A 57,671-nucleotide genomic window follows, 5' to 3' on the forward strand; every position below is an offset into this window, starting at 1 on the left:
GACGAGGTCGACCGCTTTCTGCTGCGGCTGCAGGATCCGGAAGGGCTTTCCGTCGGTGCGCGCGTGCTCACCGAATTGCTCGATCAGCGCCACGCCGGCGCCAGCGATTACCAGCTGATCGTGCCGCAGCAGCTGTATCAGCAGAACCAGAAGACCCAGCGCATCTTCAGCGTGGTGATGGGCTCGATCGCCGGCGTCAGTCTGCTGGTCGGCGGCATCGGCATCATGAACATCATGCTGGCGAACGTGCTGGAACGGCGCCGCGAGATCGGCCTGCTGCGCGCGATCGGCGCGCGCCGGCAGGACATCGTGGCGCGCTTCCTGCGCGAGGCACTGGTGATCTGCGCCTCGGGCGCGTTGATCGGACTGCTGTTCGGCGCCCTGCTGGCCTACGCGATCGCCGCATTCGCCGGTTGGCAGGTGGCGTGGGCGCCGATCGGCGTGATCGCCTCGGTGCTGGCCTGCATGCTGATCGGCCTCGCTTTCAGCATCTACCCGGCGCGACAGGCGGCGGCGCTGGATCCGATCGCGGCGATCAGGGACGAGTGATCAGCGACATGCCCGCTCAATCGCGCGCGGCGATCTCGTCGATGTGACGCAGCATGTCGGCCGGGTCGTCGTAGACGCGGAACGCGCCGGACTGCTGCAGTTCGGCGTGGCCGTAGCCGCCGCTCAGCAGGCCCACGCCCAGCGCGCGGGCGCGCTGGGCGGCAAGCATGTCCCACACGCTGTCGCCGATCACCAGCGATTGATGGATGTCCACGCCGAGGCGCGCCGCGGTGGCGAGGAACAGGTCCGGGTCGGGCTTGGCGTGGCGCACCTGGTCGCGCGTCACCACCGGCACCTTCGATGGATCGACGCCCAGCGCGGCCAGGTTGTGGGCCGCCGTTTCCATGCGGCCGCTGGTGGCGATCGCCCATGGGATCTGCTGTTCGGTGAGGTAGGCCAGCAGCTCGCGGGCTCCGGGCAGCGGCCGCACCGAGCCCTGCGTGTGCTGGCGGTTGAACGCGTCCGCATGCCATTGGCGCAGGCGTTCGAGTCGCTCGTCGGTGATTTCCAGCCCGGTCTCGCGCAGCAGGATGTTGGCGAACAGGCCGCCGCTCATGCCGATCTTGCGGTGGATGCGCCACACCGACAGCTCGACGCCCTCGCGGTCCAGTGCCTCCTTCCAGGCCAGCACGTGCTGGTAGACGCTGTCGACGAGGGTGCCGTCGAGGTCGAACAGGAAGGCGGTGTCGTTGCGCGGCATGAGGGCTTCCGTCGATGTTACGTTTCAGTGGCGCGGCAGCAGCGAGCGTCCCGATTCCATCACGCTCAGCGCCGCCGCGCCGAGCAGGCCCGGCTCGGGATTCATGATCGCCTGCGTCGGCACCTTCTCCATGATGTCGCGGAAACGGCCCTTGGCCTCGAAGCGTTCGCGGAAGCGGCCGCGCTCCAGCCACGGCAGCAGCACCGGGATCAGGCCGCCGGTGAGGTAGACGCCGTTCCAGGCGCCGAGCGTAAGCACCAGGTCGCCGGCGACGCTGCCGAAGATGCCGGCAAAGGTTTCCACGGTGCGCATGCACAGCGGACAGCTGTCGTCCTTGGCGCGGGCGGTGATGTCCTCCGGCTTGAGGTCGTCGGGGCGGGCGCCGACGATGTGGCAGATCGCGTCGTAGAGATTCACCAGGCCCTGGCCGCAGATCAGCCGCTCGTTGGAGACGCGCCCGTACTTCTGGTTGAGATAGTCGAGGATCGCGATGTCCTCCGGCGAATGCGCGGCGAAACCGGCGTGGCCGCCTTCGGTCTGCAGCACGCTGCAGTGGCCGCCGCGCACCAGCAGGCCACCGACGCCGAGGCCGGTGCCCGGACCGACGATGGCGAAGGTCTGCTCCTCCTCGGCACCGATCACCGGGCGCGGCACCGTGCCCACGTCGACCAGGTCGTCGCCTTGCAGCAAGGTCACTGCCATGCTCTGCGCGGCGAAATCGTTGACCAGGTGCACGTATTCCAGGCCGAGCGCGGCGGCGGTCTGGTGGGCCGAGATCGCCCACGGATTGTTGGTGACCTTGACCGTCTCGCCGTCGACGATGCGCCCGGCGGCGGCCACGATCGCGCGACTCACGTGCAGGCCGGTGTCGGCAAGGTATTGCTTCGCGGTGGAGACCAGCGAATCGTGCTCGGCCACGCGGTAGCGCCGGATGCTGTCGGTCTGCAGCGGCTTGTCGCGTGATGGATCGGCCACCCCGAAACGGACATTGGTGCCGCCGAGATCGACGAGCAGGGTGGGGGTGGCAGGCACGTGCATCGGGACTCCATGGGAGTGAAGCGGAAAACAGCAAGCCTGCCGTGAATGCCGGCCAGCGTCCAGCATTCCGGTGACCCGGGACGCTGGCAGGCCGGTTCGATGCCCGGCTCAGGTCGACGATTTGCGCTTCGGGGGCTTGCCGCCGGAGGCGGGGGGCTTCGGCTTCGGCTTCGGCTTTGGCTTCGGCTTTGGCTTCGGCTTTGGCTTTGGCATTGGCTTGGGCTTTGGCTTGTGTTTGTGCGGCGGGCTTGGTGCAGGCGCAGGATTGGGCGCGGGTGCGGGACCTGGCACTGCGCCTTGCAACGCGCCGAGCAGGGCCTGGCCGTTCGGGCTGCCCAGCCCGGTGCAGGCGTCCCAGCCCGGGCCCGCCGCGTAGCTGCCGTTGTTGCCCTGGGTGATGTCGTGGAACCCCTTTTCACCGACGCCATAGAGGGTGGCGTTGGCGGCGCCCAGCGCGTGGCCGAGTTGCTGGTTCAGGCGCGCCACCAGCGCGGCCCACAGCGGGGCGACCGCGCTGGTGCCGCCGATGACTTCGTCCTGGCCGTCGACACGCACCGCGTAGCCGGTAAGCGGGTCCGCGTTGCCGGCGACATCCGGCACGCCGCGACCGACGAAGCCGCCCGGTGCCACGGGGACCTTGGATGCCGACTGCCATGCCGGCAACGCGAACACGGCGCTGACGCCACCGCCGGTGGCGCCCTCGTCGCCGGCGGTCTCGTTCCACACCACCTCGCTCTTGATCGTGCTGCCGCTGCCCTGCAGCTCGGTGCCGCCGCAGGCCAGCACGGACGGACTGGAGGCGGGGTAGTCCACCGTCGGCTGGCCGCCGCTGACGCCGTCGCTGGAACCGTTGTCGCCGGCCGCCACGGTCACCGTCACGCCCAGTGCGGCGGCATCCTCCAGCGCGGTCTCCATCGCATTGCGCGAGGCCGTGCTCCAGCTGCTTTCGGGACCGCCCCAGCTGATCGACATCACGTTGGCCGGCTGGCTGCTGCTGTGCGCCGCCTGCGAGATCGCATCGTAGAAGCCCTGGTCGGTGTTGCCGCCGAAGTAGACGACGAACTGCGCCGCCGGGGCCAGCGTACCGGATACCTCGATATCCAGCATCACTTCCGCATCCGCAGCGCCGCCGGGCTGGTTGCTGCCGCCGTCGACCGAGACGGCGGTGATGGACGGCGTCGCCAGCCCGAGACCCTTGAAGTAGGTGTCCAGATCGGCCTGCACATAACCGCCGCCGAGTTCGATGATCGCGATGGTCTGGCCGCTGCCGTCGCCGGCAGGGAAGTTGTACAACTGGCCGATCTGCAGCGGCGTGTAGGTATTGCCCGGCGTTGCCTGTGCGATACGGAAATGCGGCTGCGCGACCGGGCGCCGATCCAGTCCCAGCACGGCGATCACCGCCGGATCGGGCAGGATGGGCGCCTGTGCACAGCCCACGTAGGAGACGCCACCCGGCGTCAGCTCGTAATGACCCAGCTGCACGCCGAACGCCTGCTGCAGCGACTGCGCGGTGCCGCGCAGATGCAGCGTCCGCCGGCCCGGTTCGCAGGCCAGTTCGTGCAGGCCGTGCTGGCGGCTGAAGTTGCGCAGGCGCTCCACATCGGTCGGGTCGGCGCCGTAACGCGCCACGAAATCGGCATGCCGGGTGCTGCGTGATGCGGCAGGTGCCAGTTGGCCCAGCGGGTTCTTGCGACGCAGCACCAGGGTCACGTCGAGCGATGCATCCGGGGCGTGCGGGCCCAGGTAACGGGCACTGGCCGGCAGATGCCAGTCGCCAGTCGAGACGATGGGCGTGGTCTTGCTCATGAGACTTCCTCCGGTGGGGAAACGGCGGTCGCAACGCCGAGGGTGCACCGGAAAACGTGACGAGAAAGTGTCGTGGTCGATCGAATTCGCAATGGCACGGATGCAACCAAGCTCGCAGTACGGCCGCGGGCTTTGCGTTGTGGCCTAAAATGGCCGGGATATCACCCGTCAGGATCCGCCATGAGCTTCCCCGCCATCCGCATGCGCCGCATGCGCCGCGACGCCTTTTCCCGTGCGCTGATGCGCGAGCACACCTTGCTGGCGAGTGACCTGATCATGGTCGCGTTCGTGATCGAGGGCGCAGGCCAGCGCGAGCCGGTGCCGTCGATGCCGGGCGTGGATCGGCTGTCGATCGACGAGTTGCTGAAACTGGCTGGGGAATGCGTGAAGCTCGGCATCCCGGCGCTCGCCTTGTTCCCGTCGCCGGGCTCGGCAGTGAAGAGCGAGGACGCCGCCGAGGCGTGGAATCCGAACGGCCTGATGCAGCGCGCCACCCGCGCGTTGAAGGCGAAGTATCCCGAGCTGGGCCTGATCGGCGACGTGGCGCTCGATCCGTACACCACGCACGGCCAGGACGGCTTGATCGACGCCACCGGCTACGTGATGAACGAGCCCACCGTCGAGGCACTGATCAAGATGTCGCTGGCGCAGGCCGAAGCCGGCATGGATTTCGTGGCGCCGTCGGACATGATGGACGGCCGCATCGGCGCGATCCGCGAGACGCTGGAAGACGCCGGCCACATCCACACCCGCATCCTCGCCTACTCGGCGAAATACGCCTCCGCGTTCTACGGCCCGTTCCGCGACGCGGTCGGTTCGTCGGCGAACCTCGGCAAGGGCAACAAGCACACCTACCAGATGGATGTCGCCAACAGCGACGAGGCGTTGCACGAAGTCGAGCTGGATATCCAAGAAGGAGCAGACGCGGTGATGGTGAAGCCGGGCCTGCCGTATCTCGATATCGTGCGCCGGGTGAAGGATGCGTTCGGCGTGCCGACGTTCGTGTATCAGGTCAGCGGCGAGTACGCGATGTTGAAGGCCGCGTCGCAGAACGGCTGGCTGGATGAGAAGGCGGTGGTGCTGGAGTCGTTGACCGCGATGAAGCGGGCGGGGGCGGATGCGATTCTTACTTACTATGCGATTGATGCGGCGCGGTGGTTGGGCGGGGAGTAGGCGAGGCCTGTTTTGCAACCTCCGCTATTGACTCAAAGGACAGGTTCTTTGATTGCACCAGCGACGTGTCCAGCCGCCAATTCGCGGACCCAGACGCTGTAGCTCGGCCGTTTCAATGAAGTGGCATTTGCTCGCGGAGCGATGCGAAAAGTGACTCGACGCATGTACTTTGTCTGCCTGAAGACCGTTGCCATTGTGGCTTTGATTACCCTCTTGGGCGTCGAAGTAGCGGCGACTCCCTCGGTGGATGGATCTTCGGTCCGCTTCGTTACTTCCGATGCGGACGGCGAAGATTACGGCCCGGCATTTTCTCCCGATGGCACTCGGATCATCTTCGAAAGACATCCCTTGGGGCCGGGAAGATGGACGGCGTATAGCGTAGAAGTCTCCAGCGGAGACATTCGGTCCATATCCAAAGAGGTGGCTCCGGTCGAAGAGACCCGCTTGTGCTGGTCGTCTACGACCAATGAGATCGCCTTTACCGGTCTCGCGGCAGACAAGTCGGCATCGACCTGGTTGATGAAGGCCGATGGCACTCACATCCGTGCCGCCTACCCGTCCTCGAAGTCACAATTCTTTTATCCCTCGTGGTACCCGAGCGGCACGCAAATCGCCGAACTCGACGGCAGCAACAACACGATCCGTAAGGTCGACCTGGTTACGGGGAAATCTGAGGTGCTGACGCAACGACACTTGCTCCTGGCTGGCATGTCGTCGGTGTCTCCCGATGGGAAGTGGATCGCGCTAGCAGCGCAGCCAAATCGAGGGCAGTCGTACGATCAAACCAAGAACACGATTTGGCTGATCTCATCGACGGGAGATGCTCACCCACTGGAACAAGACCCGCAGGAGGGGCGAGCCCCCTCCTGGTCACCGGACGGCACCCGGATCGCCTTTGAGAGCAACCGGTCCAGTCTCTTCCCAGGCTTCTATGCCGTCTTCGTCGCCACCAAGGATGGCCGAAACATCCGGCAACTGACGCCATACGCTCTCAACGCCCAACACCCCGTGTGGTCTCCGGATGGTAGGTTGATTGCGTTCTCGGCCAGGCAGCCCAAGGCTGGCGGAAAGTACGGTCCTGGCATCGCGGTGATCGCAGCACCTTCTCAGTTGCCTTGACGGCAGTTTCCGGAGCTGCGAGCGAGAGTCACGCGTACTGCGCGACCCCATTCCCGAACGACCAGTTCTCCTTCGCCACCTCGACCAGATTGATGAACACATCCTCGGGACGCAGGCCAGGATCGGTGGAAAAATTCTCAGCGATGCCCCGGTACAGCGCCTGCTTCTGCTCCACCGTGCGGCCGCTGTTGCAGGTGATCTGCACGATCACCAGATTGTCGCTGCGGGCGATGCCGAGGTAGTTCGGGTCGTAGTCGAACTCGCCGGCATCGTGCTGGCTGACCAGGATGAAGCGGTCGTTCTCCGGCACGTTGAAGGTTTCGCGCATGGCCTGGTAGATGCCGTCGCGCAGGGCGGCGAGATGGGCGGGCGACTTGCCGCGGCGGAGCGAGATGCGAACCAGTGGCATGGTGGACTCTCCACGAGGATGAAGCACGATGGATGGGGATGGGGGGTGCGATATCATGTGCCATTGGCAGCCATGACTCGAGACATCCGGCCTATGTCCGCCATGCGACCAGTCCTGACATCTGCTGTGTTCTTCTCTCGATCCCCGTTCCGAGTTCGCAAGCCATGACTCCCACCCGCCTTGAAATCACCCGTCCCGACGACTGGCACCTGCATCTTCGCGACGGCGATGCGCTGGCTTCGGTGATCGGCCACACCGCGCAGCGCTTCGCGCGCGCCATCGTGATGCCGAACCTGAAGCCGCCGGTGACGACGGTCGCGCAGGCGGAAGAGTATCGGCGGCGCATTCTGGCGAGCCTGCCGGCAAGCTCGCGTTTCCAGCCGCTGATGACGCTGTACCTCACCGAGAACACGCCGGTCGAGGAAATCGCGCGCGCCAAGGCGAGCGACAGCGTTTTCGCGGTGAAGTACTACCCGGCGGGAGCCACCACCAATTCCGATTCCGGCGTGCGCGAGCTGTCGCGGGTGTATGCCGTGATCGAAGCGATGGAAAAGCACGAACTGCCCTTGCTGCTGCATGGTGAGGTCACCGATCAGGATGTCGACATCTTCGATCGCGAACGCGTTTTCATCGAGCGCCACCTGTTGCCGCTGCAGGCCCGCTTCCCGGGCTTGCGCATGGTGCTGGAACACATCACTACCCGCGACGCGGTCGATTTCGTCCGTGGCGCGCCGGCCAACGTGGCGGCCACGATCACCGCGCACCATCTGCTGCTCAACCGCAACGCGCTGTTCGAGGGTGGCATTCGCCCGCACAACTACTGTGCCCCGATCCTCAAGCGCGAGACGCACCGCGCCGCGTTGCTGCACGCAGCCAGCAGCGGCGATCCGCATTTCTTCCTCGGCACGGACAGTGCGCCGCATCCCCGCGAAGCGAAGGAAACGGCGTGCGGATGCGCAGGACTCTATACGGCCCATGCGGCGCTGGAGCTGTATGCCGAGGCGTTCGAGCAGGCCGGCCGGCTGGATCGGCTCGAAGCGTTTGCCAGCTTCCATGGTCCGGACTTCTACCGTTTGCCGCGCAACCTGGATCGCATCGCGCTCGAACGCGCGCCGTGGATCGTGCCCGACGAATATCCGCTGGCCGGGTCCACCTGCAAGCCCATGCGCGCGGGCGAGTCGGTCGCATGGACGCTCGTAGGGGCGACAGCTTCCTGATTCGGAAGGCGTCGGCTCGGGCGCAAGAACTCCACATGCCGTCATCCCGGCGCAGGCCGGAATCGCTTCAGCACGAAACCGGCCGTCGCGTTTCGTCACGGGGCCGGATGCCGCCAGCAAAGCCAAATGCGATTACCAGCTGCGCTGTTGTGAAGCTCCTCCAGCCTAAGCCGGAATGACGCTATGGGTGAGTTTTCAGCGCAGTGGCGCCGCTGCTTTCAGTACGCGAACTCGCGGAACACCGGGTCCACGCTGCCGCCCCACGCACCATGGAACAACTCCAGCTTGCGCTCGGCCGGGGTCTGGTTGGCCTGCACGATCTCGATCATCGGTTCCAGGAAGATGCTTTCGTCGGCACCATTCTTGTTGAGCCGGGCACGGCGCTTGAGGCCATGGCCGGCGATCTTCAGCGCTTCCTCGGCGAGATCGCGCACCGTGCCGCCACGGAACGGCAACTTCAACGCATGCTTTGGCACGCCATCGCGCAATGCATGGCGTTCCTCGCGGCTGAAATCCTTGACCAGATCCCACGCGGCATCCAGCGCCTCGTCGTCGTACAGCAGGCCGACCCAGAACGCGGGCAGCGCGCACAGCCGGTTCCACGGACCGCCGTCGGCGCCGCGCATTTCCAGGTACTGCTTCAGGCGCACCTCGGGAAACGCGGTGGTCAGGTGGTCGGCGAAGTCCTTCATGTTCGCCTTGGTACCGGGCAGCATCGGCAGTTCGCCGGCCATGAACTGCTTGAAGTCCTGCCCGGCGAGGTCGATGTACTTGCCATCCTGGAAACTGAAATACATCGGCACGTCGAGGATGTAGTCGACATAGCGCTCGTAGCCGAAGCCGTCGGCGAATACGAAGTCGAGCATTCCCGTCCGCTGCGGGTCGGTATCGGTCCAGATGTGCGACCGGTACGACAGATAGCCGTTTGGACGTCCTTCGGTGAACGGCGAATCGGCGAACAGCGCGGTGGCGATCGGTTGCAGCGCCAGGCTCACGCGGAACTTCTTGATCATGTCCGCTTCGCTGGAGAAATCCAGGTTCACCTGCACCGTGCAGGTGCGCGTCATCATGTCCAGGCCGAGCGAGCCGACCTTGGGCATGTACTCACGCATGATCTTGTAGCGGCCCTTCGGCATCCACGGCATTTCGTCGCGGCGCCACTTCGGCTGGAAGCCCATGCCGAGGAAGCCGAGCCCCATGCCGTCGGCAATCGAACGCACTTCCTCCAGATGCGAGTTCACCTCGCAACAGGTCTGGTGGATCGTTTCCAGCGGTGCACCGGACAACTCCAGCTGGCCGGCCGGCTCCAGCGTGATCGAGGCCTTGTCTCGCGACAGGGCCACCGGGTTCTCGCCCTCGCGGGCGACGTCCCAACCATAGCGGGTAGCGAGCGTTTCCAGCAGCAGCTTGATGCCGCGGTCGCCCTCAAAGGTCGGCGGACGCAGAGTATCGGTGAGGAAGCCGAACTTCTCGTGCTCGGTGCCGATGCGCCAGGCATCGCGCGGCTTCTCGCCCGCGGCGAGGTAGTCGGTGAGCTGCTGGCGGTCCCGGATAGGGGTGCTCTTGACGGCACTGGGTATGGACACGGGCAAAGCCTCGCTGGGTGAGCGAGTCACTATGGGGGTGTTGCGTGACAACGAAAAGGGGGTGAGGGCAAATAATTGGACGGGGCGGTACAGATGACGTTCCGGGTGCGGCGAGTTTTCGTTCGTATACTAGAAGTCGACAAGGTAGCTGTCTGCTTGCCGGGCTTCAAAGAGGATCGAATGATTAAGCGAAAGCCAGGTAAGGCACAGAATCAAGAAAGTGGGCCGGCGGGGCAATTCGCATTACCTCTGATGCCGCGAGCGGAAGAAGCGCCAGCAGCCCCGTTGCTGGTTGCACCCGCGGGGCGGTACAGCAACTACATAGTCTACGTTGATGAGAGCGGAGACCATGGCCTGGAAACGGTCGACCCGAACTACCCGGTGTTTGTGTTGGCCTTTTGCGTTTTTCATAAGGCGCACTATGCCCAGAAACTGGTTCCAGCTATTGAGTCGTTCAAGTTCAAGCACTTCGGACACGACACCGTTGTTCTACACGAGCACGAGATTCGCAAGGAAAAGGGCAGCTTTCGATTCGACGACCGCTTGCACAAAGAAGCGTTTCTCAACGAGTTGACCGAAATAATCGACATAAGCAACTTCATCCTCATCAGTTGCGTGATCGACAAGGCGCGTCTCAAGGAAAGGGCTCAGCTAGAGAGCAATCCTTACAATTTGGCTTTGGGATTTTGCCTTGAGACGCTGTTTGAGCTTGTGCAGGAGAAGGTGCAGGAAGGATATCCGACCCATGTAGTGGTCGAGTGCCGTGGCAAGAAAGAGGATCGTGACCTAGAGCTCGAGTTCAGGCGAATCTGTGGCGGTGAAAATCGTTGGGCCAAACAGTTGCCCTTCAACATCATTTTTGCAGACAAGAAAACTAATTCGTCCGGGTTACAGCTGGCGGACCTGGTAGCCCGTCCCATCGGCCTCTCGTTTCTCCGTCCCCGTCATCCGAACCGGGCGTTTGAGATACTCAAGCGCAAATTCTTTTGTGCAGGCGGACGGCGCAAGCTTGGCGTCGACTTTGAGGGATGGGGGCTGAAGATTTTCCCGGCCTCAGAAAGCGAAAAGCCCCGGTGAACTCACCGAGGCTATGACGCCGACTAGGAACCCCCAGTCCACTTAGGTTACAACTTTAGATTGATGCGTCTCAGAATTCAAGACGGGATGCATTCGAAGTTCAGCTAGGCCGAAGCGTCAAACGAAAAGACCGTCCGATGAGCGGTCTTTTCGCAAGATTCTTCGAGGCGGGTGGATCAGGATCAGCGCTTCATCGAATTGAAGAACTCGTCGTTGGACTTGGTGTTCTTCATCTTGTCGAGCATGAACTCCATCGCGGCCAGCTCGTCCATCGGATGCAGCAGTTTGCGCAGGATCCAGATCTTGGCCAGCATGTCCGGGTCGATCAGCAGGTCTTCGCGGCGGGTGCCGGAGCGGTTGATGTCGATCGCCGGGTACACGCGTTTCTCGGAGATGCGGCGGCTCAGGTGCACTTCCATGTTGCCGGTGCCCTTGAACTCCTCGTAGATCACCTCGTCCATCTTGCTGCCGGTCTCGGTCAGCGCGGTGGCGATGATGGTCAGGCTGCCGCCTTCCTCCACGTTGCGCGCGGCGCCGAAGAAGCGCTTCGGGCGCTGCAGCGCGTTGGCGTCGACACCGCCGGTGAGCACCTTGCCGGAGCTCGGCACCACGGTGTTGTAGGCGCGGGCGAGGCGGGTGATCGAGTCGAGCAGGATCACCACGTCCTTCTTGTGCTCGACCAGGCGCTTGGCGCGCTCGATCACCATCTCGGCGACCTGCACGTGGCGCACGGCCGGCTCGTCGAACGTCGAGGAGATCACCTCGGCGCGCACGGTGCGGGCGATCTCGGTGACTTCCTCCGGGCGCTCGTCGATCAGCAGCATGATCAGGTGCGCGTCGGGATGGTTGTAGGTGATCGCCTGGGCGATGTTCTGCAACATCATCGTCTTGCCGGACTTCGGCTGGGAGACGATCAGGCCGCGCTGGCCGCGGCCGATCGGCGCGATCAGGTCGAGGATGCGGCCGGTGATGTCCTCGCTCGAACCGTTGCCGCGCTCCAGCTTGAACGACTTGCGCGGGAACAGCGGGGTGAGGTTCTCGAACAGCATCTTGTTCTTCGACGCTTCCGGCGGATCGCCGTTGATGTCGTCGACGCGCAGCATCGCGAAGTAACGCTCGCCTTCCTTCGGATGGCGCACGCGGCCGGTGATGTAGTCGCCGGTGCGCAGGTTGAAGCGGCGGATCTGGCTCGGCGACACGTAGATGTCGTCCGGGCCGGCCAGGTAGGACTCGTCGGCCGAGCGCAGGAAGCCGAAGCCGTCCTGCAGGATTTCCAGCACGCCTTCGGCCCAGATGCCGCCGCCGGAGCGGGCGTGCGCCTTGAGCACGTTGAAGATCACGTCCTGCTTGCGGGCGCGGGCGATGCCTTCGTGGATGCCCAGCGACTCGGCGAACTCAAGCAGCTGGATCGCGTTCTTGCGCTTGAGCTCGGTGAGGTTGATCACCCGGTCGTTGCTGCCCGGATCGGCGTTGTCGTCATCCACCGGCAGGCCGTTCGGGTTGTTGTAGCGGGGATTGCCGCCGCCCTGCGGGCGCGGTTGCTGCTGCTGTGGATTGCCGCCGCGCTCGTTGCGCCGGCGCCGACCGCGGCCTTCACGGTTTTCGCGGGGGCCATTGTTCTGGCCGTTGTTGGGGTTCTGGCCTTGATTCTGGCCTTGCCCCTGATTCGGATTCTGCGCCTGGCCTTGATGCTGGCTGGCCTGCTGGGCCTGGTTCGGTCCCGGCTGTGCGCCGGATTCGCGTGGTTCCTGCGCGGCGCGCGGTGGCGCGGCCTCGGCTTGTGCCGGCGTCGTCACCGGCAGGCTGGCCTGCACCGGGGCAGGTGCTGGCGCTGGACGTTCGACGGCGACCGGCGGGGCGGCAGGAGCTGGTGCGGATGCCGGCCGGTCGGCCGCGGCCTTCTCGGCATTCGCCGCCGCGATCGCGGCTGCCGTACGGCGCGGCGCGCGCGGGCGCGGCTCGGGCTTGCCTTCGGCAACGGGTCGGGTATCGGCGCTCTTGGCGTCGTTCGGGGTTTTGTTTTCGGTATCGGACACGGGCAATCCTCGCAGGGCGCCGTTGAATTACAGGAGGGAGGGTGTGCGTCGCGCGGAGGGCGCAAGGGGACAGGACTGTCCCGACGGACGCGATGAATCTAGCACCCGCTGCGTATCGGCGTAAAGCCTCGCAAGTCGGCCGGAGCGCGCCGGGCCGACTTCGTGCAGCGGGTTTGCAACGGGTGGATCAGATGGCCTTGTCGATCATCTGGGTCAGCTGGCCCTTGCTGACGGCGCCGATCTGGGTCGCCTCGACCTTGCCGTTCTTGAACACCATCAGGGTCGGGATGCCGCGCACGCCATAGGCTCGCGGGGTCTGCTGGTTGTGGTCGATGTTCACCTTGACGATGCGCAGCTTGCCTTCGTACTGCTGGGCCAGCTCGTCGAGCATCGGCGCGATGGCCTTGCAAGGGCCGCACCATTCCGCCCAGAAATCCAGCAGCACCGGGGTTTCGGACTTGAGCACCTGCTCGTCGAAGGCGTCGTCATTCACATGGGTAATCAGGTCGCTCACCGGGGATCTCCGTGGCTGAGGCAAAAACGTCGTGGCTGAAAAGTGGGGTGGCAAACGGCGAAAAACAAGGAGATGACGACGCCAGGGGCCGTCATCGGCTACACTCAGGCGCCCATAAAGCGCGGGTTGGGCAGGAAGAAGAGGTGCCGAGGCGGCAGGTCTTCATTCCAGCGCAACTCCGGGCACGATTCAAGGGCGGCTTGCAAAGCCGTCCGTCAGACCGCCGGCAAACACGGCGTCGCCAGCCGCGGCGCGACCTTGTTGACCCTGACATTGAGCCGCTTCGCGCCCCCGTCCTGCACCGCCCTCCGCCGACGTTCGACGTCCGGCGCCTGAAGCGGGTGCAGCACATCACGCCGCCGTCAGGCAAGGTTTCCACACCCCTATGTCACAAACCGTACTCACCGATACCTTCTTCGCCAACTTCGATTTGCATCCGCTGCTGCAGCAAGGCCTGGACGACAGCGGTTTCACCCGCTGCACGCCGATCCAGGAAATGACCCTGCCGCTGGCGCTGACCGGGCGCGATGTCGCCGGCCAGGCGCAGACCGGCACCGGCAAGACCTGCGCCTTCCTGGTCGCATTGATGAACCGCCTGCTGACCAATCCGGCGGTGGCCGAGCGCAAGGACAGCGACCCGCGCGCGCTGGTGATCGCGCCGACCCGTGAGCTGGCGATCCAGATCGAGAAGGACGCCAAGGCGATCGGCCGCCACACCGGCCTACGCACCGCGCTGATCTATGGCGGCGTCGACTACGACAAGCAGCGCCAGCAATTGAAGGATGGCTGCGACATCATCATCGCCACGCCCGGCCGCCTGCTCGATTACCACAAGCAGAACGTGTTCGGCTTCAACGGCGTCGAAGTGATGGTGATCGACGAGGCCGACCGCATGTTCGACCTCGGCTTCATCAAGGACGTGCGCTTCATCTTCCGCCGCCTGCCGGCGCGCGAGCAGCGCCAGGTGCTGCTGTTCTCCGCCACGCTGAGCCACCGCGTGCTGGAGCTGGCCTACGAGCACATGCACAACGCCGAGAAGCTGGTGGTGGAGAGCGACAACGTCACCGCCGACAAGGTGCGTCAGCTGGTCTACTTCCCCGCCAAGGAAGAGAAGATGCCGCTGCTGCTGAACCTGATCGACCGTGCCAAGCCGACCCGCAGCATCATCTTCGTCAATACCAAGGCCGCTGCCGAGCGCATCACCGAGCGGGTCAAGCGCCATGGCTGCCGCGTCGGCGCGATCTCCGGCGACGTGCCGCAGCTGAAGCGACAGAAGCTGCTGCAGCGCTTCCAGGACGGCCAGCTGGACATCCTGGTGGCCACCGACGTGGCTGCGCGCGGCCTGCACATCCCGGCGGTCAGCCACGTGTTCAATTACGACCTGCCGCATGACGCGGAGGATTACGTGCACCGCATCGGCCGTACCGCGCGGCTGGGCGCGGAAGGCGACGCGATCAGCTTCGCTTGCGACCTGTACGCGATGTCGCTGCCGGAGATCGAGACCTATATCGGCCAGAGCATTCCGGTGGCACCGATGGATCCGGAGCTGCTGGTCATGCCGAAGCCACGCGAGATCGATGCCGAGTTCGCCGCCAACGCCGCCGCCGACAGTGCCGCGTTCGGCGACGTGGTGGCGCCGCGTCCGGGCGAGACGCCGCGCCGCCCGCGTGGTGCTTCTGGCCGCGATGGCGAGCGCCAGGGCGCGGCACGCACGGGTTCACGCCCGCCGCGCGAGCGCAAGCTGTCGGCGCCTGTCGTCGACAGCCAGGCCGCCGCCGTGGTGGTTGCCGTGCCCGCCGCGAATGCTGCTGCGGATGTGGCGGCCAACGGTGCGGCCGAAGGCGTGCGCAAGCCGCGTCGCCGTCGCGGTGGCCGCAACCGCCGTCGCGAGGGCGGCGTTGTCGTTGCCGAGGCGAGCGGGCAAAACAGCGCTGTTGCCGCGGATGGCGGTCGCGCCCCGCGTGGCGAGCGTCGCCCGGCGCGCGAGCGCAATGCGGGGGAGTCCGCTGGTCATGCCGGCAACCGGCCTTCGCGCCAGGTCGCAGTGACGGCCGGCGTGTCCGCCGCCCATCCGCATCCGAAGAAGCCGGGCCTGTTCCGGCGCCTGACCCGGTTGTTCACCGGGCGTTGAGCGCACCCATCGCCGCGGCTGAATCCGCGGCGATCGCCGGCGGCGTGAAGTCCGCATCTTGGCATCGGCTTCCCTTATCCTTGCCGCTGGCAAGACGACAGGCCGGCTCGGGGATACTCGGTGATCCATTTTGATCAAGTCAGCAAGCGCTACGAGGGCGGCCATGAGGCGCTCTCGCAGCTTTCGTTCGAGGTACCGACCGGCGAGATGGCCTTCGTCACCGGTCATTCCGGTGCCGGCAAGAGCACCTTGCTCAAGTTGCTCGGCCTGATCGAGCGGCCCTCGCATGGCACGATCAGCATGGACGGCAAGAATCTGACGAAGATCCGCCGCAGCGGCATTCCGAAGTGGCGTCGACAGATCGGCATGGTGTTCCAGGATCACCGCCTGCTGATGGAGCGCAGCGTGTTCGCCAACGTCGAGCTGCCGCTGGTGATCGGCGGCATCGCACGCGCCGAGCGTGCCCGGCGCGTGCGTGCTGCATTGGAGAAGGTTGGCCTGCTTGCCTACGAACGGCAGCTGCCGGCGACGTTGTCCACCGGCGAGCAGCAGCGCGTCGGCATCGCCCGCGCGATCGTGGCGCGACCGGCCCTGCTGATCGCCGACGAGCCGACCGGCAACCTCGACCCGCAGCTGGCGGTGGAGATCATGGGCCTGTTCGGCGAGTTCCAGCAGGTCGGCACCACGGTGCTGGTCGCCAGTCACGACCTGCCATTGATCAAGCGCATGAAGAAGCGCGTGATCGTGCTCGACCATGGCCGACTGGTGGCCGATCTCGCCGCGCAGGAGGTGCTGTGAGCATGCCGTCCGAAACGCTGCAGACGCCCGCGGCAGAGACCCCGCGCAACGAACACAGCCACGGTCGCCGTTTCGCCGGCTGGCAGGAGCACCACGGTTGGAGCGCAGCGGCCAGCCTGCGCCGGCTGGCCTCGCGCCCGCTGGGCAGCCTGCTGACGATTGCGGTGATGGGCCTGGCGCTGGCTTTGCCGCTGGCGTTTTACCTGTTGTTGGGCAATGTGCAGAAGCTCGGTGAAGCGCTGGGCCAGAGCCAGGCCGTCAGCGTCTTCCTGCAGCCGGGTCAGACCGCGCAGCAGGCTCAGCTGCTGGCCAAGCAACTTGGCGATCGCCCCGAAGTGGCCGCGATCACCGTGAAAACCCCGCAGCAGGGCATGGACGAACTGGCGAAGATGCAGGGTTTCTCCGGCGCCCTGCAGACGCTGGACAGCAACCCGCTGCCGTACGTGCTGCAACTGCAGCCGCGTGCCGACCTGGACGCCGCTGCCGTCGAGCGGCTGGTGAGCGACGTGCGCGAGCTGCACAGCGTCGACATGGTGCAGGACAGCGGCAGCTGGCGGCAGCGGCTGGACGCCTTGCTCGGTGTCGGCAACCGCGTGGTGCTGGTACTGGCCTCGTTGCTGACGCTGGCGGCGCTGCTGGTGGTCGGCAATACGGTCAGGGTGGACATCGCCAGCCGCAGCGAGGAAATCGGCGTGCTGCTGTTGCTGGGTGCCAGCAGTGCGTTCGTGCGCCGGCCGTATCTGTATGCCGGCATCTGGTACGGCCTGCTCAGCGGCATGCTGGCGGCGCTGCTGGCGGTGCTGATCGAGTTCGCACTGGCCGGACCGGTGGCGCAGTTGAGTCGGGCATATGATGGCAAACTGCAAGTGGGCGGCCTGCCGCTGTGGTTGTTGCTGGCGGTGCCGCTGGCCGCGGCTGCACTGGGCTGGCTGGGGGCGCGACTGGTAAGCGCATGGCAATTGCGCAAGGCGGTATAGCCATCTTGCGGCAGAGTGATACGAATCGCAGCCATCGGCGTCGCCGTTGGTGCACGATCGCCAGGCAAGCGGGCGCAGGGGGTGTGACCGCGGGTTCATTGGCCAGGGATCGCCACGGGTTGGGTGGGTGAGCTAAGGAATGAGTACAAATATAAGCAACCGTTTGCTCACCGAGGCGCCGCGCGTGCTGGTGGTGGACGGTTCGCGCGTGGTGCGGCAGTTGATCACCCGCGTACTGCAGGCGGAATTGCCCGGCGTCGAGGTGGTCGGCTGCGGCAGCGGTGCCGATGCACAGCAGATGCTCGGCGAGGGCGTGTTCGACTTCATCACCATCGCGCTGCGCCTGCCCGACATGGACGGGCTGGAGCTGGCGCGCTTCGTGCGCGAGTCGGCGCCGCAGATCTACGTGCCGATCGTGGTGGTGTCGGGCGATGTCGAGGATCGCCTGCACCGGCGTTCGCTGGGCGAGCATGTCACCGATTATTTCGACAAGGCGCTCGGTTTCCAGGCGCTGGCCGAATTCATTCGCGGCTATGTGAGCGCGCAGACGACCGCCGAGGGCACCGTGCTGTACGTCGAGGACAGTCGCGTGGTGGCCCTGGCGACCCGGCGCATGCTGGAGAAGATCGGTCTCACCGTTCGCCATGTGGTCAGCGTGGAGGACGCACTGGCGATGCTGGAGACCGATCGGGCACTCGGCTGGGTCGGCGCCGACGTGGTGCTGACCGATGTCAGCCTGAAGGGCGAGCTGACCGGTGGCGACCTGCTCAAGCACATCCGCGAGCAGTTCGGTTACGGCAAGGGTCGGCTGCCGGTGCTGGTGATGACCGGCGACGAAAACCCGGCCAACCAGGCCGCGTTGATCAAGGCCGGTGCCAACGACCTGGTCGAGAAGCCGGTCGAGGAAAAGCTGTTGATCACCAAGCTGCTGTTCCAGCTGCGTGTGGCGAAGCACCTGCGCAAGCACGCGGGCGAGGCATGAGCGAGGCGGCGCCGGTCCGGCTGGAGCCGTCGTGGAAGGCGCGCGTGGGCGACTATCTGCAGCGCCCGGACATGCAGGCGCTGTCGGCCTTCCTGCGTGCGGAAAAGCAGGCTGGCAAGCGGATCTATCCGCCCGGGCCGGAAATCTTCGCCGCGTTCGAGCACACGCCATTCGATGCGGTGCGGGTGGTGATCCTCGGCCAGGATCCGTACCACGGGCCGGGCCAGGCGCATGGCTTGTGTTTCTCGGTACGCCCCGGCGTGCGCGTGCCGCCGTCGCTGGAAAACATCTTCAAGGAAATCCAGCGCGACCTCGGCATCGCGCGGCCCGAGCACGGTTGCCTCACGCCCTGGGCCGACCGTGGCGTGCTGCTGCTCAACAGCGTGCTGACGGTCGAGGATGGCCGTGCCGGCGCGCATCAGGGCAAGGGCTGGGAAGGTTTCACCGATGCGGCGATCGACGCGCTCAACCGCGAACGCGAGGGCCTGGTATTCCTGCTGTGGGGCTCGTACGCCCAGCGCAAGGGCCAGCTGATCGACGCTCGTCGGCATTGCGTACTTAGTTCGGTACACCCCTCGCCGCTGTCGGCGCATCGGGGCTTTATCGGTTGCGGGCATTTTTCAGCAGCCAACCGCTACCTCGAGAGCCGCGGTCAGGCAGCGATCGACTGGTCGCTGCCGCCGCGTACCGCACTGCAGGGCGCTTTGACGCCCGCTTGAACGCCGCCGTGCGGCCCTCATGTCGGTGCTGTTGGGGGCTGGACAAGGGCGATAAATATATATACTATACGGTTCATTATAGCTCGGAACCAAAACCGGGCTTTAGCACTCTAAGTATCCGAGTGCTAAACTTTGATGTCATTTAGGAGGTTCCACCCATGTCCCAAGCCTTGGTGACCGCCAATTTCCCGCTGCCCAGCGTCGTCGGCAGTCTGGATGCCTATATCTCCGCGGTTCATCGCATTCCCGTCCTGAGCCAGGAAGAGGAGCAGGAACTGTCGCGCGACTTCCTCGACGAAGCCAACCTGGCTGCGGCCAAGAAGCTGGTGATGTCGCACCTGCGTTTCGTGGTGCACGTTGCGCGCGGCTACAGCGGTTACGGCCTGCAGCTGGCCGACCTGATCCAGGAAGGCAACATCGGCCTGATGAAGGCCGTGAAGCGTTTCGATCCGGATCAGGGCGTGCGTCTGGTCAGCTTTGCGGTGCACTGGATCCGCGCCGAGATGCACGAATTCATCCTCAAGAACTGGCGCATCGTGAAGGTCGCCACCACCAAGGCGCAGCGCAAGCTGTTCTTCAACCTGCGCAAGAGCAAGAAGCGCCTGGGCTGGATGAATGCGGCCGAAGTGCGCACGGTGGCGCAGGATCTGGGCGTGCCCGAGGCGACCGTGCGCGAGATGGAATCGCGCCTGTCCGGCCGTGATATCGGTTTCGAGGCGCCGGCGGATGCCGACGACGATGCGAAGCCGGCGCCGGCGGCGTTCCTGATCGACGAAGGCGCCGACCCCTACGAGAACGTGGCCGACGCCGACGATGCCGACAACCAGATGTCGACGCTGTCCAGCGCCCTGAAGAACCTCGACGAGCGTTCGCGCAACATCATCCAGCGCCGCTGGCTGGATGACGACAAGGCCACGCTGCAGGATCTGGCCGACGAGTACGGCGTCTCCGCCGAACGCATCCGCCAGGTCGAGGCGAATGCGATGAAGAAGATGCGCGGCCTGTTCGCCGCCTGAGCCTGCACGGCATCGGTGTCATGCCAAACGGCCTCCGCAGGGAGGCCGTTTCGTTATGCTAGCCGCCTTCCTGTTGAATGACACAAGGCTGATGCCACGCGTTCTGGTCATCGAAGACGACGACGTCACGGCGCGCGAGATCGCGACGGAACTGGCCAATCACGGCATCGATGCCGACCGGGTGGCGGAGGGGCGCGAAGGCCTGGCGCGCGCGGCGGATCCCGGCTACGACGTGATCACGCTGGACCTGATGTTGCCCGGCATGGATGGCCTGAGCGTGGTGACCCAGTTGCGTGCGCAAGGCATCGCGACGCCGGTGTTGATGATCAGCGCGTTGAGCGATGTCGACGAGCGCGTGCGCGGCCTGCGTGCCGGCGGCGACGACTATCTGACCAAGCCGTTTGCTCCCGACGAAATGGTGGCGCGGGTGGATGTGCTGCTGCGCCGCCATCGCCAGCAGGCGCAGCAGACGCTGCTTTGCGTGGCCGACCTGGAACTCGATCTGGTGCGGCATGTGGCGCGTCGCGGCGACACGCAGCTGTCGCTGTTGCCCACCGAATTCAAGCTGCTGGAATTCCTGATGCGCAACGCCGGCCAGGTGCTGACCCGCACGATGATCTTCGAGACGGTGTGGGGTTTTCATTTCGACCCCGGCACCAACCTGATCGACGTGCATATCGGCCGCCTGCGCAAGAAGATCGATGCAGCGGGCCGCGCGCCGCTGATCCATACCGTACGCGGTTCGGGGTACAGCCTTGCGCAGACTGACTGACAACTGGCGCTCCACCACCGCGCGCCTGGTCCTGATCTACGGTTCGTTCTTCGCGCTGTGGGGCATCGTGGTGATCGGCCTGATCCACTGGCAGGCGGCGAGCTATCTGACGCGCGTGTCCAACGAGCTGATCGGTCGTCAGGCGGATTATTTCACGATGCTGGACGAGCCCACGCGTCGGCATGCGTTGAACGACTATGTATCGCTGGAGACCCGGCAACTCAACGCGTGGGGACTGTTCGATGCGCATGGCAAGCCGCTTGCCGGCACCATTACCGCGCTGCCGCCGAAGGTGGCGGTGAATGGCCCGGTGGCCATCGTGCCGCAAGGTCTCGAGCGCAACGATGGCCACGCGCATGTCAGCGTGCGCGCCGCAGCCGTGCGCCTGGAGGACGGGCGCATCCTGCTGGTCTCGCGGGATACCAGCATCGTCGACCGGATCGGCACGATCATCCTGCAGGCGCTGCTGTGGGGCATGTCGCTGACCGTGGTGCCTGGCCTGCTCGGTGGCTGGCTGCTTACCCGCGGGCCGTTGCGGCGCGTGCACGCGATTCGCGAAGCCACGCTGCCGATCATGCGCGGCGATCTGGCCCAACGCCTGCCGGTAAGCCGGCGTGGCGATGAGCTGGACATGCTGGCCGGCATCGTCAACGCGATGCTCGACGAGATCGAACGCCTGCTCGGCGAAGTGAAAGGGGTGTGCGACAACATCGCGCATGACCTGCGCACCCCGCTGACTCGATTGCGTGCGCGGATATACCGGTTGCAGCAACAGTTCGACGAAGACAGCAGCGAGAACGCGACGCTGGAGGCGTGCCTGGTCGACACCGATGCGCTGCTCAATCGGTTTCGGGCACTGCTGCGGATTTCGGAGCTGGAGAATCAGCAACGCCGCGCCGGCTTCGACCGGGTCGATCTGGCTGAGATCCTGCGCGAAGTGCATGCACTGTATCTACCGCTGGCCGAAGATCGCGGCCAGCAACTGGAGCTGCAACTTCCGTCGCTGCCGATGATCCGGGCGGATCGGCACCTGTTACTGGAAGCCTTCAGCAACCTGGTCGGCAACGCGATCAAGTTCACGCCGCCAGGTGGCCGCGTGGATATCCGCGCGCGCGCTGCCGAAGACGGTCCATGGGTGGACGTGTGTGACAGCGGGCCAGGTATCCCGGTTGACCAGCGTGTCGCCGTGACGCGCCGCTTCTATCGGGCGGAGAGTTGCCGCAGCACGCCAGGTTCCGGGTTGGGCCTGAGCATCGTCAGTGCGATTGCAGGTCTGCATGGCTATACCCTGCAGATTGCCGATAGTGATCGTGGCGCGCGTTTGAGCCTGCATTGCCGCGATGCCGCCAACGTGTAGCAGCGGTGGCCATGTGCAGCACGAGCCGTGTTCGACGCGGCGCATCAGCCGAATATGAAAATATCTTCATGCGCTGAATCGGTCCCGGCGAGGCGTCGCGTGTCAAAATTTGACGCTACGCAACATTCTCGCTGGATACTCCATGCTGGGCATCGTGCGGATCGCCTTGTCGCGACCCTATACCTTCATTGTTCTCGCGCTGCTGATCCTGATCATCGGACCGCTTTCCGCGCTGCGGACACCGACCGACATCTTTCCGGATATCCGCATCCCGGTGATCGCGGTGGTGTGGCAGTACACCGGCCTGTCGCCGGACCAGATGGAAGGCCGCATCACTTCGCCCTACGAGCGGGTGCTGACCACCACGGTCAATGACGTCGAGCATATCGAGGCGAAATCCATCGCCGGCTTCGGCATCGTGAAGATCTTCTTCCAGCCGACGGTGAACATCGCCACCGCGAACGCGCAGGTGACCGCGGTATCGCAGACCCTGCTCAAACAGATGCCGCCGGGCGTGACCCCGCCACTGATCCTGAACTACAACGCCTCGACCGTGCCGATCATCCAGCTGGCCCTGTCGGGCAAGGGACTGACCGAGCAGAACCTCGGCGATCTCGCGCTCAACATCCTGCGTCCGCAGCTGGTGTCGGTGGCCGGTGCGGCGGTTCCCTATCCATACGGCGGCAAGACCCGCCAGGTGCAGATCGACATCGACCCGGCGGCGCTGCAGGCGCGCGGCCTTTCCGCAGCGGACGTGGCCAATGCGCTGGCCGCGCAGAACCTGATCACGCCGGTGGGCACGCAGAAGATCGGCACGTTCGAGTACACCTTGCAGCTCAACAATGCGCCGAGCGAGCTCAAGCAACTGGGCGACCTGCCGGTCAAGACGGTCAACGGCACCACCATCTACGTTCGCGACGTGGCGCACGTGCTGGATGGAAGCCCGCCGCAGACCAACATCGTGCACGTGGACGGCAACCGCTCGGTGCTGATGAGCGTGCTCAAGAACGGCTCGGCATCGACGCTGGCGATCGTCGCCGGGATCCGGCAGCGTCTGGAAGATGCGCGGTCGAGCCTGCCGGACGACCTCAAGGTGGCGCCGATCGGCGACCAGTCGATCTTCGTGCGCGCGGCGATCAGCGGCGTGGCGCGCGAAGGCATCATCGCGGCGGCGCTGACCAGCCTGATGATCCTGTTGTTCCTCGGCAGCTGGCGCTCCACGGTGATCATCGCGGTGTCGATTCCGCTGGCGATCCTGGCCTCGATCGCGGCGCTGTCGGCGATCGGCGAGACGCTCAACATCATGACCCTGGGCGGCCTCGCGCTGGCGGTGGGTATCCTGGTCGACGATGCCACGGTGACCATCGAGAACATCAACTGGCATCTGGAGCAGGGCAAGCAGGTCGAGCCGGCAATCCTCGACGGCGCGGCGCAGATCGTCACGCCGGCATTCGTGTCGCTGCTGTGCATCTGCATCGTGTTCGTGCCGATGTTCTTCCTCAATGGTGTCGCGCGCTTCCTGTTCGTGCCGATGGCCGAAGCGGTGATGTTCGCGATGATCGCCTCGTTCATCCTGTCGCGCACGCTGGTGCCGACGATGGCCAAATACATGCTGCATCCGCATGTCGACGAGCACGGCCAGCATGTCGAGGCGCCGCCGACGCGCAATCCGCTGGTGCGCTTCCAGCGCGGTTTCGAAGTTTCCTTCGAGAAGGTACGTGGCGGTTACCACGGCCTGCTGGCGATGGCGATGGCGCATCGGCGGATCTTCGTGACCGGCTTTCTGGCCTTCGTGGTGCTTTCGTTCGCGCTGGTGCCGATGCTGGGGCGCAACTTCTTCCCCGACGTGGATGCCGGGCAGATCCTGATGCACGTGCGGGGGCCGGTGGGCACCCGGCTGGAGCAGAGTGCGGAGCTGTTCGCGCAGATCCAGAAGAGCGTCAAGCGGATCATTCCGGCCAGCGAGCTGGGTACCCTGGTCGACAACATCGGGCTGTCCAACAGCGGCATCAACAATACCTACAACAACACCGGCACCATCGGCGAGCAGGACGGCGACATCCAGATTGCACTGAACGAAGGGCATCGCCCGACCGCCGAATACGTGCGACAGATGCGCGAGCGGCTGCCGCGGGAATTCCCGGGCGTGACGTTCTCCTTCCCGCCGGCCGATATCGTCAGCCAGATCCTGAACTTCGGTTCGCCGGCACCGATCACCCTGCAGATCCGCGGCAACAACCTGCCGGCGAACTTCAAATACGCCGACACCTTGCTGCGCGAGATCAAGCGCATACCGGGCGTGGTGGATGCGCGCATCCAGGAGTCGCAGGCCAATCCCGGCTTCAACATCGATGTGGACCGCACGCAGGCGCAACTGCTCGGCATCACCGAGCGCGACGTCACCAACAGCCTGGTGGTGAACCTCGCCGGTTCCAGCCAGGTCGCGCCGACCTTCTGGCTCAACCCGGCCAACGACATCTCCTACCCGATCGTGATGCAGACGCCGCAGTACACGCTCGACTCGCTGTCGTCGCTGCGCAATCTCTCGATCACCGGCAGCAACGGGGCATCGCAGGTGCTGGGCGGGCTGGCGACGTTGCGGCGGCAGACCACCAATGCGGTGGTCGACCAGTACAACATCCAGTCGGTCGTGCAGATCTTCGCGACCACGCAGGATCGCGATCTGGGCGGCGTGGCCGGCGATATCCAGAGGGTGTTGAACGGGCATGCCAGGGACCTGCCCAAGGGCTCGCATGTCGAGCTGCTCGGCCAGGTGCAGACGATGAACAGCGCGTTCTCGGGCCTGCTGTTCGGCCTGCTTGGCGCGATGGTGCTGATCTACCTGCTGATCGTGGTGAACTTCCAGTCGTGGAGCGATCCGTTCGTGATCATCACCGCCTTGCCCGCCGCGCTGGCCGGCATCGTGTGGATGCTGTTCGCCACGCATACCGCGCTGTCGGTGCCGGCGCTGACCGGCGCGATCATGTGCATGGGCGTGGCGACCGCCAACTCGATCCTGGTGGTGAGTTTTTGCCGCGAACGCCTGTTCGAGCATGGCCGTGCGCTGGACGCCGCGCTGGAGGCCGGTTACGTGCGCTTCCGCCCGGTGCTGATGACGGCGTTGGCGATGATCATCGGCATGGCGCCGATGGCGCTCGGCCTAGGCGAGGGCGGCGAACAGAATGCGCCGCTCGGTCGCGCGGTGATCGGCGGCCTGATCTTCGCCACGACCGCCACCCTTTTCTTCGTGCCGGTGGTGTTCAGCATCATCCACGCGCGTTATCACCATGCTTCTGCACCGGTGCCTGCTTCCGGAGAGCCCGTCCATGTCTGATTCAACCTTCCCCAAGGCTTCGCTGCCATCGCATCGCGGCATGCGGCTTGCCGGCCTGATCGCCGTGGTGGTGATCGTGGCCATCGTGATCATCGGCATCGCCACGCGCATCGTCGAGGCCAAGCGCCTGAAAGCCTGGACCGATCAGCAGACGGTGCCGACCGTCAATGTCGCTGCGCCCGAAAAGAGCGAGGCCGGCGCTCCGCTGGAACTGCCCGGACGCATCGAGGCGTACACGCAGGCACCGATCTATGCGCGCGTCGGCGGCTACCTGAAATCGTGGAAGGTCGACATCGGTGCACCGGTCAAGGCCGGTCAGTTGATGGCCGAGATCGAGACGCCCGACCTGGACCAGCAGTTGCTGCAGGCCAAGGCCGATCTGGCCAGCGCCCAGGCAAACGCGGCCCTGGCAGGCACCACCGCGAAACGTTGGCAGGCGATGCTCGGCTCCGATTCGGTCGCCAAGCAGGAAGTGGACGAGAAGACCGGCGATTTCACCGCCAAGCAGGCGCTGGCGCATGCGGCCCAGGCCAACGTGGACCGGATCGAGGCGATGAAGGGCTATACCCGCATCGTGGCGCCGTTCGATGGCGTGGTCACCGCACGCAATACCGACATCGGCGCGCTGATCAATCCCGGCAGCAGCAGTGGCCAGGCCCTGTTCGTGGTGTCCGATGTGCGCAAGCTGCGCGTCTACGTGCAGGTGCCGCAGAGTTACGTGCCGTCGATTCCGGCAGGTACTGCAGCGACACTCACGGTGCCGGAATATCCGGGCCGCACGTTCACCGCCAGGGTCGAGGCCTCCGCGCAGGCGGTCAATGCCGGTTCCGGCAGCACGCTGATCCAGCTGTCGGTCGACAACGCCGACGACAAGCTGATGCCGGGCAGCTTTGCCAACGTACGCCTCCATCAGGCTGTCAGTGAGGCTTCGCTGCGCGTGCCCGCCAGTGCGCTGATCTTCAACGCCAGCGGCCTGCGTCTGGCCACCGTGGATGCCGACGACCGGGTGAGCTTCAAGACGGTGACGATCCGGCGCGACTACGGCAAGAGCGTGGAGATCGGTTCCGGCCTGAGCGCCGATGATCGCGTGATCGACAGCCCGCCGGATGGTCTTGCCGATGGCGACCGCGTGCAGATTGCCGTTCCACCAGCTGCGGCCAAGTCCCATGCGAAAGCCTGAATTTGTCTTCGCCCTGATGGCGGGCGCCATGCTGGCCGGCTGTTCGCTGGCGCCGGCGTACAAGGTGCCGCTGGTGCCCGTGGCGACGTCCTATCAGGACAACGGGCCGTGGCAACAGGCGCAGCCTGCCGATCGGCTGCCGCGCGATCACTGGTGGCGGCTTTACCAGGACACGCAGCTCGATCAGCTGCAGCAGCGCCTGCTCGACAACAATGCCGACCTTGCCGCGGCACTGGCGCATTACCGGCAGGCGCAGGCGTATGACCTGCAGGCACGTTCGGGCCTGTTTCCGACCATCGGCGCCAGCGCCAACGGCCAGCGCGATCGCGAGTCGGATACCAAGCCGTTGCGCGGCGCCACCTCGCCGGCCGAGTACAACTCGTTCACCGCCGGCGCCGAAGTCGACTACGAGCTGGATCTGTGGGGCCGCGTGCGCAATACGGTCGAGGCGGGCAGGGACGAGACGCTGGCCGCCGCCGCCGACCTCGCTTCCGCGCAGCTCAGCCTGCAGGCGCAGCTGGCCGACAACTACATCCAGCTGCGTGGTCTCGACCAGCAGATTGCGCTGTTCCGGCAAAGTATCGCTGCGTACCAGAAGGCGTTGCAGCTCACCGAGACCTTGCACACCGGCGGTCTGGTGTCCGGGCTGGACGTGGCGCGTGCGCAGACCCAGCTGTCCTCGGCCAAGTCACTGTGGGCGCAGGCGCAGGCGCAGCGCATGCTGGTACAGGATGCGATCGCCGTGCTGGTCGGCGATTCGGCCGACCAGTTCACGCTGGCCGCGCAGACGGCGGAGATCGCCCTGCCGCAGGTGCCGGTCAGCGTGCCGACCACGCTGCTGCAGCGGCGTCCGGATATCGCCGCGGCGGAGCGTCGTGTCGCTGCCGCGAATGCGCGGATCGGTGTGGCTCGCGCCGCCTATTTTCCCTCGCTCACCTTGAGTGCGCAGGGCGGTTTCCAGAGCGCCCAGTATCCTGGCTTGCTGGCCGCGCCGAATTATTTCTGGGCGATCGGCCCGACGCTGTTCGAGACGATCTTCGACGGCGGCAAGCGCAAGGCCGGCGTGCTGGCGGCCAAGGCCGCGACTGATGAAGCCGGTGCGCGCTACCGCAGTGTCGCGCTGAACGCATTTGCCCAGGTCGAGGACAACCTGGCGCAGATCGCTCACGTCGGCGTGGCGAAAAGCGACCAGAAGGATGCCGCCGATGCCGCGCAGCATTCCGTGGACCTGGCGATGGACCGCTACAAGCAGGGCGCGGTCGGCTATCTCGACGTGGTGCAGGCGCAAACGACCGCACTGGATGCGCAGCGCAGCCTGCTCAACCTCGACACACAGCAATTGCGTGCCAGCGTGCAGCTGATCCGCGCGCTTGGTGGCGGCTGGTCGAGCGATCGGCTGGCCAGCCGCAACGTAGCCGTTCCAGCAGCAAGCGGCGCCCGCTGACCGAGTGTCAGCGGTCAGCGGGCGCCTTGCCCAGCGCCATGCCCTTCAGCACATTGAGCGCCTGCGACAAGGCGTAATCGCTGGTGGCAAGCTTGCCGTCGGCGGCGCTGCCATCGTCGTCGATATTGGTGCCGGCCTTGGCGTTCTCGTTGGCCAGGTGGTTCGGCAGGTCGGCCTCGGAGCTGATCAGCACCGGAGCACTGTCGGCCTTGTTCACGGTCAGGTCGGCCAGCGCGATGTCGGGCTTGATGCCTTCGGCCTGGATCGAGGTGCCGTTCGGCGTGTAGTAGCGCGCGGTGGTGATTTTCACCGCATGATCCGCATCCAGCGGCAGCACGGTCTGCACCACGCCCTTGCCGAAGGTGCGCTGGCCCATGATCAGCGCACGATGGTTGTCTTTCAGCGCGCCGGAGACGATCTCGGCCGCGGAGGCGGTGCCGTTGTTGACCAGCACGATCATCGGCGCGCCGTTGAGCTGGTCGCCGGGGTGGGCGCTGAAGCTCATGTTGGCGTCCTGCATGCGGCCGCGGGTGGTGACGATGACGCCGGCGTTGAGGAAGTCGTCGCTGACACCCACCGCCGCCGTGAGCAGGCCGCCGGGGTTGTTGCGCAGATCCAGTACCGCGCCCTGCTGCGCGCCGTTCTTCTTGATCAGCTCGCCGAGCTTGCGGATCAGGTCGCTGGCGGTGTCGTCCTGGAACTGGCTGATCCGGATGTAGGCATAGCCGGGCTCAAGCTCGCGCACCTTGATGCTGCTGATCGCGATGTTCTCGCGCACCAGGTGCAGATCGATCAGCTTGTCGCTGTTCGGGTGCACGATGGTCAGCGTGATCTTGCTGCCGGGCTTGCCGCGCAGCTGCTTGAACATGTCGTCGACATTCTGCGGATCGATCACCGTGCCGTTGATCTTGACGATGTTGTCGCCCGCCTTGATGCCGGCGCGTGCCGCCGGGGTGTCGTCGATCGGCGAGACGATGCGCAGGCCGCCGTCGACCTGCAATACCTCGATGCCCAGGCCGCTGTACTGGCCGGTGGTGTCCTCGTCGAGCTGGGTGAGGCCGTCCTTGTCCAGGTATTCGCTGTGCGGGTCGAGGCCGCTGAGCATGCCGGTGATTGCGGCCTTCATCAGGGTCTTGTTGTCGACCTTCTCCACATAGGCCTGACGCACCACCTCATAGACGCGGCTGAAGTTGCGGATGTCGTCCAGGTCCACCTGGTCGGCCGAGGAACTGGCATGGGCCGGCGTGTCGCTGGCAGACAGGTCGACCGGCGGCGCGGCCACGCTGGCGGCGCTGGCCGGCGCAGATTGTGCGAACGCGAGAGGTGTCGACAGCAGCGGCATGGCCAGCAGCAAGGCGATCTGGCGACGGTTGGAAAGATGCATGCGGGTGACTCCGTACAACAAGCGGTAATCGCGCGGCCACGCGACGGAAAGGGCTGACACTGCCTTGGACAACCGCATGCCGGCGTAATTCATCCGGCCTCGGTCATCGAGGGCATGTCGCTAGCCTGCGGCGCGCCGGAGCCGGCGTCAACGACGCTGGCTCAGCCAGCTGCGCGGATCGACCGGCTGGCCATCCTTGCGCAGTTCGAAATACACCCCGGTATTGATCCCGGTGGGTGGACTGGCGGTGCCGATCGTCTCGCCGGCCTCGACCTGGTCGCCGACCCCGTGCAGCAGCGTCTCGTTGTTGCCGTACATGCTCATCCAGCCGTTGCCGTGGCTGACGATCAGCAGCATGCCGTAGCCACGCAGGAAGCCGGCGTAGATCACCCGGCCGCGCGCCACCGCGTGGATCTCGCTGCCGCCACCGGCCTTGATCAGCACGCCGCTGCCGTAACTGTGGACATCGCCGCTGGCCGGCCATGGCAGGTTGCCGCGGATGTTCGCGCTGGCGCCGCCGACCTCGATCGGCGGTGGCGGCAGCTTGCGCCCGGGATACTTCTTGGCGGCCGCCGCGCGCGTCGCAGCCTCGCGCGCGGCCGCTTCGCGCGCAGCCTCGTCGATCGCCTTCTGCAGCTTGTCGACGAGGTTGTTGAGCGATTGCGCGTTCTGCTTCATCGCGGCCAGCCGCTGTGCCTGGTCCTTGTATTGCGCATCGGTATCGGCAGCCAGCTTCTGTTGTGCGGCGCGTTGCTCGGCCAGCGTCTTCGCCTGCTGCTCGCGTTGCGCCTTGGTGGCCTGCAGCGCCTGCTGCTCGGCGGTGATCGCGGTCTCCAGCTCCTGCAACTTGGCCAGGTCGGCCATCAGCTGCTGCACGCGCTGCACCCGATCCTGCTGGAAGTATTTCGAGTAGACCAGGGCGCGTGAGATGCGTGCCACGTCTTCGTCGCCCAGCAGCAGGCGCAGGTCGGACCCCTGGCCAAGCGCGTAGGTGGCACGCAGCAGGTCGGCAATCGCCGCACGCTGGCCATCCAGGGTCTGTTTCAGGGTGGCTCGCTGCTGTTGCAGCTGATCCAGCTGTTGCTGCTTGGCACTGAGCTCGGCATCGGTCTGACGCACCGCCCGCGCGGCGCCGGCCAGCGCATTGGCCTGCTTGGCCAGTTCCGCATTGACGCTGTCGCGACGAGCGGCGGTATCGGCCTGCTGTTTCGCGAGCGCCTCCATCTTGCTGCGCAGGTCGGCCAGTTTCTGCTTCGCTTCGGCCTGTTCGGCCTGGCTCTGGCTGTCCTGGCGCGCCAGCGCGGGGGGTGCCATGCAGGCGCCACCGAGGGCGATGCTGGCCAGCAGGCAGGGAAGGAAGGCGCGAGTGATGCGATTGGGCGTGGGCATGCGCCGATTATCGTCGAGCCGGGCGGTTGGAGCGAGCCGGGAACGGCGAGAAGGCACGTCCGCCACACTGGTATGGTCGAAAAGCCGCCACAGGCCGCCACATCGGCACACTGGTTGTGCGGATGTCGATGCGGCAGCGGTGAGTCACGCTTGATCCCGGCAGGCATGATCGACGGATGACAATCGCACGCGCAGGCATATAGCCGTCCAAATAACTTTTGACGCGACGCAACAACTGTGCTTTAGTCGGGCCACACCACGTGTGCAGCCACGGTGCTGATGGCATCGCTGGCCGCGCGCGCCCAGCATATCCGTTCGCCGGAGAGGCAAGATGGCGCAGGCAGGCAACACCACGTTGTATGACGCCGCGTTCGAGCACGACAGCTGCGGCTTCGGGCTGGTCGCGCAGATCGATGGTCGCGCCAGCGCGTGGGTGGTCGACACGGCCTTCGCGGCGCTGGCGAAGCTTTCGCATCGCGGTGCAGTGAATGCCGACGGCGTCAGTGGCGATGGCTGCGGTGTGCTGATCCATCGGCCGCACGACTGGTTGCGCGCGCTGGCGAATGAATCGGGCATCGCCGTTGGCGAACGCTTCGCCGCAGGTCTGGTGTTTCTCGATCCCGCCGGTGGCGAGACAGCGGTGCAGGTGCTCGAACGTCATCTGATGGAAGAGGGCGTGGTTGTTGCTGGCTGGCGCGAGGTGGCAGTGCATGCGGAGGCTTGTGGCCCGCTGGCCGCCGCCGCGCAGCCGCGCGTGCGCCAGGTGTTCGTGAATGCCGGTGCCGCGATGGGCGACGAGACGTTCGAATTGGCGTTGTTTCGTGCGCGGCGCCGTGCCGAGACCGCGCTGGCCGACGATCCGCAGTTCTATGTGGTGACCCTGTCGGCGCAGGTGATCGGCTACAAGGCGATGGCCGCACCGGGACGGCTGCGTGAGGTGTTCGCCGATCTCTCGCATGCCGCGCTGGTGGCGGACGCGGTGGTGTTCCATCAGCGTTTTTCCACTAACACCACGCCGCAATGGCGGCTGGCGCAGCCGTTCCGCCTGCTTGCCCACAATGGCGAGATCAACACGATCCGCGCCAACCGGCGCTGGATGCAGGCGCGCGAGTCGATCATGCGCTCGCCGCGGGTGGATCTTTCGGACATCGGGCCACTGGTGCGCCAGCAGGGTTCGGATTCGGAAAGCCTGGACAACGCCCTGGAAGTGCTGCTGGCCGGCGGCCTCGACCTGCTGGCCGCGATGCGCGTGCTGGTGCCGCCCGCGTTCGCCGCGCGCGAAGGCATCGACGAGGACCTGGCCGCGTTCTACGAGTACTACGCGCTGCACAGCGAGCCGTGGGACGGCCCGGCCGGGCTGGTGATGTGCGACGGCCGCTATGCCGCCTGCACGCTGGACCGCAACGGCCTGCGTCCCGCGCGTTGGGCGCGGTCGGCCGACAACCACCTGATCGTCGCCTCCGAAGCCGGCCTGTGGGATGTGCCGTCGGCGCAGGTGGTCGCCAAGGGCAGGTTGGCGCCGGGCGAGATGATCGCGGTGGATTTCGACACGCATCGCCTGCTGCGCGATGCCGACATCGACGACATCAACCGCCGTCGCGCGCCCTACCGCGACTGGCTGCGTGCCGGCGTGAGCTACCTGGAGTCGGATCTGATCGATCCCTCGCTGGCCGCCGAACCGCTGCCCGCGGACGAACTGCACTGCTACCAGAAGCTGTACGGTCTTTCGCGCGAGGAGCGCGAGACCGTGCTGAAGGTGATTGCCGAGCTCGAGGCGGAGGCTACCGGTTCGATGGGCGACGACACCCCGGTGGCGGCGATGTCGCGCCAGGTGCGGCCGTTGTTCGACCGTTTTCGCCAGGCCTTTGCGCAGGTCACCAACCCGCCGATCGATCCGTTGCGCGAAAAGCTGGTGATGTCGCTGGTCACCCAGATCGGCGCGGAAGGCAACGTGTTCGAGCTGAAGCCGGAGAACGCGAAGCAGATCCTGATCAATTCGCCGATCCTGTCGCAGCGCAAGCTGCGCCAGTTGCTGGCGCTGCCGCCGTTCACCGGCACGCCGCGCTTCGACCTGATGTATGCGCCGGAAGAAGGGCTGGAGGCGGCGCTGCGGCGGCTTTGCCGCGAGGTAGCCGAGGTGGTGCGCGGCGGTGGCGCGCTGGTGTTCCTCAGCGACCGCTATCCGGAACGCGACAAGTTGCCGATCCACTCCCTGCTCGCCACCGGTGCGGTGCATGCGCACCTGATCGAGCAGGGCCTGCGCTGCCAGTGCAACCTCATCGTGGAAACCGCCACGCCGCGTGATTCGCACCAGTTCGCCTGCCTGCTCGGTTTCGGCGCCACCGCGATCTATCCCTGGCTGGCCTACCAGAGCCTGTTCGAACTGGGCCACGATGGGCACATCGACGGCGACCGGCTGGAAATCGGCCGCAGCTACCGGCGGGGCATCCGCAAGGGGCTGCTGAAGATCCTTTCCAAGATGGGCATCTCGACCGTCGCCGGCTATCGCGGAGCGCAGCTGTTCGAGATCGTCGGGCTGGCGCCGGAAGTGGTGGCACTGTGCTTCCCAGGCACGCCTTCGCGCATCGGTGGCGCCGGCTTCGCCGAGCTGCAGCACGAGCAACGTCTGCTGGCTGCGGAAGCGTGGAACCGCACCCTGCCGTTGCGTGCCGGCGGCCTGTACAAGTTCGTGCACGGCGGCGAGTACCACATGTACAACCCGGACGTGATCGCCAGCCTGCAGAAGGCGGTGCGCAGCGGCGATCCGGCCGATTACCGCACCTATGCCAATTACGTCGATCATCGGCCACCGTCGGCCTTGCGCGACCTGCTTGGCGTGAAGCCGGCCACGTCGCCGATTCCGCTGGATGAAGTGGAATCGGCCGAGGCGATCCTCAAGCGCTTCGATTCGGCCGGCATGTCGCTCGGCGCGCTGTCGCCGGAGGCGCACGAGTCGCTGGCGATCGGCATGAACCGGCTGGGCGCGCGCAGCAATTCCGGCGAGGGCGGTGAGGATCCGGCGCGCTACGGTACCGAGAAGATGTCCAAGATCAAGCAGGTCGCCTCCGGCCGCTTCGGCGTCACGCCGGCGTACCTGGTCAACGCCGAAGTGCTGCAGATCAAGATCGCGCAAGGTGCCAAACCGGGCGAAGGGGGTCAGCTTCCCGGCCACAAGGTCGATGCCACCATCGCGCGGCTGCGTTACGCCAAGCCCGGCATCGGCCTGATTTCGCCGCCGCCGCATCACGACATCTACTCGATCGAGGATCTGGCACAGCTGATCCACGACTTGAAGGAAGTGAACCCGACCGCGTTGATCTCGGTGAAGCTGGTTTCGCATGCGGGCGTCGGCACGGTGGCTGCCGGCGTGGTGAAGGCCGGCGCCGATCTCATCACCATCTCCGGCCACGACGGCGGCACCGGCGCCAGCCCGCTCACCTCGATCAAGTACGCCGGCACGCCGTGGGAGCTGGGTCTGGCCGAGACGCAGCAGACCCTGCGTCGCAACGACCTGCGAGGCCGCGTGCGGCTGCAGACCGACGGTGGTCTTAAGACCGGTCTGGACGTGATCAAGGCCGCCCTGCTCGGCGCCGAAAGCTTCGGCTTCGGCACCGGCCCGATGGTGGCGTTGGGCTGCAAGTACCTGCGCATCTGCCATCTCAACAACTGCGCCACCGGTGTCGCCACGCAGCATCCCATATTGCGCAAGGAGCACTTCATCGGCCTGCCGGAGATGGTGATGAACTATTTCCGCTTCGTCGCCGCGGACGTGCGTGCGCATCTGGCCCAGCTGGGCGTGCGCAGCTTGGGCGAGATCGTGGGCCGCACCGATCTGCTGGAACAGCTCGAAGGTGTCACGCCGGTGCAGCACAAGCTCGACCTCACGCCGTTGATCGATGGCCTTGGGCTCGGCGCGAGCAGCGACTTCGCCTGCACGCTGGCGCGCAATCCGGTGCGCGACGAGGCCGCGCTGGCCTCGCGCATCGCGGCGGACACGGCGCCACTGGTGGAACTGGGTGAAGGTGGTCACTTCAGCTACACGATCGCCAATACCGATCGTGCGATTGGCGCGCGGTTGTCCGGTGCCATCGCGCGCCGGCACGGCGACCACGGGATGGACGAACACGCGATCGTGCTGAATCTGGAAGGCGCGGCAGGACAGAGTCTCGGTGCATGGAATGCCGGGGGCGTGCATATCGACCTCACCGGCGAGGCCAACGATGGCGTCGGCAAGGGCATGGCCGGCGGCCGCATCGTGGTACGCCCGCCGCAGGACTCACCGTTTGCCAGTCAGGATGCCGTGATCATCGGCAACACCTGCCTGTACGGGGCCACCGGTGGCGAGCTGTTCGCCGCGGGCCGTGCCGGTGAGCGCTTCGCGGTGCGCAATTCCGGCGCGCTGACGGTGGTGGAGGGCGCTGGTGACCATTGCTGCGAATACATGACCGGTGGCGTGGTGGCCGTGCTCGGCAAAGTCGGCCTGAACTTCGGAGCGGGCATGACCGGCGGCTTCGCCTACGTGCTCGATCTCGAGCGTGATTTCGTCGACTGCTACAACCACGAGCTGGTCGACATCCTGCGCATCTCGCCCGAGGGCATGGAGAACTACATGCAGCATCTGCGCGGTCTGGTCACGCGCCATGTGGAGCTGACCGGCAGCGACTGGGGGCGCCAGGTGCTGCGCGATTTCCGCGGCCTGCAATACAAATTCTGGCTGGTGAAGCCGAAGGCCGCGAGCCTCGCGGCGCTGGCCGAAGAGTTGCGGAGGGCGGCATGAGGAAGAGCGAGGAGAAAGTGGAGAGGAGTGAGAAGAGAGAGCGAGTTGCCATGGCTTCGCTTTCTCCCCCTCCTCACTCCTCTTCCCTCACTTCTGGAGTCATCCCATGAGCGACAAACTTTTTCAGTTCCTCGACCTGCCGCGCCAGCCGCCGAAGGCGGTGCCGGTGGCGATCCGCGTGCTCGGCTACGGCGAGATCAGCGGCGACTTCGCGCCCGCTTCGGCAGTCGGCCAGGCCGAGCGCTGCCTCGATTGCGGGAACCCGTATTGCGAGCACGCCTGCCCGGTGCACAACTACATCCCGGACTGGCTGAAGCTGGTGCAGGAAGGGCGCCTGTTCGAGGCAGCCACCCTGATGCACGAGACCAACCCGTTGCCGGAGATTTGCGGACGCGTGTGTCCGCAGGATCGTTTGTGCGAAGGCGCCTGCACGCTGGAGCAGGGCGATTTTGGCGCGGTGACGATCGGCAGCATCGAACGCTCGATCACCGACGAAGCCTTTCGTCAGGGCTGGCGTCCGGATCTGTCCGGCGTGGTGGAAACCGGTCGGCGTGTGGCGGTGGTCGGTGCTGGCCCAGCCGGTTTGTCATGCGCGGATCGTCTGCGTCGCGCCGGTATTGCAGTAGATGTATTCGATCGCCAACGCGAAATCGGCGGTCTGCTCACCTTCGGCATTCCGCCGTTCAAGCTGGACAAGGCAGTGGTGCGCACGCGTCGCGAAGTGCTGGAAGGGATGGGCGTGCAGTTCCATCTCGGCGTGGAGATCGGCCGCGACATCGCGTTCGGGAGCCTGCTGGCCGATTACGACGCGGTGTTCATCGGCACCGGCGCTTATACCTTCGTCGATGGCGAGCTGCCGGGGCGCGAACTCGCTGGCGTGCATGACGCACTGCCGTTCCTGATCGCCAACGCCCACCGCCTGCTCGACGATCAGCCGGTGCCGCCGGCGCTCGATCTCAACGGCAAGCATGTGGTGGTGCTCGGTGGCGGCGACACCGGCATGGATTGCAACCGCACCGCGATCCGCCTCGGCGCGGCGTCGGTGACCTGCGTCTATCGGCGTGATGAGGCGAGCATGCCCGGCTCGCGGCGTGAGGTGGCCTACAGCCGCGAGGAAGGCGTCGACTTCCTGTTTCACCGGCAGCCGCTGGAATTGCTCGGTGAGCAGGGCAGGGTGTGCAGCGTGCGCGTGGTGACCACCGAACTGGTTGACGACGGTAATGGCCGGCTATGCCCGCGCAATGTCGAAGGCAGCGAAACCGAACTGCGTGCCGACGTGGTGATCCAGGCATTCGGTTTTCGCCCGAGTCCGCCGGCCTGGTGCGCTGAACATGGCATCGCGCTGGATGCCAGCGGTCGCATTCGCGCTGGCGGCACTGGTCGGTTGCCATTCCAGACCGGCCACCCGCGGGTATTCGCCGGTGGCGACAACATGCGTGGTGCCGACTTGGTGGTGCGCGCCGTGCATGACGGACGTGAGGCCGCAGGTTCGATCGTGCAGGTGCTCAATGAGTTGGCGGCAACGACGATCAAACAAGTCGCCTGAAGGCTGTGCTGTCCAAACCTGCGTCAGGTTGATTAAGCTCCAGCCCGATGACGGCCAACGGCGTGTGGTGTGCTCAATAGACTCTGGCTTGGGTTTTTCCTGACTGCCGCGCTGGCGGCACTGTCGCGCTGGCTGATCGGTGGCGACGAGGGCGTATTCGCCGCCGTGGTCGGCTCGCTGTTCGACATGGCCGATCTGTCGGTGAAGGTGATGCTGCTGCTGTTCGGCACGCTGACCTTGTGGCTGGGCTTCCTCAATATCGCCGAACAGGCCGGCCTGGTCGATCGCCTGGCGCGGCTGCTCGGGCCGCTGTTCGCGCGGCTGATGCCGGGCGTGCCACGCGGCCATCCGGCGATCGGCCTGATCACGTTGAACTTCGCCGCCAATGCGCTGGGGCTGGACAATGCCGCCACGCCGATCGGACTGCGTGCGATGCGCGAGCTACAGACGCTGAATCCTTCGACGGATACCGCGAGCAATGCGCAGATCCTGTTCCTGGTACTTAACGCCTCGTCGTTGACGCTGTTGCCGGTGACCGTGTTCATGTATCGCGCGCAGGCCGGTGCGCACGATCCGACCCTGGTGTTCCTGCCGATCCTGCTGGCGCATTTCGCCGCCAACCTCGCCGGGCTGCTGTCGGTGGCCTATATGCAGCGCCTGAAACTGTGGGATCCGGTGGTGCTGCTCTGGCTGGGCGGTGGCGCGCTGCTGCTTGGAGGCTTCATCGCGCTGCTGACATCGCTGACGGCGGCGGCACTGGCTTCGTTGTCCGCGCTGCTCGGCAACCTGATGCTGTTCGGTGTGGTCATCGCGTTCCTGTGTGCCGGCGCGTACAAGAAGGTGCCGCTGTTCGAGAGCTTCGTCGATGGCGCAAAGCAGGGTTTCGAGGTGGCGAAAGATCTGCTGCCGTACCTGATCGCGATGCTGTGTGCGGTCGGCGTGCTGCGCGCCTCCGGCGCGCTGGATTTCGCGCTGGCTGGCATTCGCTGGCTGGTCCTGCATGCGGGACTGGACGATCGTTTTGTCGATGCATTGCCGACGGCGCTGGTCAAGCCGTTTTCCGGCAGCGCCGCGCGTGCGATGCTGATCGAGACGATGCATCATTCGGGTGTCGACAGTTTTCCCGCGTTGCTGGCTGCCACGATCCAGGGCAGTACCGAGACCACCTTCTATGTGGTGGCTGTGTACTTCGGCGCCGTCGGTATCAAGCGCGTTCGCCATACGGTCGGTTGCGCGCTGCTGGCCGATCTGGCCGGCGTGCTCGCCTCGATCGCGGTCTGTTACTGGTTTTTCGGCTGAAGGAAGGGACTCATGTGCCTGATCGCATTTTCATGGAATGCACATCCACGCTGGCGGCTGTTGCTGGCCGGCAATCGCGACGAATTCCATGCGCGTCCCAGTGCTGCACTGGGGCGCTGGAGCGATGCGCCGATCATTGCTGGCCGTGACCTTGAAGCCGGTGGTACATGGCTCGGCGTGACCGCTGATGGACGCTGCTGCGTAGTGACCAATGTGCGCGATCCACACGACCCGCAGCTGGGTGTTTCGCGTGGCCTGCTCGCAACCGACTATCTCGGTGGCGAACTGGATGCGACGAACCATGCCCGGCAGCTGCTGTCTTCGGCTGCCGGCTATCGTCCGTTCAACCTGCTCACTTTCGATGCGCATGCCGCGTTCTATCTGGGCAACCGTCCCGAACCCCGCGCGCAGGCGATAGAGCCCGGCGTGCATGGCTTGTCGAATGCCGACTTCAACACGCCCTGGCCGAAGACGCGTGCCTTGATGCAGCGTCTGGAGCAGTGGATCGAAACGGGTGACGAACTCGATTTCGCGCCGCTGTTCGAGGCGCTTGCCGACGAGCAGGTCGCGCCGGATGCGCAGTTGCCGGATACCGGCATAGGACTGGAACGTGAGCGACGGCTTTCAGCCGCCTTCATCCGCGGTGCGGACTACGGCACGCGGGCCAGTACGGTAGTGGCGATCGATCATGACGGCGGTGGCGTGATCGCCGAGCGCCGCTTCGGTCCGCACGGCCGCTTCGAGGGCGAAACGCTGCTGCGGCTGTCCTGGCAGCTGGGTGACGCCAGGCCAGGCTAGCAGCGACTGCAGCGTGGGGTTTCGCCCTACGCCGCCTTGCGATGTGGACGACTGCCGCCGGCTTTGCCTGCGGGCTAGCTTGTCAGGCGTATCCACGGACTGGAATGACTCATGCGCCTGGGTTGGTTGTTGCCGTTTGCCGCGCTTGCGGTGTTTTCTGCTCGTGCCGTGCGCGCGGCGGATTGCCCCGACTGGTCGCCGGCGCAGGCGCGGCAGGAATTGAACGCGCTGCACGACCGCCTCGATGGCTGGAACCATGCATACCGGGTCGACGGTCAGTCGCCCGTCGATGACGCCGTCTACGATCAGGCATTGCAGCGTTATGCGCACTGGCGCCGCTGTTTCCCCGGCCACGCGCCAGCCGAGCTTGCCCATCTGGCCGACGCCAGCGGTCGCGTCCGTGCGCCGGTGGTGCAGACGGGGCTGGCCAAGCTGCCTGATGGCGACGCGCTGGCCGAGTGGATGCGCGCCCGCGGCAATCAGGATCTCTGGGTGCAGCCGAAGGCCGATGGCGTGGCGGTCACCTTGCTGTACCTGGACGGCCAGTTGCAGCAGGCGACCAGTCGTGGCGATGGCCTGCACGGCTCGGACTGGACCGCGTTCGCACAGCGAATTGGCGCGATTCCGAAACACCTGCCAAACGCACCGGCACGCGTGGTGCTGCAAGGGGAGCTTTATTGGCGCCTGCCCGGTCACCTGCAGGCGAACGACGGTGGCGTCAACGCGCGTTCGCTCGTCGCCGGTGCGTTGTCGCGCGACACGTTGGATGCGGCCACGGCGGCACAGATCGGCCTGTTCGTCTGGGACTGGCCCAGCGGCCCGGCCGACATGCCGGCGCGACTGGCCGGCTTGCAGGCGATGGGCCTGGCCGACAGCGTGACCTACATCCACCCGGTCAAAACGATCGAAGACGTCAAGCGCTGGCGCGAACGGTGGTATCGCCACGCGATGCCGTTCGCTGCCGATGGCACGGTGGTGCGGCAAGGTCACCGGCCGGCGGCATCGTCCTGGTCGGCGACGCCACCGGCATGGGCGATAGCCTGGAAGTATCCGGCCGCATCTGCGCTGGCCGAGGTTCGCGCGGTGACTTTCACCGTCGGCCGCAGCGGCCGCATCACGCCGGTGTTGGAACTGGTGCCGGTGCAGCTGGACGACCATCGCGTGCAGCGGGTCGGCCTGGGTTCGGTGGCGCGCTGGCGGCAGCTGGATATCCGTCCCGGCGACCAGGTTGAGGTGGTGCTCGCCGGCCTGACCATTCCGCGCCTGCAGTCGGTGGTGTGGCGCACGCAACAGCGTGCTGAAGTGACGCCGCCCGATCCCGGCAAGCACGATCCGCTGAGCTGCTGGCAGGCCACGCCCGGTTGCGGGCAGCAATTCCGCGCACGGCTGCTGCGGCTGGGTGGCAAGCAGGGTCTGCAGCTGGATGGCATCGGTGCCGGTACCTGGCAGGCATTGATCGATGCGGGATTGATCCACGGCCTACTTGACTGGATCGACCTGTCGCCCGCTCAGCTTGCTGCCGTGCCGGGATTTGGACAGGCACGAGCCAGCACGCTGGCACAGACCTTTGCCAGCGCCCGTCAGCGGTCGTTTGATCGCTGGCTGCATGCACTCGACATGCCGGCCAGCGGTCATGCCGAATTGTTGGACTGGGCTAGCCTGAGCGCGTACAGCTCGAACGATTGGCAGGCGATCGACGGCATCGGTCCTGGTCGTGCGGATCGGCTGGTCGAGTTCTTCACGCACCCCGAGGTGCGTGCACAGGCGGCACGGCTGCATCAGGCGGGAGTGCAGGGATTCTGAGTCGCTGCGGGAGCTCCCTGTGCGCGATGCTTTCCGAAGGATCGCCAAAAGCTCTACAGATAGACGACGGATAGGCGACGATTGCTGCTCAGCTCTTGAGCTCACCGTCGAGGTAGTACCAGCGGCCACGCTCGCGCACGAACCGGCTGGTCTCGTGCTGGCGCTGGGCGCGACCGCCGCCGAGTCGGTACCGCGCGACAAATTCCACCGTTGCGTGATCATCGTCGGTGGTTTGCCAGCGACGGACTTCCAGGCCCAGCCAGGTCGGTGCGGGTTGCTGTGCGGCCAGTCGCAGCGATGCCGGGCGGGTGTCAGGGTGCCAGCTCGCCAACAGGTAATCCTCGCGGCGCAGCACATAGGCGCTGTAGCGTGAGCGCATCAGTTGCTCGGCACCGGTAGCGGTTGTGCCGCCGTCGTGCAGGAGGCCGCAGCATGCGGTGTAACCGGCCGGATTGCCGCAAGGGCAGGGGGTCAGCGTGTCGATCGACTTCATGCCGCCTTTGTACCCGGTTCGGCGGGTTTGTGCAGGTGGTGATTCAGCTGCGCCGGCGTCGCCACACGCGGCAACGGTTGTTGGCCGGCATCGCGATATCGTCGATCAGGGCAAAGCCGGCGTTGGCTGCCAGCGCATCGACGGCCTCGGCGTCGCGGATCGCCATGTGTGCGCCACGCGCCTTGAGCCATTGATCGAACGCGGCATTGCTGTCGCTGCTGTAGCGGCCCGCATGGTTGAACGGGCCGTAGACGATCAGCATGGCATCGGGCGTGGTCACATCGGGCAGTCGCGCGAACAGGCGCTCCACTTCGGGCCACGCCATGATGTGCAAGGTATTGGCGCTGAATACGGCGTCGTAGTGCTCGGCCGGCCACTTGCCGCCGACATCGAACTCCAGCGGCACCGGCGTGTTCGCCAGCGCCGCTTCATCCAGCCATGCGCGGATGCCGGGCAGGTTTTCCGCACGGTCCGAGCTTTGCCAGACCAGCCGGGGCAACGCTCCGGCGAAGTGCGTCGCATGCTGGCCGGTGCCGCTGCCGATCTCCAGTACCCGCTCGCGATCGGCGAAATACCGGCGCAACACGTCGAGGATCGGTGCGCGGTTGCGCTCGCACGAAGGCGAGAAAGGCTTTTCCATGCGTTGTTCGGATCGGAACCGCCGCGATCAGACCGGCCGGCCGCGCAACACGCGCGCCGGCAGCATCAGCAAGGCACCGAGGAAGGCGAACACGGCGCCCACAGTGATGCCCACCAACCGGAACGGCAGCAAGACCAGCCAGATGATCGGATACAACACCAGCGCCAGCAGCGCGATCGGCCAGCAGAACACCAGCAGCAACAGCCAGAGCAGGAAAGCGGCCATGACACGACCTCATACAGGTTGGATGAGCGGACTCTAGCGCAGCCGGCACCGGGTGCACAGGTGACTCTTGCCACCCCCGCCGTTCATGCGGCAAACCCGCCCATCGGCTCATGCCGCCGAATCAGGCCATGGGATTCACGCCGATCAGCCACAGATGCAGCCATAGCGCAAAGACGGTCCAGGCCACGATGCCGATGACCAGGGTCAGCACGTCACCCTGAACCGAGCCGGCCGGATAGACCGTGCCGTCCACGCGGTCGCGCCGGCGCAATACGGCGAACAGCACGATCGCCCACAGCAGGAACGCACCGAACAGCAGCACGTCGTGCAGCATGCCGGTGGCGAGCAGATGGCCGAACGCCCACACCTTCACTGCCAATACTTGCGGATGGTGCAGCTTCGCCTTGATGCGGTTGTGTGGCACACGTGCCGCGAAAAACAGCACGAACGCGATCAGCGTGAACAGCGCATTGAGATGGCGCAGCGGCAGCGGCGGCACATACAGCAGCACGGGTTGCTGGCGAGCAAGCACGAAGCCCCAGCAGATCGACACGAAGCCGACGATCGAGACCAGCGCGAACAGGCCCTTCCAGCGCTTCGCGCCCAGCCGGGCGATCTGCCGGTCGCGCCAGTCGTTGGCGAAGATGCGCAGGGAGTGGATGCCGAGAAAGATCAGCAGGCCGAGAACCAGCACGGACATGACGGCTACCTCGCGGATGGGACCGGTCGAGTATAGGTGACCACCGGCCTCGGTCAGGTGGCGTGCGGCTCGATCCGGACGATCAGCGCCAGGGCGTTGTGGTACAGCTTAAGTGGACTCGCCAGTGGAGGGTGCCACGCATCGCCGGCGTGCAGAGTACCTTCCGCGGTGTCGATCACGCCGCGGGCGCAGTAGACCAGCACGGTGGATGGATCAGGCGTCTGGGTGCCCGGTACCTGCCACACCCGTATGTCGCCACGCGCCTGCGCACGCCGCACCATCAGGTTGAAATCACGTGTCGGCCCACCCACCAGGGTCACCGCCACCCTGGCTTCGCCGGCAAAGGCGAACGGCGCGAATGGGGTGGTCAACGCGTGCTCGCGGTCATCATCCAGCGTCATGGTGAAGCCGTTGCCGTCGAGCAGGGCGATCTGCCGGTCGATGCCGGGGAAACTGGAGAACGGGGCGGCACTGTCCACTTCGGCGACGCTCACGCGCCACAGGAAATCGTCGCTGCCGGCACCGTCCGGATGGATGGCTATTTCACGCGTGCTGCCCAGGCCGTTCTTCCATGGCTGTGGCGGGCAATCGGACAGACGGATGATCATGGGGTGCGCTCGATGATGCGTTCGAACGGCGGCAGGGCCTTCAGCATGCCGCTGCCGTAGCGTTTGGTGACCACGCGACGATCCAGCAGCACGATGCGGCCGCGGTCGGTCTCGTTGCGGATCAAACGGCCGCAATACTGGGTGAGCAGGCGGGTGGCTTCGGGGATGCTGACCTCTATGAACGGATTGCGCCCACGCGACTCCAGCCATTCGGCATAGGTGGCGCCGACCGGATCGGTCGGCACCGCGAACGGCAGCTGGGTGATCACCACCGTCTCGCATAGCTTGCCCGGCAGGTCGAGGCCTTCGCCGAACGAGGCCAGCCCGAACAGCGTGCTGCCCTTGCCGGCCTCGATGTCGGCGCAGTGTTCGGCGAGCAGCTGCGACTTGCCCAGTGAGCCTTGCGCGCGCACCTTGCGCACCTGGGCGATCGGCAGTTTCTGCAGCACCCGATCGAGTTTCACGCGCGAGGTGAACAGCACCAGGTTGCCGGCGTCCCAGTCGAGGTTGTCGGCCAGCCACTCGCTGATTTCCTCGGCGTGGGCTTCGCGCGCATCGGGCAGGGTGCGCATCGCCGGCACTTCCAGGCGTGCCTGCGCGGCGAGGTCGAATGGCGAAGGCAGGCTCAGCGTCACCGCGTCGTCGGGCAGGCCCACCGCATCGGCGAATCCGCGAAAGTTGCCACCCGCGCTCAACGTGGCCGAGGTCATCAACACACCGCTGGCGTTGCCCCACAGCACGCTGCGCAGCAAGCCGCCGGCGGAGACGGCCGAGGCATGGCAGACCAGTTGCTGATCGCCGCTCAAGGTGACCCAGCGCGCCAGCGGCGGCACGCCATCGTCGTCCTCACCGGCCCACGCGCGCCAGCAACTGGCCTGCTTGCCGATGCGCTCCAGCGCGATGCCCAGCTCGCGCGACAGTGCCTCCTGGGTCGGGCCGCCGTCGGTCATCTCGACCACCGCGCGACGCACCGCAGTCAGCCAGCGCTGCACCTCGCCGGTGTACAGGCTGAGTGCACGCGCATGCTCCACCCATGTTTCCGGCAGCTGGCCCAGCGAGCCGCGGTACATCGGCTCGGTCTCGGCCGGGTCGGGAAGCCAGCCGAGGCGGATTTCCTTCTCCAGCTCCTCCAGCGTGTTGCTGAGTTCCTGCAGCTTGGCATCGCCGGCATCCAGCGACAGCTTGCCCAGCATCTGCTTGTCGGTCAGCGAATAGGCTGCATGCACCTGCCGGCCGAGCCGGCTCAGCTGGCGCACCGTGACGTTCATGTAGACCTCGCTGGCGCCGCGGTCGATCGCCTTGCCCGGCACATGGTGGCCTTCGTCGAAGATGTACAGCGTTTCGTCAGGCCGCGGCAGGATCACCCCGCCCCATGCCGGATTGGAGCCGCCTTCGCCCTCGCCCGGCATGGTGAGGTCGGCCAGCACCAGGTCCTGGTTCGCCACGATGATCTCGGCATCGTCCACCGCGCGGCGTGCGGCGAAGAACGGGCAGATCATGAACTGGCCGCACTTGCGCCCGGTGCAGCCGCCGGCGCTGGTGGTCACCATCGGGCGCAGCAGGTCGCTGACGGCTTCCGGTGCGCTGTCCATGTCGCCGTTCCACTCGTTGCGGTCGAAGGCGCTGCGCAATGTAGCCAGCACCTGCTTGTCGCGCGCCTGCGGCGGTTTGGTCCACAGCACCAGGTCCGCGTCGAAACCGGCCAGGCCCATCTGCGCGGTATCGTTGATGCTGTTCGCCGCCATCATCAGGTTGCGCGGACACAGGTAGCGGCCGCGGCCCTTGGCCAACGCCACTTTCGCCTCGATGCCGTTGAGCTGCAGATAGAGCGGGATATCGCGCTGTACCAGCTGTTCCTGCAGCGCCACGGTGGCGGTGGCGATCAGCAGCTTCTTCTTCTGGAAGCGCGCGACCGCCACGCCGGCGATCAGGTATGCCATCGACTTGCCGGTGCCGGTCGGCGCCTCGATCACCGCCACGCCGCCGGTGCGGCCGAATGCCTTGGCCACCTCGGCGATCATCCTTCCCTGCGACGCGCGCGCGCGGAAGCCCGGCAGCCCGTCCTTCAGGCGAGCATAGGCGGCACGGATGGCGTCTTTGGTGGTGTCGGCGAGCATGGGATGGAGCCTGTGGCGCGAGTGATACGAAGCCGGGTGGGGATGCCGGAGGGCATCGGCATGCACTTCGCGCCGGAAGCACACCCATGCCGGATGCAGGGCGACAGTTTATCGGGATTGTGGGCCGGCACACATGTGAGCCGGTCGGCAAGGCCTGGCGGCTCGCGTTGCGGCATGTATGACAGGGTATGCTAGTTCCGGGCATGGGGGATCCCGGTTTGGGGGCTCTATTGATGGTGCATGCGGGTACGATCGAACCGATGTCGCATGACGAGTCGTTGCAGCTGACGTGGCTGACGCGCCTGATCGCGACCAACGCGCCCGATGAGGTGGCTGCGGCGATCGTTGCCCTGATGCAGGCCTGGCCTGGTTGCGAGGCGGCCTGCGTGTTGTGGGGGCTGGACGAGCCCACCAACCATCATTGCGTGCCGGCGACGTGGATTGATGTCGCCGACTGGCCATGGCTGGACTCCGTTGCGCGCATGCAGGGAGTGCACTGGCATCCCGATCGACAGCGTGTGGCGATATGCCTGTGCCGGCAACCCGAGCCGGCCCTGCTGCTGCTGACCCTGCAGCCGGGACATGAAGGCGCGGGTTTCCTCGACACGTTGACGGCGCCGCTGCAATTCGCCGGCGAGCACTTGCAGCGGGTGCTGGAATGGGCCGAGCTGCAGGATTCGCATCAGCAGCTCGAACGATCGGAAAACCTGCAGCGCGCGCTGTTCGCGATCTCCGACCTGGCCGGCTCCGAGCGCGACATGCCGGCGATGCTGCGTGGCATCCATGCCATCGTCAGCACGCTGATGTACGCCGAGAATTTCTTCATCGTGTTGCGCAACGCGGAGCAGGACATCATCCGCTTCCTGTATTTCGTCGATGTCGAGGATCCGACGGTTCCCGGGCAGGGCCAGGAGATGCCGCTGTCGGCCATCGAACATACGCTGACCTGGTATGTGATCCGCGACGGCAAGGCGCGCATGGGCGATACCGAGGAACTGCTCCGCCAGGTATCCGGGCCGGTGGCGCTGATCGGCACCGACAGCTATGACTGGCTCGGTGTCCCGATGCTGCGGGACGGTCAGTCGCGGGGCGCACTGGTGGTGCAGAGCTATCGCCAGGAGATGGGCTTCACCGATGAGGACATGGCCCTGCTGCAGTTCGTCGGCAGCCATATTCTCACCGCGGTGGAACGCAAGCAGACCAAGGCGGACCTGGAGCAGCGCGTGCGGCTGCGCACCCTGCAGCTGGCCGAGGCCAACCGTGGCTTGCAGCTGGAGATCATCGAGCGGCAACGTGCCGAGCATCTGCAGGCGGCGTTGTTCCAGATCGCCCAGCTGGCCACGGCCGATATCGATCAGGCCGAGTTCTACCGGCGTGTGCATGCGGTGGTCGGCGAGCTGCTGAACGCCGAGAATTTCTTCATTGCGCTGCTTTCCGACGATCGCCAGCGGCTGACCTTCCCCTACTCGGTGGATGCCGTACTGGCGCCGCCCGACGAACGCCCGCTGGGGCATGGCCTGAGCGAATATGTGCTTCGCCTTGGCACGGCTTTGCGTGTCGACAATGCGCAGATCGAGGAGATCGTGCGCCGCGGCGAGATCGCGCCGGGGCGCTCGAATTCCCCGGCCATGTACTGGCTCGGCGTACCGTTGATCGTGGGCGACGAAGTGATCGGGTTGGTGACGGTACAGAGCTACAGTCCGCTGGTGGTCTACAGCGAGGCCGATCAGGAGCTGCTCAGCTTCGTGGGGTCGCAGATCGCCAACAGTCTTGCCCGGCGGCGCTCCGCCGAGTCGCTGCAGCATGCGTACGAGCAGCTCGAACACCGCGTCGAGGAGCGCACGCTGGCATTGCGCAAGGAAATCACCGAGCGTGAGCGCATCCAGGATCAGCTGCGGCATCAGGTGATGCACGACTCGCTGACCGGACTGCCCAATCGCGGCTATCTGCGCGACCGGATCGACCGCGTGCTGGCCGCCATCAAACGCGAGCCGCAGCGGCGCTGCGCGTTGCTGTATCTGGACGTCGACCGTTTCAAGGTGATCAACGACAGCCTGGGGCACCTCGCCGGCGACGAAGTGCTGAAAGAGGTCGCGACGCGGCTGGCCGGCTGCGTGCGTCATCCTGATCTGGTGGCGCGGCTGGCCGGCGACGAATTCGCGATCCTGCTGGAACAGGTGGACACGCCGGCACTCGCACTGAATGTGGCGCAGCGTGCGCTTGATGCCCTGGGCGTGCCGATGCAGATAGCCGGCAAGGAACTGCAGGGCACCGCCAGCATCGGCATCGCGATCGGCGACGAGCACTACCATGCGGCGGATGAAGTGCTGCGTGACGCCGACATCGCGCTTTATCGGGCCAAGGAGCTGGGACGCAAACGTTTCGAACTGTTCGACGAGACGCTGGCAAAGAACGTGGTCGACGTGCTGGCCATGGAAGGCGATCTGCGCCGGGCGTTGAAGCATGATCAGTTCGAGCCGCATTTCCAGCCGATCTGCCGGCTCGACGATGGGCAGGTGGTGGGCTATGAGGCCCTGCTGCGCTGGAACCACCCACAGCGTGGCCTGCTGCGGCCGGGCGATTTCCTGAAGATCGCCGAGGACTGCGGCCTGATCGAGACGATCGACTGGCACATGTTCGAACTCAGCTGCAATCTGCTGATGCAGCACGATCACAGCGACACCTTCATGACCTTGAATGTGTCGGCATTGCATCTGCGTCATGCGGATTTCGACGGGCGCCTGGTGCGGCTGCTGCATCGCACCGGACTGGCGCCGTCACGGCTGGTTGCCGAAGTCACCGAGGGCGCGCTGCTGGACAGCCCCGAGCGTGTACGCGCCACGCTCGATCGGTTGCGCCGGATCGGTGTCGGCGCCGCGCTGGACGATTTCGGCACCGGCTACTCGTCGCTCAGCTACCTGCATTCATTGCCCCTGCGCATCCTGAAAATCGACCGCGCATTCGTGCACGAGCTGGACAAGGATGCCAATACCGGCACCACCACGGTGGTCGCGGCGATCCTTGCGCTGGCACGGGCGCTGAACATCCAGGTGATCGCCGAAGGCATCGAGACCGAAACCCAGCGTGACGTGCTGCTGGCGATGGGGTGCGAGATGGGTCAGGGTTACCTGCTCGGCCATCCGGCGCCGATCGGCCACTGGCTGGCATGCCGCACGGCCAGTGTGTGAGCCGATGGTGGGTTCCTAGGCCGAAGTGGCGATCTGCCGCAATGCCTGCTCGAACGCCTCCGGCGGCTGTCCGCCGGAAATCAGATGCTGGCCATTGATGATGGTGGCCGGCACCGAGTGGATGCCACGACTCTGGAAGAACTGCTCCTGTGCACGGACTTCGTCGGCATAGGCGTCGCTGGCAAGAATCTGCTGTGCACGCTGGGTATCCAGGCCCGCCTCGCCGGCCAGCCGCACCAGCGTGGCATGCGCGCTGACGTCCTCGCCATCGGTGAAATAAGCGCGCAGCAGTACCTGTTTCAGCGCGAGGTGGCGGCCTTCCAGTTCGGCCCAGTGTAACAGGCGGTGTGCATCGAAGGTGTTGTAGACGCGACTGCGCCGGTCCATGTTGAAAGTGAAACCCAGTGCGGCGCCGCGGTCACGGATCGCTGCACGATTGGCGTCGATCTGCTCGGTCGTGCTGCCGTACTTGTGCGCCAGATGCTCGGTGGCATCCTCGCCTTCCGGCACCATCTGCGGATTCAGTTCGAACGGCTGGAAATGGATTTCCGCGGCGACCTCGCCATCCAGTTTCGCAAGTGCCTGCTGCAGTGAGGCGAGCCCGATCGCGCACCATGGGCAGGAGACATCCGAAACGAAATCGATGCGGACCGGAACTGGGGTGACTGGCGTGGACATGGGAGCACCTTCGGAAAACGTGAGTACTGCGTGCGGCGGTGAGTGCAGATGCGCCCTACATAGGGTCACAAAGTGGCGCAATCAATCGTCGTTGGCATCGTCTTGCGAATGCATAAAAACGTCATGGCTTAGACATGCCAGCGATGCTCAGTGCCACCGCCTCGGCGATCTTGATCCCATCGACGGCCGCGGACAGGATGCCGCCGGCGTAGCCGGCGCCTTCGCCAGCGGGATAGAGGCCGCGGGTATTGAGGCTTTGCAGGCTGTCGTCGCGCTTGATCCGCACCGGCGAGGAGGTGCGCGTCTCGACGCCGGTGAGGATCGCGTCGTGCATCGCGTAGCCGCGGATCTGGCGCTCGAATGCTGGCAAGGCTTCGCGGATCGCGGCGATCGCATAAGCGGGCAGTGCGCTGTCGAGATTGCCCAGGGTCACGCCTGGCTTGTACGACGGCTGCACATTACCGAATTCCTGCGAGGCGCGGCCGGCGAGGAAGTCGCCGACCAGCTGGCCCGGTGCGCTGTAGTTTTCACCGCCCAGGACATAGGCATGGCTTTCCAGCGCGCGCTGCAGTGTGATGCCGGCTAGCGGGCTGCCGCCGCTTTCGTCAAATGTGGGGTCGAACGGCGCAAAGTCGGCAGGATCGATGCCGACCACCACCGCCGCGTTCGCGTTGCGCTCGTTGCGCGAGTACTGGCTCATGCCGTTGGTGACCACGCGGCCAGGCTCGGAGGTGGCGGCGACCACGGTGCCGCCGGGGCACATGCAGAAGCTGTAGACCGAACGACCGTTGCCCTCGTGGTTGCCCTTGCAGTGGTGCACCAGCTTGTAATCCGCGGCGCCGAGCACCGGGTGGCCGGCCTGCGGGCCGAAGCGGGCGCGGTCGATCACCGATTGCGGATGTTCGATGCGGAAACCGATCGAGAACGGTTTGGCTTCCAGGTACACGCCGCGCGCGTGCAGCATTTCGAAGGTGTCGCGCGCACTGTGGCCGAGCGCCAGCACCACATGATCGGCGCGGAGCTGTTCGCCGCTGGCCAGGGTTACGCCACGGATCTGCTGCTGGCCGTCCGCCGCCGGTTCCAGCAGGAAGTCGTCGACGCGGCTGCTGAAGCGGATCTCGCCGCCCAGCGACTCGATCGTGGCGCGCATGTTCTCCACCATCGTCACCAGCCGGAACGTGCCGATGTGCGGCTTGCTGACGTAGAGAATCTCCGTCGGTGCGCCGGCCATGACGAATTCGGTGAGTACCTTGCGGCCGTGATGCAGCGGGTCGCGGATCTGGCTGTACAGCTTGCCGTCGGAGAACGTGCCGGCGCCGCCCTCGCCGAACTGCACGTTGGACTCTGGATGCAGGTTGCGCTTGCGCCACAGGTCCCAGGTGTCCCTGGTGCGCTCGCGCACTTCCTTGCCGCGATCGAGGATGATCGGGCGAAAACCCATCTGCGCCAGGATCAACCCGGCGAACAGGCCGCAAGGCCCGAAGCCGATCACCAGCGGACGGTGCGGCAGCTGCGCCGGTGCCTTCGTCACGAAGTGGTAGTTGGTGTCGGGCGTGGGCTGGATGTGCGGGTCGTCGGCGAAACGCCGCAGCAGCTCCGCTTCCTGCGTGGTTTCGATGTCCAGCGCATAGATCAGCGTGATCGCGCCACGCTTGCGCGCGTCGTGGCTGCGTTTGGCCACGCTGTAGCCGGTCAGCACGGCGGCCTGGATATCCAGCCGCTTGAGGATCGCGGCGGTCAGTGCAGCCTCGCCGTGATCCAGCGGCAGCTTGAGGTCGGTCAGTCGCAGCATGCGGGGTCCGGGAGTCCATCGGCATGGGGGCCATCGAGGTGCGTTGCCGCGAGGCCAAGCCATTCATTGTCGATGCGATCGTCCGGCGCGACAAGCTGGCTGATGTGACCGTTACCATAATGGGCGGACTTTCAGCACGCGTCAGTGTCTTGACAGCTGACGCAGAGTGTCAGCTCAGGCGGCAAGAAGGGTCAGAAACTGCTCACCGGTTGCCTGAGGGTGCAACAGAATGAACTGCGGGTGGGCGTCATCGGTGTGCCTGCGCGCTGCCGCAATGCAAAGCTGGCCATCCATGCCGGTGACTGCCAGTGGCGTGCCGCGCCGGCTGTCCCAGTAAGGGCGGCAGACCAGGCCATGTTGCGGGCCGCCAGCGATGATGCATTCAATAATGATCGGTGCCATGGGACTTCACTCGAGGGTTGTGGAGTTGCGGGTTCGAGTTTCATCTTGCAGGGCGCGAGCCAATAAAATTGGATAAATGTGTTATGCATCACGGTTTTGGATGTGTGCACTGGCTTCGTTGGGGCATCACGGTTCCCGGAGTTTCGAGCAGCTGGTGGTCACCGGCTTTGCAACCACCAGTCGTTCCTGACTCAGGCGCCGCCGATGAAGTCCATCTTGCCGATCTCGGCGCCGGCCGCGCGCAGGATGTCGTACGCGGTGGTGCAGTGGAAGAACAGGTTCGGAACGATGAAGTGCAGCAGGTAGGCCTGCCCTTCGAACGTCATTTCGCCAGTGCGCATCTTGAGGACGATGGTGCGGCCTTCGCTGCCATCGATCTGCTCGGGCTCGAACGTCTTGATGTACTCGATCGCGTTGTCGATGCGCGAGTAGACCTGCTCCAGCGTCGTCTCGTTGTCCTCGAACGACTTGGGCTCGACCCCGGCCAGGCGCGCGGTGCCGCGGGTGGCCATGTCGCAGGCGATCTGCACCTGTTTGACCAGCGGCAGCATGTCGGGGATCAACCGGGTCTGCAGCAGCACTTCATCGGTGACGCTCTTCGCCTTCGCGTGTTCCGCGCCTTTCTGCAGCACGTGCTTGAGATTGCCGAGCGCGCGGACGAAGACAGGAACGGCAGCCTGATGCATGGACAGTGTCATGGGGATTGCTCCGGTGGATCGTGGGGAAGCGGTTCGGACGAAAACTCGTTGAAAGGCAGGGTGGGGACGATTTCGTCCGCCGCCAAGGGGGCCGCGATGGCTGCATGGCGGGTTACCCGCATGGCAATCAAGCCTGCGGCCAGCAACAATGCGGCGGCCAGCACAAACGCGGCGCCCGGCAGATGCTGCACCGGCGCGTGGTCGCTGATGAACAGCGCGAACAGGTTGGCGAACAGCGCCGGGCCGAAGATGCCGGCGAGGCTGGCCAGGCTGGTCAGCGCGCCCTGCAGGCGGCCCTGCTCATGCGGGTCGACCTGGTGGGTCATCATCGCCTGCGCCGGCGGTCCGGCCAGTCCGCCCAGGCACAGGAACGGAATGCCAAGCAGGAATACCCAGGCGATCGAAGCGAAGCCGAAGAACACATAGCCGACGATGCACAGCGCGAGGCCGGCCAGGATCATGCGCCGCTCGCCCAACTTCGGCATCAGCCGGCGCACCAGTACCGCCTGCACCAACCCGCTGCACAGGCCGACCAGGCCCAGCGTATAGCCGACCGCCTGCGGTCCCCAGCCATAGCGGTAATCGGTGTACAGCACATAGGTGGAATTCAGCGAGAACTGCGCCAGGTTGATCAGGAAGAACACCGTGGCCAGCCCGAACACCTGCGGGTAGCGGCGCAGCAGCACCACCGCGCCGAACGGGTTGGCGTGGCGCCAGTCGAAACGCGTACTGCGGCGTTCCTTCGGCAGCGATTCGGGCAGCACGAAATAGCCGTAGCAGAAATTGATCAGCGACAATACCGCCGCCACCCAGAACGGCAGGCGGATATGCAGGTGGCCGAGGGAGCCGCCCAGCGCTGGCCCCACGATGAAGCCGATGCCGAACGCAGCACCCAGCGTGCCGAATGCCGCGGCGCGCTTTTCCTTCGGCGTGATGTCGGCGATATACGCGTTCGCGGTGGAGAAGCTAGCCGCGCAGATGCCGGATACCGCGCGGCCGAGGAACAGCAGCCACAGCACCGGTGCCAGTGCCATCACGATGAAGTCGATACCGAGGCCGAAGCTGGAAATCAGGATCACCGTGCGTCGGCCGAAGCGGTCCGACAGCGCGCCCTGCACCGGCGAGAACACGAACTGCATCAGCATGAACAGGGCGGCGAACGCGCCCGCCCATACCGCCGCCTTCGAGATGCTGCCGCCGATCAAGTCCACGATCAGATGCGGCAGCACCGGGATGATGATGCCGAACGCAAGCATGTCCAGCATCACGGTGACGAAGATGAAGTTGAGCGCGGCGCGGTGGCGCGGAGCGGCGAGGGTGGGTGGCTGATCCATGGGGCGAGGCGAGGCGATGGGAGATGCACGATAGCCGAACGGCGCTGCCGCTACATGTGCGAAGGCTGCGTTAGGTTGCCGCGTCGATCCAAGCCGCCACGGCGGCGGGGTGTTCAAGGTGCAGGTGATGACCGCCATCCATGTGGCTGACGGTGATGTTCGGCACGCAATCGGCCCGTGCCTGCATCGGCGCACTCGGCAGGTAGGAGGTGGCCGGCTGTGCCAGCAATAGTGCGGCAGGGGCTTCGATGCCGCGCAGCAGGGCATGGATCTGCGACTCGGCCAGCCGTACGGGACTTGGCCGGGTCAGCCGGGGATCGCTGCGCCAGCGCCAGCCGCCGTCGACTTCGATCAGCCCGCGTTCGACGATCGGCTGTGCCAGCTCGGGTGGTAGCCCGCTGACCACGTTGCGCGCGCTGGCCGCCTGCGCGATGCTGCGGAAGATGCGCAACGGCTTGGCGTTGTCACCCCGCGGTGCGTACGCGTCACGGAAACGCTGCAACGTGTGCGAGCCGTCATCGCCGAGCGGGCCGAGGCCTTCGATCAGCCACAGGCGCGCGATTCGCTGCGGCGAGGCGGCCGCCACCAGTGCGGCAATCCCAGCACCCAGCGAGTGACCGAGCAGGCTGTAGCGATCCAGCCCCAAGGCATCGGCGGCGGCGAGCACCGCCTGCACGTAGTCGAGATAGCGATAGCTGGCGCCGGCAGCCAAGTGATCGGAATGGCCGTGGCCGGGCAGCTCCAGCGCGATCACCCGAAAGCGTGTCGCCAGCAACGGTGCCAGCAGCGAAAAGCTGCCGGCATTGTCCAGCCAGCCGTGCAAGGCCAGCAGCGGCGGCAGCGCATCATCGCCCCACACCTGCGCGCTCAGTTCCAGGTGCGGCAGTGCGATGCGGCACTCGCTAGGTGCCCTCACGCGATGGATTCCGGCCAGCCACGAACATGTCGTCGTACCAGCGCGGCCAGACTGCGCACCTGTTCGGCACTGTCGTTGAGCGCGGGGATATAGCGCAGCGTTTCGCCGCCGGCGGCGAGGAAGAAATCGCGGTTCTGCATCGCGATCTCCTCCAGCGTCTCCAGGCAATCCACCGCGAAACCGGGGCAGGCCACATCGAGTTTCTTCACGCCATCGGCAGCGAGCTGGCGCACGGTGGCGTCGGTATAGGGTTGCAGCCATGGCTCGCGACCGACACGCGACTGAAAGCTGACGATCAGCTGATCGGCGCCCAGCCCAAGCCGTTCGCGCAGCAGGCTCGCCGTGGTTTGGCACTGGTCGAAATACGGATCGCCCAGCCGCACATAACGCTCGGGAATGCCATGGAACGACAGCAGCAGTTTGTCGCCGCGGCCATGCCTCGCCCACCAGTGTTCGATGTGGGTCGCCAGCGCGTCGATATGCCTGGGATCGTCGTGGTAATCGTTGACCTGGCGCAGCTCCGGCGGCCAGCGCAACGTCTTGAGCGTGTCGGCGACGGCATCGATCACCGAGCCGGTGGAAGTGGCCGAATACTGCGGATACAGCGGCAGCACCAGCAATCGGCGCACGCCTTCACGCTGCAACTGTTCGATCGTATGCGCCACCGATGGTTCGCCGTAACGCATCGCCAGCGCCACGCGCAGCGTGCCCGGTTGCTGTCGATCCAGCTCGGCCTGCAGGCCGGCGGCGAGTGCCTCGCTGCCGAAACGCAGCGGCGAACCCTGCTCGGTCCAGATCTTGGCGTAGGCATGTGCCGAACGTGCCGGCCGTACGCGCAGGATCACGCCATGCAGGATCAGCCACCACAGCCAGCGCGGGTAGTCGATCACGCGCACATCGCCGAGGAATTCGGCCAGGTAAGGGCGCACTGCTTTCGCGGTGGGTGCAGTCGGCGTGCCCAGATTGACCAGCAGCACGCCAGCCTGAACGGACGGAACGCCCGATGCGTGGGAATGGCTGGCAACGCCGGTATAGTGATTGTTGCGTGGCATCGTGGCGGTCATGGCTGGATCAGTCGTGGAGTCTGCCACAAGCCCTGGCGCGCTGCGGCGCGCTGTCCCCATTCCCGACCCAAGTGGAGCCGCCCATGTTCAAGACACCACTGCATCGCCTGTTGCTGATTGGCTTCGCCCTGTTGCTGCCGGCGATGGCCGCGCATGCCGAAGATCCGCCGCTGGTGCGTGCGAAGAATGCGGTGCGCGTGCTCAACGACATCATGCAGGCGCCGGACAAGGCCATTCCGCAAGATCTTCTTCGCGACGCAAGGGCGATCGCGGTGATTCCCGACATGCTCAAGGTCGGCTTCGTGTTCGGCGGTCGTCGCGGCGAAGGCCTGATCTCGGTCAAGAGCCCGGATGGCACCTGGTCCAACCCCAGCTTCATCAGCATGACCGGCGGCAGCGTGGGCTTCCAGGCCGGCGTGTCGTCGACCGACGTGATCCTGGTGTTCCGCACCCAGCGCGGCGTGGATTCGATCGTGCGCGGCAAGTTCACGCTCGGCGCCGATGCTTCGGCGGCGGCAGGCCCGGTCGGGCGCACCACCAGCGCCTCCACCGACGAACAGATGAAGGCCGAGATCTATTCCTATTCGCGTGCGCGCGGCCTGTTCGCCGGCGTGGCGATCGATGGCGCCGCGCTGCGCATCGATTACGACGCGAACGAAGCCGTGTACGGCGCCGGCATCACGCCGCGACGCATCTTCGAAGGCGGCGTCAGCAACGTGCCTGGGCCGGTGGTCGATTTCCGCGACCGGCTTGAGGAGTACACTTCGCGATAACTAATGGCGAAGTGTCGGCGCGATTTGCGCGAGGACGACTTGGCTGGAATCCGCCTCGAGGTTGATCATGGGTTTTGACAGTATTTGGCATTGGCTAATCCTCCTGATAGTCGTATTGCTGATTTTCGGCACCAAGAAGATCCGCAACCTCGGGCCGGATCTCGGCGCGGCGATCCGTGACTTCAAGAAAGGCCTCAGCGGTGACGACGAGGCGAAGCAGAAGGAAGAGGAAGCCGCGCGCAAGTCCGCCGAACAGCTGCGCGCCGACCCGCCGCCGGCCGCCGGCAGCACCACGCAGAGTCAGCGCGACTCCAGCGAAACCAAGTAAGCGCGCGGTAGGCGGAGCGCGGCAATGATCGAGATCAGTCTCGGCAAAATGGTGCTGCTCGCCCTGATCGCGCTGATCGTGCTCGGTCCCGAGAAGCTGCCCGGCGCCGCGCGTACTGCCGGTGCGCTGCTGCGACGTGTGCGCAGCGGCTGGGACAACGTGCGTGCCGAGGTCGAGCGCGAACTGGAGATCGAGGAGATCCGGCGCGCCGCACGCGAGGCGGCGGCCCAGGCGGAGACCGCGCAGACCGCGATGAAGGACACGCTGCAGCAGGTGCATCAGCCGCTGGCCGAGGCTGCGGCGATGATCAAGGACGCGCCGCCCGGGGTGGCATCGACCGATATCGCACACGACATCACCCTCGACGAACCGGCCAGCCAGATGCAGGCGGAACTGCCGCTGGGCGTGCCCCCGGCTGCGCCGTCCACCACCCGGGAAGCCTCGCATGGCGGCGCCTGAATCCGACCCGTCGATCGCCGAGGACCTGCAGCAGGGGCTGTTCTCGCACCTGCTGGAACTGCGCACGCGTCTGCTCAAGTCGGTCGCTGCCGTGGTGTTGGTGCTGCTGGCGCTGGTGCCATTAGCCAATCGCCTGTACAGCGAACTGGCCGCGCCGCTGGTGGCACGTCTGCCGCAGGGCGCTCACCTGATCGCCACGGGAGTGACCAGCCCGTTCATCACGCCGCTGAAGCTGGCCTTCTATGCCTCGCTGTTCATCAGCATGCCGGTGATCCTGTACCAGCTGTGGGCGTTCGTCAGCCCGGGCCTGTACAAGCATGAAAAGC

Annotated in this window: 48 protein-coding genes (2 of these 48 cut by a window edge); 26 read left to right on the plus strand and 22 right to left on the minus strand. The window is 65.7% G+C overall.

Annotated features, from left to right (window positions below; translation table 11 throughout):
• A protein-coding gene (locus tag B0E46_RS04000; protein ID WP_077554408.1) for an ABC transporter permease crosses the window boundary here: on the plus strand, nt 1-549 show its 3' end. Its footprint begins 684 nt before the window's first position; only the last 549 of its 1,233 coding nucleotides appear in the window; its start codon lies beyond the left edge, outside the window; the stop codon is at nt 547-549.
• A 16-nt stretch (nt 550-565) separates the two neighbouring features.
• On the opposite strand, the gene B0E46_RS04005 is transcribed toward B0E46_RS04000, so the two are convergent.
• From B0E46_RS04005 to B0E46_RS04015, 3 genes are all read right to left on the minus strand, one after another.
• On the minus strand, nt 566-1,249 hold the full coding sequence (locus tag B0E46_RS04005) for an HAD family hydrolase (RefSeq protein WP_077554409.1): 684 nt from the start codon (nt 1,247-1,249) through the stop codon (nt 566-568).
• 24 nt (nt 1,250-1,273) lie between these two features.
• Complete coding sequence (glk, locus tag B0E46_RS04010; RefSeq protein WP_077554410.1) at nt 1,274-2,287, minus strand: glucokinase; 1,014 nt, start codon at nt 2,285-2,287, stop codon at nt 1,274-1,276.
• A gap of 108 nt (nt 2,288-2,395) precedes the next feature.
• The gene (locus B0E46_RS04015) at nt 2,396-4,093 is read right to left on the minus strand and encodes a S53 family serine peptidase (protein ID WP_077554411.1); all 1,698 of its coding nucleotides are present in this window, start codon (nt 4,091-4,093) and stop codon (nt 2,396-2,398) included.
• 180 nt (nt 4,094-4,273) lie between these two features.
• Here B0E46_RS04015 and hemB point away from each other — a divergent pair, with 180 nt between their 5' ends.
• Both hemB and B0E46_RS04025 read left to right on the plus strand, forming a co-directional pair.
• Nucleotides 4,274-5,266, plus strand: a complete 993-nt coding sequence (gene hemB / locus B0E46_RS04020) for a porphobilinogen synthase (RefSeq protein ID WP_077554412.1) — start codon at nt 4,274-4,276, stop codon at nt 5,264-5,266.
• A 162-nt stretch (nt 5,267-5,428) separates the two neighbouring features.
• Nucleotides 5,429-6,385, plus strand: coding sequence for a PD40 domain-containing protein (locus tag B0E46_RS04025; protein WP_168171123.1), 957 nt, complete (start codon nt 5,429-5,431; stop codon nt 6,383-6,385).
• A gap of 28 nt (nt 6,386-6,413) precedes the next feature.
• Here the strand turns inward: B0E46_RS04025 and B0E46_RS04030 are convergent, their stop codons facing one another.
• Nucleotides 6,414-6,794: a tautomerase family protein gene (locus B0E46_RS04030; RefSeq protein WP_077554414.1), complete on the minus strand. Its 381-nt coding sequence runs from the start codon at nt 6,792-6,794 to the stop codon at nt 6,414-6,416.
• Nucleotides 6,795-6,958: 164 nt separating this feature from the next.
• On the opposite strand from B0E46_RS04030, the gene pyrC reads away from it, so the two are divergent.
• Nucleotides 6,959-8,011, plus strand: coding sequence for a dihydroorotase (pyrC, locus tag B0E46_RS04035; RefSeq protein WP_077554415.1), 1,053 nt, complete (start codon nt 6,959-6,961; stop codon nt 8,009-8,011).
• 218 nt (nt 8,012-8,229) lie between these two features.
• On the opposite strand, the gene B0E46_RS04040 is transcribed toward pyrC, so the two are convergent.
• Nucleotides 8,230-9,597 carry a glutamate--cysteine ligase gene (locus B0E46_RS04040; protein ID WP_077554416.1) on the minus strand — a complete coding sequence of 456 codons (1,368 nt, stop codon included), beginning with the start codon at nt 9,595-9,597 and terminating at the stop codon, nt 8,230-8,232.
• A gap of 156 nt (nt 9,598-9,753) precedes the next feature.
• Here B0E46_RS04040 and B0E46_RS04045 point away from each other — a divergent pair, with 156 nt between their 5' ends.
• Nucleotides 9,754-10,674 carry a DUF3800 domain-containing protein gene (locus B0E46_RS04045; RefSeq protein ID WP_254425031.1) on the plus strand — a complete coding sequence of 307 codons (921 nt, stop codon included), beginning with the start codon at nt 9,754-9,756 and terminating at the stop codon, nt 10,672-10,674.
• Nucleotides 10,675-10,856: 182 nt separating this feature from the next.
• Here the strand turns inward: B0E46_RS04045 and rho are convergent, their stop codons facing one another.
• Nucleotides 10,857-12,596 (minus strand): transcription termination factor Rho, encoded by a 1,740-nt coding sequence (gene rho / locus B0E46_RS04050; protein ID WP_254425041.1) that lies wholly within the window; start codon nt 12,594-12,596, stop codon nt 10,857-10,859.
• Between the two features lie 301 nt (nt 12,597-12,897).
• Nucleotides 12,898-13,224: a thioredoxin TrxA gene (gene trxA, locus B0E46_RS04055; RefSeq protein WP_077554419.1), complete on the minus strand. Its 327-nt coding sequence runs from the start codon at nt 13,222-13,224 to the stop codon at nt 12,898-12,900.
• A gap of 385 nt (nt 13,225-13,609) precedes the next feature.
• Between trxA and B0E46_RS04060 the strand changes: the two genes are divergently transcribed.
• The 11 genes from B0E46_RS04060 (at nt 13,610) to B0E46_RS04110 (ending at nt 27,934) form a co-directional block, all read left to right on the plus strand.
• The gene (locus B0E46_RS04060) at nt 13,610-15,355 is read left to right on the plus strand and encodes a DEAD/DEAH box helicase (protein WP_139350411.1); all 1,746 of its coding nucleotides are present in this window, start codon (nt 13,610-13,612) and stop codon (nt 15,353-15,355) included.
• Between the two features lie 120 nt (nt 15,356-15,475).
• Entirely contained in the window at nt 15,476-16,153 is a 678-nt protein-coding gene (gene ftsE, locus B0E46_RS04065; RefSeq protein WP_077554420.1) for a cell division ATP-binding protein FtsE, read from the plus strand.
• On the plus strand, nt 16,150-17,130 hold the full coding sequence (gene ftsX, locus B0E46_RS04070) for a permease-like cell division protein FtsX (RefSeq protein ID WP_077554421.1): 981 nt from the start codon (nt 16,150-16,152) through the stop codon (nt 17,128-17,130). The genes ftsE and ftsX overlap by 4 nt, the downstream gene beginning before the upstream one ends.
• Nucleotides 17,131-17,269: 139 nt before the next feature.
• Entirely contained in the window at nt 17,270-18,112 is an 843-nt protein-coding gene (locus tag B0E46_RS04075) for a response regulator (RefSeq protein ID WP_077554422.1), read from the plus strand.
• Nucleotides 18,109-18,831: a uracil-DNA glycosylase gene (gene ung, locus B0E46_RS04080; RefSeq protein ID WP_077554423.1), complete on the plus strand. Its 723-nt coding sequence runs from the start codon at nt 18,109-18,111 to the stop codon at nt 18,829-18,831. The genes B0E46_RS04075 and ung overlap by 4 nt, the downstream gene beginning before the upstream one ends.
• 158 nt (nt 18,832-18,989) lie before the next feature.
• Nucleotides 18,990-19,847 carry an RNA polymerase sigma factor RpoH gene (gene rpoH / locus B0E46_RS04085; protein WP_077554424.1) on the plus strand — a complete coding sequence of 286 codons (858 nt, stop codon included), beginning with the start codon at nt 18,990-18,992 and terminating at the stop codon, nt 19,845-19,847.
• 91 nt (nt 19,848-19,938) lie between these two features.
• Nucleotides 19,939-20,619, plus strand: a complete 681-nt coding sequence (locus B0E46_RS04090) for a response regulator transcription factor (protein ID WP_077554597.1) — start codon at nt 19,939-19,941, stop codon at nt 20,617-20,619.
• Nucleotides 20,603-21,976 (plus strand): ATP-binding protein, encoded by a 1,374-nt coding sequence (locus B0E46_RS04095; protein ID WP_254425032.1) that lies wholly within the window; start codon nt 20,603-20,605, stop codon nt 21,974-21,976. The genes B0E46_RS04090 and B0E46_RS04095 overlap by 17 nt, the downstream gene beginning before the upstream one ends.
• Nucleotides 21,977-22,118: 142 nt before the next feature.
• Entirely contained in the window at nt 22,119-25,310 is a 3,192-nt protein-coding gene (locus B0E46_RS04100; RefSeq protein ID WP_077554426.1) for an efflux RND transporter permease subunit, read from the plus strand.
• Nucleotides 25,303-26,490 (plus strand): efflux RND transporter periplasmic adaptor subunit, encoded by a 1,188-nt coding sequence (locus B0E46_RS04105; protein WP_077554427.1) that lies wholly within the window; start codon nt 25,303-25,305, stop codon nt 26,488-26,490. The genes B0E46_RS04100 and B0E46_RS04105 overlap by 8 nt, the downstream gene beginning before the upstream one ends.
• Nucleotides 26,477-27,934: an efflux transporter outer membrane subunit gene (locus B0E46_RS04110; RefSeq protein ID WP_077554428.1), complete on the plus strand. Its 1,458-nt coding sequence runs from the start codon at nt 26,477-26,479 to the stop codon at nt 27,932-27,934. Before B0E46_RS04105 ends, B0E46_RS04110 begins: the two co-directional genes overlap by 14 nt.
• A 7-nt stretch (nt 27,935-27,941) precedes the next feature.
• Here B0E46_RS04110 and B0E46_RS04115 read toward each other — a convergent pair whose 3' ends face one another.
• Together B0E46_RS04115 and B0E46_RS04120 are read right to left on the minus strand one after the other, a co-directional pair.
• Nucleotides 27,942-29,318, minus strand: coding sequence for a S41 family peptidase (locus B0E46_RS04115; protein ID WP_077554599.1), 1,377 nt, complete (start codon nt 29,316-29,318; stop codon nt 27,942-27,944).
• Between the two features lie 147 nt (nt 29,319-29,465).
• On the minus strand, nt 29,466-30,707 hold the full coding sequence (locus B0E46_RS04120; protein ID WP_077554429.1) for a peptidoglycan DD-metalloendopeptidase family protein: 1,242 nt from the start codon (nt 30,705-30,707) through the stop codon (nt 29,466-29,468).
• 331 nt (nt 30,708-31,038) lie between these two features.
• On the opposite strand from B0E46_RS04120, the gene gltB reads away from it, so the two are divergent.
• From gltB to ligB, 5 genes are all read left to right on the plus strand, one after another.
• On the plus strand, nt 31,039-35,484 hold the full coding sequence (gene gltB / locus B0E46_RS04125; protein WP_077554430.1) for a glutamate synthase large subunit: 4,446 nt from the start codon (nt 31,039-31,041) through the stop codon (nt 35,482-35,484).
• Nucleotides 35,485-35,590: 106 nt separating this feature from the next.
• Nucleotides 35,591-37,030: an FAD-dependent oxidoreductase gene (locus B0E46_RS04130; RefSeq protein ID WP_077554431.1), complete on the plus strand. Its 1,440-nt coding sequence runs from the start codon at nt 35,591-35,593 to the stop codon at nt 37,028-37,030.
• A gap of 69 nt (nt 37,031-37,099) precedes the next feature.
• Nucleotides 37,100-38,329 carry a spore maturation protein gene (locus tag B0E46_RS04135; protein ID WP_077554432.1) on the plus strand — a complete coding sequence of 410 codons (1,230 nt, stop codon included), beginning with the start codon at nt 37,100-37,102 and terminating at the stop codon, nt 38,327-38,329.
• 12 nt (nt 38,330-38,341) lie between these two features.
• Entirely contained in the window at nt 38,342-39,127 is a 786-nt protein-coding gene (locus tag B0E46_RS04140; RefSeq protein WP_077554433.1) for an NRDE family protein, read from the plus strand.
• A gap of 111 nt (nt 39,128-39,238) precedes the next feature.
• On the plus strand, nt 39,239-40,930 hold the full coding sequence (gene ligB / locus B0E46_RS04145; RefSeq protein WP_077554434.1) for an NAD-dependent DNA ligase LigB: 1,692 nt from the start codon (nt 39,239-39,241) through the stop codon (nt 40,928-40,930).
• A gap of 88 nt (nt 40,931-41,018) precedes the next feature.
• On the opposite strand, the gene B0E46_RS04150 is transcribed toward ligB, so the two are convergent.
• The 6 genes from B0E46_RS04150 to dinG form a co-directional block, all read right to left on the minus strand.
• Nucleotides 41,019-41,423 carry a YchJ family metal-binding protein gene (locus B0E46_RS04150; protein ID WP_077554435.1) on the minus strand — a complete coding sequence of 135 codons (405 nt, stop codon included), beginning with the start codon at nt 41,421-41,423 and terminating at the stop codon, nt 41,019-41,021.
• A 43-nt stretch (nt 41,424-41,466) separates the two neighbouring features.
• Nucleotides 41,467-42,063, minus strand: a complete 597-nt coding sequence (locus B0E46_RS04155; protein WP_077554436.1) for a DUF938 domain-containing protein — start codon at nt 42,061-42,063, stop codon at nt 41,467-41,469.
• A gap of 27 nt (nt 42,064-42,090) precedes the next feature.
• Nucleotides 42,091-42,288: a hypothetical protein gene (locus B0E46_RS04160; RefSeq protein ID WP_077554437.1), complete on the minus strand. Its 198-nt coding sequence runs from the start codon at nt 42,286-42,288 to the stop codon at nt 42,091-42,093.
• 121 nt (nt 42,289-42,409) lie between these two features.
• The gene (locus tag B0E46_RS04165; RefSeq protein WP_077554438.1) at nt 42,410-42,988 is read right to left on the minus strand and encodes an NnrU family protein; all 579 of its coding nucleotides are present in this window, start codon (nt 42,986-42,988) and stop codon (nt 42,410-42,412) included.
• A gap of 53 nt (nt 42,989-43,041) precedes the next feature.
• Nucleotides 43,042-43,596 (minus strand): HutD family protein, encoded by a 555-nt coding sequence (locus B0E46_RS04170; RefSeq protein ID WP_077554439.1) that lies wholly within the window; start codon nt 43,594-43,596, stop codon nt 43,042-43,044.
• Nucleotides 43,593-45,713: an ATP-dependent DNA helicase DinG gene (gene dinG / locus B0E46_RS04175; RefSeq protein WP_077554440.1), complete on the minus strand. Its 2,121-nt coding sequence runs from the start codon at nt 45,711-45,713 to the stop codon at nt 43,593-43,595. The genes B0E46_RS04170 and dinG overlap by 4 nt, the downstream gene beginning before the upstream one ends.
• Before the next feature lie 218 nt (nt 45,714-45,931).
• On the opposite strand from dinG, the gene B0E46_RS04180 reads away from it, so the two are divergent.
• Nucleotides 45,932-48,901, plus strand: a complete 2,970-nt coding sequence (locus B0E46_RS04180; protein WP_254425033.1) for an EAL domain-containing protein — start codon at nt 45,932-45,934, stop codon at nt 48,899-48,901.
• A gap of 15 nt (nt 48,902-48,916) precedes the next feature.
• Here B0E46_RS04180 and B0E46_RS04185 read toward each other — a convergent pair whose 3' ends face one another.
• From B0E46_RS04185 to hemH, 7 genes are all read right to left on the minus strand, one after another.
• Complete coding sequence (locus B0E46_RS04185) at nt 48,917-49,579, minus strand: DsbA family oxidoreductase (RefSeq protein WP_077554442.1); 663 nt, start codon at nt 49,577-49,579, stop codon at nt 48,917-48,919.
• A 121-nt stretch (nt 49,580-49,700) separates the two neighbouring features.
• On the minus strand, nt 49,701-51,371 hold the full coding sequence (locus B0E46_RS04190) for an NAD(P)/FAD-dependent oxidoreductase (RefSeq protein ID WP_077554443.1): 1,671 nt from the start codon (nt 51,369-51,371) through the stop codon (nt 49,701-49,703).
• A 174-nt stretch (nt 51,372-51,545) separates the two neighbouring features.
• Entirely contained in the window at nt 51,546-51,773 is a 228-nt protein-coding gene (locus tag B0E46_RS04195; RefSeq protein WP_077554444.1) for a hypothetical protein, read from the minus strand.
• Nucleotides 51,774-51,964: 191 nt separating this feature from the next.
• Nucleotides 51,965-52,471: a DUF1993 domain-containing protein gene (locus B0E46_RS04200; RefSeq protein ID WP_077554445.1), complete on the minus strand. Its 507-nt coding sequence runs from the start codon at nt 52,469-52,471 to the stop codon at nt 51,965-51,967.
• Nucleotides 52,468-53,805, minus strand: coding sequence for a TCR/Tet family MFS transporter (locus B0E46_RS04205; RefSeq protein ID WP_077554446.1), 1,338 nt, complete (start codon nt 53,803-53,805; stop codon nt 52,468-52,470). Before B0E46_RS04205 ends, B0E46_RS04200 begins: the two co-directional genes overlap by 4 nt.
• Before the next feature lie 70 nt (nt 53,806-53,875).
• Complete coding sequence (locus B0E46_RS04210; RefSeq protein WP_077554447.1) at nt 53,876-54,721, minus strand: alpha/beta fold hydrolase; 846 nt, start codon at nt 54,719-54,721, stop codon at nt 53,876-53,878.
• Entirely contained in the window at nt 54,718-55,773 is a 1,056-nt protein-coding gene (hemH, locus tag B0E46_RS04215) for a ferrochelatase (RefSeq protein ID WP_077554601.1), read from the minus strand. The genes B0E46_RS04210 and hemH overlap by 4 nt, the downstream gene beginning before the upstream one ends.
• 95 nt (nt 55,774-55,868) lie before the next feature.
• Here hemH and B0E46_RS04220 point away from each other — a divergent pair, with 95 nt between their 5' ends.
• The 4 genes from B0E46_RS04220 to tatC all read left to right on the plus strand — a co-directional run.
• Complete coding sequence (locus B0E46_RS04220) at nt 55,869-56,558, plus strand: lipid-binding SYLF domain-containing protein (RefSeq protein ID WP_077554448.1); 690 nt, start codon at nt 55,869-55,871, stop codon at nt 56,556-56,558.
• 67 nt (nt 56,559-56,625) lie between these two features.
• A complete protein-coding gene (gene tatA, locus B0E46_RS04225) occupies nt 56,626-56,886 on the plus strand; it encodes a Sec-independent protein translocase subunit TatA (RefSeq protein WP_077554449.1) in 261 nt (86 codons plus the stop codon).
• A 24-nt stretch (nt 56,887-56,910) separates the two neighbouring features.
• Nucleotides 56,911-57,345, plus strand: coding sequence for a Sec-independent protein translocase protein TatB (tatB, locus tag B0E46_RS04230; RefSeq protein ID WP_077554450.1), 435 nt, complete (start codon nt 56,911-56,913; stop codon nt 57,343-57,345).
• Nucleotides 57,332-57,671, plus strand: the start of a protein-coding gene (gene tatC / locus B0E46_RS04235; protein WP_077554451.1) for a twin-arginine translocase subunit TatC. Its footprint extends 431 nt past the window's final position; the window shows 340 of its 771 coding nt (coding positions 1-340); the start codon lies at nt 57,332-57,334; its stop codon lies off the right edge, out of view. Before tatB ends, tatC begins: the two co-directional genes overlap by 14 nt.

The organism is Rhodanobacter sp. B04, from assembly GCF_002001125.1.
Taxonomy (GTDB): Bacteria; Pseudomonadota; Gammaproteobacteria; order Xanthomonadales; family Rhodanobacteraceae; genus Rhodanobacter.

Coding starts and splice junctions, on each gene's coding strand:
- B0E46_RS04110 (WP_077554428.1), top strand. CDS start 26,477: ATGCGAAAGCCTGAATTTGTCTTCGCCCTGATGGCGGGCGCCATGCTG.
- B0E46_RS04100 (WP_077554426.1), top strand. CDS start 22,119: ATGCTGGGCATCGTGCGGATCGCCTTGTCGCGACCCTATACCTTCATT.
- B0E46_RS04025 (WP_168171123.1), top strand. CDS start 5,429: ATGTACTTTGTCTGCCTGAAGACCGTTGCCATTGTGGCTTTGATTACC.
- B0E46_RS04005 (WP_077554409.1), bottom strand. CDS start 1,249: ATGCCGCGCAACGACACCGCCTTCCTGTTCGACCTCGACGGCACCCTC.
- B0E46_RS04165 (WP_077554438.1), bottom strand. CDS start 42,988: ATGTCCGTGCTGGTTCTCGGCCTGCTGATCTTTCTCGGCATCCACTCC.
- B0E46_RS04075 (WP_077554422.1), top strand. CDS start 17,270: ATGAGTACAAATATAAGCAACCGTTTGCTCACCGAGGCGCCGCGCGTG.
- rpoH (WP_077554424.1), top strand. CDS start 18,990: ATGTCCCAAGCCTTGGTGACCGCCAATTTCCCGCTGCCCAGCGTCGTC.
- B0E46_RS04130 (WP_077554431.1), top strand. CDS start 35,591: ATGAGCGACAAACTTTTTCAGTTCCTCGACCTGCCGCGCCAGCCGCCG.
- B0E46_RS04120 (WP_077554429.1), bottom strand. CDS start 30,707: ATGCCCACGCCCAATCGCATCACTCGCGCCTTCCTTCCCTGCCTGCTG.
- B0E46_RS04220 (WP_077554448.1), top strand. CDS start 55,869: ATGTTCAAGACACCACTGCATCGCCTGTTGCTGATTGGCTTCGCCCTG.
- B0E46_RS04060 (WP_139350411.1), top strand. CDS start 13,610: ATGTCACAAACCGTACTCACCGATACCTTCTTCGCCAACTTCGATTTG.
- tatA (WP_077554449.1), top strand. CDS start 56,626: ATGGGTTTTGACAGTATTTGGCATTGGCTAATCCTCCTGATAGTCGTA.
- B0E46_RS04170 (WP_077554439.1), bottom strand. CDS start 43,596: ATGATCATCCGTCTGTCCGATTGCCCGCCACAGCCATGGAAGAACGGC.
- ligB (WP_077554434.1), top strand. CDS start 39,239: ATGCGCCTGGGTTGGTTGTTGCCGTTTGCCGCGCTTGCGGTGTTTTCT.
- B0E46_RS04150 (WP_077554435.1), bottom strand. CDS start 41,423: ATGAAGTCGATCGACACGCTGACCCCCTGCCCTTGCGGCAATCCGGCC.
- B0E46_RS04205 (WP_077554446.1), bottom strand. CDS start 53,805: ATGGATCAGCCACCCACCCTCGCCGCTCCGCGCCACCGCGCCGCGCTC.
- dinG (WP_077554440.1), bottom strand. CDS start 45,713: ATGCTCGCCGACACCACCAAAGACGCCATCCGTGCCGCCTATGCTCGC.
- ung (WP_077554423.1), top strand. CDS start 18,109: ATGAGCGAGGCGGCGCCGGTCCGGCTGGAGCCGTCGTGGAAGGCGCGC.
- B0E46_RS04140 (WP_077554433.1), top strand. CDS start 38,342: ATGTGCCTGATCGCATTTTCATGGAATGCACATCCACGCTGGCGGCTG.
- B0E46_RS04160 (WP_077554437.1), bottom strand. CDS start 42,288: ATGGCCGCTTTCCTGCTCTGGCTGTTGCTGCTGGTGTTCTGCTGGCCG.
- B0E46_RS04015 (WP_077554411.1), bottom strand. CDS start 4,093: ATGAGCAAGACCACGCCCATCGTCTCGACTGGCGACTGGCATCTGCCG.
- hemB (WP_077554412.1), top strand. CDS start 4,274: ATGAGCTTCCCCGCCATCCGCATGCGCCGCATGCGCCGCGACGCCTTT.
- B0E46_RS04185 (WP_077554442.1), bottom strand. CDS start 49,579: ATGTCCACGCCAGTCACCCCAGTTCCGGTCCGCATCGATTTCGTTTCG.
- tatB (WP_077554450.1), top strand. CDS start 56,911: ATGATCGAGATCAGTCTCGGCAAAATGGTGCTGCTCGCCCTGATCGCG.
- glk (WP_077554410.1), bottom strand. CDS start 2,287: ATGCACGTGCCTGCCACCCCCACCCTGCTCGTCGATCTCGGCGGCACC.
- pyrC (WP_077554415.1), top strand. CDS start 6,959: ATGACTCCCACCCGCCTTGAAATCACCCGTCCCGACGACTGGCACCTG.
- B0E46_RS04155 (WP_077554436.1), bottom strand. CDS start 42,063: ATGGAAAAGCCTTTCTCGCCTTCGTGCGAGCGCAACCGCGCACCGATC.
- hemH (WP_077554601.1), bottom strand. CDS start 55,773: ATGCCACGCAACAATCACTATACCGGCGTTGCCAGCCATTCCCACGCA.
- B0E46_RS04200 (WP_077554445.1), bottom strand. CDS start 52,471: ATGACACTGTCCATGCATCAGGCTGCCGTTCCTGTCTTCGTCCGCGCG.
- B0E46_RS04105 (WP_077554427.1), top strand. CDS start 25,303: ATGTCTGATTCAACCTTCCCCAAGGCTTCGCTGCCATCGCATCGCGGC.
- gltB (WP_077554430.1), top strand. CDS start 31,039: ATGGCGCAGGCAGGCAACACCACGTTGTATGACGCCGCGTTCGAGCAC.
- B0E46_RS04195 (WP_077554444.1), bottom strand. CDS start 51,773: ATGGCACCGATCATTATTGAATGCATCATCGCTGGCGGCCCGCAACAT.
- B0E46_RS04115 (WP_077554599.1), bottom strand. CDS start 29,318: ATGCATCTTTCCAACCGTCGCCAGATCGCCTTGCTGCTGGCCATGCCG.
- B0E46_RS04030 (WP_077554414.1), bottom strand. CDS start 6,794: ATGCCACTGGTTCGCATCTCGCTCCGCCGCGGCAAGTCGCCCGCCCAT.
- B0E46_RS04090 (WP_077554597.1), top strand. CDS start 19,939: ATGCCACGCGTTCTGGTCATCGAAGACGACGACGTCACGGCGCGCGAG.
- B0E46_RS04190 (WP_077554443.1), bottom strand. CDS start 51,371: ATGCTGCGACTGACCGACCTCAAGCTGCCGCTGGATCACGGCGAGGCT.